This window comes from Moorella mulderi DSM 14980 (assembly GCF_001594015.1).
In the GTDB taxonomy this organism is placed as follows: domain Bacteria; phylum Bacillota; class DSM-521; order Neomoorellales; family Neomoorellaceae; genus Neomoorella; species Neomoorella mulderi.
Genome location: NZ_LTBC01000003.1, coordinates 285205 through 341982, shown reverse-complemented (window position 1 = coordinate 341982; position 56778 = coordinate 285205). Strand labels below are relative to the sequence as shown.

Sequence of the window (56778 nt, the reverse complement as noted above, 5' to 3'; positions counted from 1 at the left end):
GGCCGCACCCTGTTCGGCCTGCCGGTCCTGGGCACCAGGGATGATATACCCCGCCTGGTGGATGAGCTTGGTATTGAAGAAATCGTCATCGCCATGCCTTCCGTGCGGGGCAGGGTTATCAGGGAAATCGTGGAGATCTGCCACGGTACCGGCGCTGCTTTGCGCATCCTGCCGGGCATCTATGACCTGCTGGACGGCACCGTGAAGGTCGATCCTATCCGCGAGGTAAGGATTGAAGACATCCTGGGCCGGGAGCCGGTCCGGGTGGACCTGGAATCTATGGCCGGTTACCTGGCGGGGGAAGTGGTCCTGGTGACCGGCGCCGGCGGTTCCATCGGGTCGGAGCTCTGCCGCCAGGTGGCCGGCTTCGGCCCCGGGCTCTTGATTTTGCTGGGCCACGGTGAGAACAGCATTTATGAAATCCACCAGGAGTTAAGCCGCAATTTCCCGGATATCAAGCTCGTCCAGGCTGTTGTAGATGTGAAGGACGAGGCTGCCGTTGACCAGCTTTTCCGGCAATATAAGCCGGCGGTGGTTTTCCATGCTGCCGCCCACAAGCACGTGCCGCTGATGGAAATGAACCCCGCCGAGGCTATTAAGAATAACGTCCTGGGCACGCGGGTAGTTGCCCGGTCGGCCGATAAGCATCGCAGCAAGGTTTTCGTGCTGATTTCCACGGATAAAGCCGTCAATCCCACCAGTATCATGGGGGCGTCCAAGCGGGTGGCGGAGATGGTGGTCCAGGAAATGGCCCGGCGGAGCAAAACCCGTTTCGCGGCCGTGCGTTTTGGTAACGTCCTGGGCAGCCGGGGAAGCGTCGTGCCCCTTTTCCAGCGCCAGATTGCCGCCGGCGGCCCGGTGACGGTAACCCACCCGGAGATGACCCGTTTCTTTATGACCATCCCCGAAGCGGTGCAGCTGGTCATCCAGGCCGGCGCCCTGGTCCGGGGCGGGGAGATCTTTGTCCTCGACATGGGTGAGCCGGTGAAAATAGTAGACCTGGCGCGGAGCATGATTATCCTGTCCGGTTACGAACCCGGCAAAGATATTGAAATCGTCTTTACCGGCGTCCGGCCCGGAGAGAAGCTCCATGAAGAGATCCTGACGGCCGGGGAGGGGGTCAACGCCACTTCCCATGAGCGGATTTTCATTGCCCGGCCCGAGGAATTCGATGCCGCCAGGCTGGAGCATTTCCTGTGGCTGGTCTCCCAGCCCGGCTGGCGCGCCGACATGGCCGGGGTGGAAGAACTGCTGCGCCTGGTCCTGCCGGGCTTCCGGGTAGAAAAGGGGCAGGAACTCGTGCAGGTGGGGGAGGTGGTTAGCTTTGGCAAAGAAGTTATACGAGGACATGCTCTCTAAACTGATTACAGAGAAAAGCAGGGAACGTTTGCTTGAGTTCCTGGCAGCCCTGCCTCCAGAAACAGACAGGAACTTTGAACTATATCTCACTAAAATGGCCCAGAAAATACCTGATATTAATGGCCTGCTAACGGAAGTCCTCGAAAAGCCTCCAGTGACGGGAGAGGAAAAAGCAGACCTGATAGCCTTCGCCTGCTTCTTTGCCCTGAATATCTATTACCGTCATAGGAGGGACATAACAAAAGTCCATGATATTATAGAGAAATATAGGCACCGCTTCAGTCATCATCCCATGTTTCCCCACGTTTTATCCCTTTATTATAGAAGTACTGGCAGTATCAAAGACCTAAAAACAGCGTTAGACTATGCTCAGCAGGCTGCTCAACTGATGCCCGGAAATCCAGGCGTCCAGCACAGCCTGGCCGAAGCCTTAATTAATTTGATGGATGAAGGGGAAATCGAAAAATCGGAAGCCAATTTAAACAGGGCCGAGGAAGCCATTAATAAAGCCATTATGCTGGAGGCAACCTATCCTAAATTTTATAGTACCAGGGGGAGATTGTTGGCTCTTAAAGGGATGTTCAAGGAAGCCCGGGAAGCAGTAGAGCAGGCGATAGATATGGAAGACTCCACAGCCCATGATTACCCCATTCGCTACAGCGGGTATCAAGATATTTTAGGGAAAATAAGGCAAATGGAGTTTTCCCGGCAGGTTGATAAGAAGCTGGCTGAAGCGGAAGGAAAAATTAATAAAGCAAGGCAGGAAACAGAGGAGCAGCTTAAACAATTCCGGGTGCAGAATTTGGAGTTTTTAGGCTTGTTTGCAGCCATTATTTCCTTTACAGTGGGCAGTATTCAATTTGTTTCCAGGTTGACCTTTGAGCAAGGAGTGATTTTGCTATTAATTTTTACCGGCAGTTTATTGTACATTTATAGTGGGTTAAGTATAGTATTACACGGCAGAGCATATCTGTCTAGGACTATAATAGTACTGGCCCTGGCCCTCATTTTGTTTTTTGTTTCTCTGGCCTTCAAAGGAGTTCTGGTTAAATAATGAAAGTAATACGTTTAGAAGCGATTTCTTTAGCCGGGAGCGACATAAATGAAGACCTGTACGGTTATGACGCTCAAGCTTTCTGGGTAATGGATGGCGCCACAGCTTTAGTTACACCGTATACCGGAGATGCTGCCGCAGAAGTTTGCTGGTTGATAAATAAGGTGGATGGCATTATAAGGAGCGGGATTAAGGAACGAAACGCCGCTTTGCCAGAAATAATGAGAATGGCTGCCTTGACGGTAAGGCGGGAGTTGGCTGGCAATGAAAATCGGCAGCCCTGGGAATTTCCTAGTTGCAGTATAGCACTGGTAAGGGTAAACAAGGATTTTCTTGAATATTTCTTGCTCGGCGATGTGACCCTGGCTTTTAAATCCGGTGAAGAATTAAGGGTCATCAGCGATGATGCCATAAGAAAACTTGATGCAAAGGCGATAAAAGAAAAATTGCGTTTCCAGGCGGAAGGATTGACTTCTGCCGCCGCCAGGCAGGCCATACTCCCGATTTTGCGCCGGCACCGGTCCTTGATGAACACACCTGGCGGGTACTGGATTTTCAATGGCAGCCCCGAAGCGATTAAGAATGCCCTGACAGGAACGATTAAATTGGGAAACAGCAGTGAGTTTATTTTAGCAACAGACGGTTTCTCCAGGCTGGTTGACACTTTTCATGTTTATCCTACCTGGAGCTATTTGTTTCAGGACCTGAAAAAAAGCTCCCTCTCTGAATTAGCCGGCCGGCTCCGGCAGCTAGAACAGGACGACCTGGAATGCCTGCAGTACCCCCGCTTTAGCCCCCACGATGATGCTACGGCTTTATATGTAGAGTTGGGGGATGAAGCCGGTAGGCGTACCTCATTAACCTCTGAATAAGGACGGCTGGCAGGCGGCCCTATTTGATTGAGCGTCTACGGCACGGACTATCCCACCCCTGATGGCCTCTGCATCCGCGACTACATCCACGTCAAGGACCTGGCGGCAGCCACGTGGTGGCCCTGGAAGCCCTGGAGCAGGGCAGCCCCACGGCGGCCTATAACCTGGGCAGCGGCCGGGGTTATTCGGTTCTGGAGGTAATAAAAGCGGCGGAAAAGGTTATGGGGAAGAAAGTGCCGTACCGGATTAGCCCCTGGCGTCTTGGTGACCAGGCGGTATTGGTGGCTGCGCTGAGAAAACCATGGTAGAATAATAAGATTGGTCCCGGTACACGGCCCTGGAGAACATCATCGCCATCGCCTGGAAGTGGCATAGCAAGAAGCCTTTAGGATATTAAGCATCAAATAAACGGTCAAGAAAAAGTTTCCTTAAAGAAGGGGAGTGAGGCATGAAAATTAAAATTAACTCACTAACATCTATACTAAAGTAATTAAACTTTAGGGGGCTTAAACGATTATGCTTCGTATAGAGGTTAAACGATTTGGCCCAATCTATGAGGGGAATGTGCGTCTTAGACCATTAACAATTTTTGTAGGACCAAACGGCTCAGGAAAATCCTATTTGGCGGAATTCATTTATGCACTTTTATCCAAGCCACATATCTTTTTTGGGGGAAGAAAGAGTAGACCTATTCCGGCCTATTTTTGGCTAGATTTATTTAATCACCCTGAACTGTCTCAGGGTAATAAAGCTGCTAAAGAAAAATGGCAGTCCTTGGTGCAGTTATACGTAGAATTAATAAATGCAGAAAACCAGTATAGGCAAAAAAAGATCAATTTTAGCCTACTGCCTGAGGAACTACGGAAACTTATACATTCAGTTCTGCAACAATTTATGCTAAGCACTAAAGAAAAATTGTTCCATGAGATTAGACGATGCTACGGAATTGAAGTATCTAAATTGGTCATGAATAAACATGAAAGTTTTAACATTACTATAGAAGACAGTTCCAGATGGAGCATTGTTTTATTCAGTTTAGGTGATCAACTTAATGTGGAAAAGCAAGAACTTAAGTTAGAAGATGTCTTTTTACCGCTTCTCCGACCCGAATCTAGCGAAAAAGTTGGACCATTCATATATAGCTATCCTGATGCTTTAACAATGGCTATATTTAATGTGTTGAATCAATTTTTCCAGCCTATTCTTATAGAATCTAAGTACTTACCAGCTGCTCGTTCCGGAATTCTCCAAAGTCATAAGGCTTTAACTTCCTTCGTTGTTAGCCGGGCACCTTTGGCGGGTGTACAAACAATCGAAATACCTAAGCTTTCAGGGGTCGTAACAGATTTTATTACAGAGCTTTTAAGGCTAGATATCGAGCGGAAATCAGAGCTTTTTGATGTGGCTACATTTCTGGAGGAAGAGGTAGTAAGTGGGAGGATAACGATTTCCAAAAAAACGGAGTACCCGGAGATTTACTATCAGCATCGAGATAGTTCCAGGTTTCGATTAACTTTACATAGAACCTCATCAATGGTGTCAGAACTAGCGCCAGTAATTCTTTTTCTGAAGTATATTGTCAGGCCAGGATCTTTGCTAATCCTCGAAGAACCAGAAGCACATTTGCATCCGGCATGCCAAAGAAAAGTGGCAAGGGCTCTTGTAAAACTCGTAAGAAAAGGGACTAACGTACTGATTACTACTCATAGCGACTATCTTATTAGCCAACTTAGCAATTTTATTAGATTGAGTTCCTTAGACGAGAAACAGAGGACTGCTTTTGGGTACTCTCCGCAAGATTACCTCAAAAGTGAGGAAGTCGGGGCTTATTTATTCGATGTTGGGGAACAAAAAGGTGGAAGTGTAGTAAAAGAATTGACTGTAAATTTGCAAGAGGGAATTCCAGAGTCAGAATTCACCAGAATTGCCGAATCCCTCTATGAAGAAACAATCTTGCTGGAAGATAGGGGGGATGATTAGTGAATAGCGTCAGCCAAGTCCGGCACTTTTTAGAGGAACATAATATGCGCTGTTTAGCCACTCGATGCCAAAAGAATGGTTGTATATTTCACTTAGATCTTCATACTGATCGTTTGATAATTGACGTGGATAATTGGGGGAATGATCAAGGTTGCAGTACAAAGCTTTGTGATTATATTATTTTATATGATGATCAACACTCCCATAAAATAATTCTTATCCTAATTGAAATGAAAAGCGGGCGTTCAAAGGGCACCCGACCACTAGAACAAATTCAGTCTACTATTCAAACTATGTCTCAGTTTTTTTGCAGAGTGTCAATATCCACATTTTTACCCATACTTTTGTATGGACGTCGTCCGCCACGAACCATGGATTTTAAAACACTTAAGGATAAACGAGTTATGTTTAAAGGGAAAAAATATCCTTTGATTATTAGACATTGCGGAAGCTATATTTCAGAAATATTGACTAGGTATAGCGGTATAAATGATTTTAGGCATTATCATGCTACTGGCTCATAACCTTATAACAGACAAAAACAGACAAAAAGCACACAGTTTAGAAAAAAAGACTCACGGTAACATGTCAAGGACCCAAAAATGGGAGTTGATAACTTAAGGCTGGAAAAAGGCAATATAAATCTAGGCCAGCTATATGGAAATAGCTGGGAAATAAGATTTGCTGTATTGAATTACACGATTAATTCATCACTGTCCCCTTATAGATTTGGCCTTTGCTCAGCAGTGCAAAAACCAGTCTTTCTAGTTTACGGGCAGTAAGTACCAGCGCTCGTTTATGCTGATGCTTGCTAACTTCGCAATATTTGGTCTGGTAGTAAGCCTTATATTCCTCGTTGTGCACCCGCAACGAGTTGGCGGCCTGGACCTGGTAATAACGCAGGTAGCGGTTCCCGCTTTTAGTTAAGCAGCGTTCTTCGGCATCAAAATCGCCCGACTGGTAACGGGTCCAGGTAAGGCCCGCGTATTGAGCTAGAGCTGCCTGATCTTTGAAGCGTTTGATATCGCCAATTTCGGCGATTATACCGGCAGCAGAGACAGGGCCGAGGCCCTTGACACTAGTTAGAGTCTGGGGTATGGCTTCTAACTCGCGGTTAATGACCTTATCCAGTTGCTTGAGCTGCTTTTTGAGGTGGTCAATATTCTGTAGAGTAAGGGAAAGAGCCACCTCACAAGCTTCGAGCATTTTAGGATTAAGGCGGTAACTGTTTTAAGGTCTTAGCCATCTCGCCAGGTTCAGCCAGCCTGTTATTACCGTGGGATTGGATAAAATCCACAAGGTCTTCCAGGGGCATTTCCACCAGTTCATCTGGAGTAAATTCCTGCAAGACCGCCAGGGAAGCCCTGCCGAAAGTCTGGCTAAAAGGCCTGTCCTGGTGGTAGTTAGAGAACTTGAGGAAAAGCAGATTAAGGGCACGGTTCTGCTCAACAGTCAGTAACTCTACTAGATGCAGCCGCAAACGGGTCAGCTGGCGTAAAGGTTCAGTGACCATAGCCTCCCGGCGATAAGGAGTAAGGTGCCCGAAGCGTACCCGTTCAGCGATAACATATACATCCATGACGTCTGTTTTCGGGCGCCGGGCACCGAAAGCCTTTTTAAAGCCAGCTACCATAACAGGATTGATTTCATAAATCTCAGTAGGGTATGCCTTAAGCGGCGAGGCATCCAGCAAGAATTCACGGAGATGGATGCCATAAACCGAAGTAGCCTCCAACCCTATATGAAGTTGCTGGATATTAAACTTATGGGCGAGATGATCCAGCACCTCAACTAAACCAGAAGCACCTTCACGGTTATTGGCAAAGGATTTAGCAGGTGCAAGCTGATGCCCTTGCTCATCAAGGCATACCAGGTCACATTTAAGAGAGCTGATATCAATGCCTGCAAAAATGACCTGGGCCAAATGGTATCCCTCCTTGGGCTGGCCCAGAGTAAGGGCGCGCCCTGCGGGTGCGGCGCGTAACAACCTCGCAGGTCGATGAGAGCGTGGCAGGACAACCAGGGGTGCACCTCTGGCCTGCTGAACCCAGAGGCCGGCTGGCCCTGCTGGCTCAGCTCACGCGTAAGAAATATGCGCCGCACCGCATGGGTCTCACTCTTAACTGAGTAGTCACCAGATAATTGGGCTACAGGGGGTGTCTAAGAGTGACGTCGGACCAACCTATGTTGATCTTCGCAAAGGCACACCAGGTTATCAAGAACCCTTGACCTAATTTTTAGTTCGGGTTCTATGATAACTTCCAAGTCAAATTATACGAGGGGGGTAAGGGCGTTGTTAAATCCTGTGTTAGTTAATGCGGAAAGTTTCCAAGAAGCATGGCTTAAAGGTTCCAGGCTACTCGTTCAGAATAAATGGGAGTTATGGAATCTGATAGTACATATTACAAATCCCAACAGCTTCGATACTATTTTTCACAGATCTGTTTCAAGATTTGCCTTTACCCATAACCTTTTAGATCCCAAAGCAGTGGCCTATACAATTTTTCCTTACAAACTCTACAGGCGGTATAGAACGGCAAGTAATTTATTTCATGTTTATAATAAACCCCATGGTTTTTATGAACGCAAATATGGTAGTAGTAAATATTGGGGCAATTACTTCAGACGAATGACATATTATGAAGGTACCAATGGGGTTATAAATCAACTTGAGAATATAATAAATGCTATTAACAATTCACGTAGAATCCATAAAGCAGCATATACAATCGTAATTCAAAAACCGGGTGGGGAAACTGTTAAACCTTTAGGTGGACCATGCCTTAATTATATTGCGATACAACAAGAACCTTCAACACCAAAAAGATTAAGTTTACTATGTGTTTATCGAAACCATGATTTTCTTGAACGAACTTATGGAAATTATTGGGGTTTATGCGAACTTCTCAAATTCATAGCAGCAGAAATAGAAGCAATTCCTACAGGAATAACATGTATATCATCTCACGCTTTTATTGATTCTCATAAGCGAGATTTTAAAAGATTGGTGGACAGTTTATGATGGCTTTACCTAATCTCCTCAAGGAAATAAAAATCGAGGTAACTCATAAATGTCCGTTAGCTTGTATTCATTGTTCAAGCGACTCTAGCCCATCATGTAATCGTGAAATGGATTTAAATTCATGCCTCAATATAGTACAAGAAGCAAATGATATGGGAGTAAAAAAAATAGTGTTTTCCGGTGGCGAACCATTAATTTGGGAGGGGTTGGAAAAAGTAGTACAAAAAGCATCCCAACATACAAACAAGATAATAGTTTATACATCAGGTAATATCAAAGATAGTTCTACAAAGCTTTATACTCTTAAATTATCTGGTGTTAGTAAGGTTGTGTTTAGTATTTTTGGTGCAAATTCATATACACATGAAGGAATTACTCGTATAAATGGAAGTTTTAATGCAACGATGAAAGCAGTTTCAGCCGCAGTTAATTTAGGGTATCAGACAGAATTCCATTTTGTTCCGTTAAAGGTTAATTACAAAAATCTTTCTGAAATAGCTAGACTAGCGAGGCAAATGGGTGTTTCCCGTATAAGCCTCCTTAGGTTTGTCCCGCAAGGACGAGGTTATATTTTAAGAAAATATGCCTTGAATCGTATACAGAACATCGAACTTAAGCAGATGATAGTTAATCTTAGAAAAAAGGGATTTGACATTAGGACAGGATCACCCTTTAATTTCCTTTTAATTAATGACCAGCCTTCATGTATGGCGGCAAAGGATAGGTTAATAGTAGGGCCTGATTTGCGTATATACCCGTGTGATGCTTTTAAACAGATTAAAGCAGAAGAGCTAGTTGGTACTTTACATTTTTCAACGTTAACTAGATACTCTTTAAAAGAGTGTTGGGAGAACTCCCCATTTCTTAAGGCTGTTAGAGATTACTTAAACAAAGGTTTTGCTGAGCCTTGCCGAAGTTGCACTTCGTTAAATAAATGCCTTTCTGGATGCCTTGCTCAAAAAGTAATTAATAGTGGTAACATGTTAAAACAACCTGATCCAATGTGCTTATATGGAAGGTGGGCAAGCAAGTGGGTATGAGTTTTCTATCTTTCTCTAAAGAAGTTAGACTAGATGATCTTTGTGAAGCAGTTCGCCATTGCACCTTATGTAGCCGTCTTTGCCATCGCACAAAAATCTTTTCTAAATTTAATGGTAATATTTATTCAAAGGTAATGTTTGTTGCTGAGGCCCCCGGACGTCTTGGAGCGGATCGAACTGGAATACCACTTTATGGGGACAAAACAGGGGATAACTTTGAGACATTACTTGGAAATATAGGATGGCGTCGTGAGGATATTTTTATAACGAACGCTGTTTTGTGTAACCCAAGAGAAGAAAACGGTAATAACAGCACTCCAACCCGCGAAGAAATTATAAATTGTATTCCCTATCTTGAAATGACTATTGAACTAATTCAACCAGACGTTATTGTTACATTAGGACAAAAAGCATTAGATGCCCTTAATTTTATTTCACCACATTCTTATAAATTAAAAGAGCAAGTTGGTATTCCTTTTAAGTGGGAAAGAAGACTAGTAGTTCCATTGTACCATCCAGGACCGAGGGCTTTATTACATAGATCCCTTACCAAGCAGCGTTCTGATTTTATCAGGCTTGCGAAAATAGTTCACCCCGTAAAAGGCCTAATTAAACATTCGCTACGAAGAGAAGTAAGCCACTATAATCAAGAAATAATAAGCCCTAAAGCATTACATAAACTTATATTAATGGTTATTCAAACCCTTGGTCAAGTTACCTACTTTAAACTAACAAAACTGTTATACTTTATAGACCTTGAGGCATTGCAACGTTTTGGTCAAACCTTAACAGGCGAAATTTATTTGCGTCAGCAAGAAGGTCCATGGATGCCTTCCTTAAAAAAGGCAATATCATTTATGTCTGAAAAAGAGATTAAAGTTTTTCACCATCGTATCCCTATTGTGAGTCGAGGACCATCACCAAGATTTAGTATCGATTTTAACGAACAGACCCTTGAATTTGTCCTCGAGGTTTTAGACAAATATGGGAACTTAACTAATACAGAAATAAAGACTTTAGCTTACCGAACTGCCCCTATGAAATATATTCTTAAACAAGAAGCTCAAGGAAGGGATATGAGAAAAGTCCCTGTAATTTATAATAACAAAGTATCTTATGAACTCGATGGTTCCTCCTGAAAAACTCAGGGCAAGCCAAAACGTCTCAGGAAACCGGATAATTATTTTACAAAAGAAGGAGTTACCATCCTCTGGAGCGACTCTTTAAGTACGATCAAACAAGAAAACCCAGAAGAAGGAACTCATATGAATAACATTTCAACACTATCTCCTTTTCCTGCAGGGTAATCCCTATGTAACGTAGTTTTGGAGAGGATGGTGTAGGGGGCCGTGTTTAGGTGTATTATTTGTCTAAGAGAGCTAGATAATGCAACTGCCAGTGAGGAGCACATTTTTCCGGAAGCGCTTGGGGGAAACATTACTATCAAAAACGTGTGCCGGGAGTGTAATTCCAAACTTGGCAGATATGTGGACGCTCCCTTAATCAACAATTGGTTGATTGAGGCGAAGCGGATGCTACTTTGTTTGCCGGGAAAGAGTGGAAAGATTCCCAATCCCTTAGAAAAGGGATACATTGCCGGTGATCCGCAACACGAAGTTCGTTATGAATTCGATAGTAACGGCAAACCCAAAAGACTCTATACGGTGCCGAAGGTCATCCGTGAGGAAATCGATACGGGAGAGCGTATACGAATTATCCTGGACAAAAGCGACGAAAATAGACTACCTATTATACTAGAGAAAATCGCTCAGAGGGCGAAAAATAAGAGCTTGAAGATGGAGTTGCTCTCACGGAAGGAAGTACATGTTGAACATCCAACGATGGAACAGAATTTCACATTCAATCTGTGGCTATTTAGCCCCCTAACTACTTTGGACAAAAAGTCTTAAGTCTGCTAGATTAAAAGAAGGGGGCAGCCATAATGGAACGGAAGAAATATCCAGTAGAACAAAAACTAAAGATCGTCCAAGAATGCCTCGAAACCGGAAACTGTGCAGTAGTAGCCAGAAGATATGGTCTATCTTCCAGCATGGTTAACCGGTGGACGAGGAATTATCGCCGCTATGGGGAAGCGGCCTTTACAGGAAATAGCAGCAAAACCCCAAAAGGAAGCCAGGGTATTAATTCCCACCTAAAAGAGCTAAAAGAAACAATAACTGAAAACGAAAAACTAAAGAAGTTATTAGGGGAAAAAGAATTAGAGATAGAGATCTTAAAAGACCTGCTAAAAAAAACCAACCCACATTTACAGATAAAGTAGAGATAGCAAGTAAATGGATTAACCGGGGTTACAGGGTATCCCTCGTCTTACGGATTATTGGTCTCAGCCGTTCCACCTATTACTATTTCCTTAAATCTCATGGAAAAAGGAGATATGGTGGTGGCCGCCCTATCAAGGGTTATTCCTACAACAGGCAACAAGAACCGGTTAGTGATGAACAAATAAAGGCATGGCTAAAGGAGCTAATTGAGGGCGAAGGCTTCGCCTATGGCTATGTCAAGCTGACCATTATCTTAAAACACAAGTATGGTTTGATTATCAACAAAAAGAAGGTTTACCGCCTTTGTAAAGAAATGGGGATATTAAAGCCCCAGCGGCAAATAAAGGTTAAACATCCACGCCGTTTAGCCAGGAACCGGATAGTTACCGGTCCCAACCAACTCTGGGAAACAGATATAAAATACGGCTATATAGCTGGCGAGGGCCGTTTCTTCTATGTTCTTTCCATTATTGACGTCTTTGATCGTTCTATTATCGACTATCATGCAGGTTTAACCTGCGAAGCCAGACATGCCGTCTACACCTTAAAATCAGCGCTATGGAAACGCCGGCTGGATAAAAATGCTACCAAACCGGTTATAAGGACAGATAATGGTCCCCAGTTCACCAGTAATCTTTTTGCGCAAACTTGCAAGGATCTAGGGGTAGAGCATGAGCTTATCCCCTACAAAACGCCCAATAAGAATGCTCATATCGAGTCCTTTCACAGCATCCTGGAGGAGGAATGCCTGGCACGGTACGAATTTAATAGTTTCAGGGAGGCCTATGAGGTGATACATAAGTTTATGGACTACTATAACAATGTCCGTATCCACTCGAAGATAGGTTATTTAACTCCATCGGGATATTATGATGCTTTTCAGCGTAATTTTGTAAAAGCCTTACCAATTTGTGCCTGATGTCCAAAATTAGGGGGTCAGCCCGGTGGGACTGGCAACGGGGCCTGCTCAAAATCGTCTATGAGCTGGCTTGCATGGAGTTGGGGCCAGAGTACTTGGAAGACCCTACCGCGGTGAAATTTCGTGCAATTCTCCGGCCAGAAACCATTAGCCGAGAGCAAGCTTTGCAGCAAGGCCTGAAGGGGACTATCCGCATTCTCGGGGGTGAAAAGCCGCTGCTTTTCCTCGTGGATAATCCAGATTGGATGGTTGGCGGACTACTGGCCACGGGCAGAAGCATTTGCGGTTATGTGAACATCTTTAACATTTTCGAAGGCAGTATTTTGGTCACCGTGGAGCGGGAGAAATACTGGGCGTGCCAGGACAATGGAATCATATGGGTGATAGATGTTCCCAATAAATCGGCCTCCAGGAACACCCTGATGGAACTTGTCAGGGCGTTCACCGCGGAGTCCTTTGAATAGATGGCCTTGGGCGGATATACTATGGCTAGTGCCGTACCAGTTGTACACTAACTGGAAGCCCTGGAGCAGGGCAGCCCCACGGCGGCCTATAACCTTGGCACCGGCCGGGGCTATTCGGTCCTGGAGGTAATCCGGGCGGCGGAAAAGGTGACGGGGAAAAAGGTGCCCTACCGTGTCGGTCCCCGGCGGCCCGGCGACCCGGCGGTGCTGGTAGCCTCGGCAGAAAAAGCTATCGAAGAGTTGGGGTGGCGGCCGCGATATACTAGTTTGGAGGAAATTATCGCCACTGCCTGGAAGTGGTACAGCAACAACCCCGATGGGTTTTTGCCAACTGTAGCCAGATGTCGTAAAGGTTAAAACAATATTATTATGTATTTGCGATACGGGCTATAATTACAAAATAAATTGCGATTGAATACTAACGTTATGTTATTTCAGGAGGCTAACAAGGTGAAATCGGTAATGGAGCCAATTTATAACTTCTTCTTGGAGCCACTTATTCGGTGCTCGCCTATAGTAGCAACAGATGGTACGGGTGACGAACTCTCCTCTCTGAGAGAGGTTAATGATAAATCTTTGTCACAAATTATCGGTCACGCTGTCAAGCTCCATAGGCTCTATGGAGTTGAAGATGCCTACCATGCTCTTTACAACCCTAATTGGAAATTTGTAGATATTCCTCCTAAGACCTTGATGCAATATTACTATTTCCTAACGGTTATTAACATAGAAAGATACGACCTGGAAGAAATGAGAAAGTACCTTGGTAAATTAAATGATTATTTAAAGGATATAGAAAAATTGGAGGATGAATGGCATCGGCGCATCCATTTGTTAAAGGTTATGGCGGCAACTCTGCGAAAAGCTGAAGGGTGGGCGGAGCAGGTACTACCGTTGTTTGAAGGAGCTCTCCATTCGGAACCCTGGTTTAATTTTGCCCTTTATTTCGGAAGCATGGCCAGGGAACAGGAGCTTTATGACGAAGCTGATACGCTTTTAAAAAAGGCGTTATCCCTTGCGCCAACTGAACTTGAAAGGGCCATTGTCTGGTGTAACCTGGGAGCCCTGTCCTTTGCCCGGGATGACTGGCAAACCGCACTTAAACATTATAAGGCTGCTGACGCCATTTTAGACGAGCTGGTGGAAAATATTCCGGATAGGGAGTTAGCCCTTTATCGCCAGGAAGTCAAGAGAAATATACTGGTTGTTCAAAACCTACTATTAATGAGTAGAGATGAATTCCAAATAACGGGAAGGCTGCCACGATTAGCGGAAGGGGAAATGGCCCTGGCCAATAAATGGGAAGATATTGCCCTAGGTTATGTAAGGAATGAGGTATATGAGGAGAACCTTGCAACGCGCAATTCTATCCGGTTTTCCAACAATCTTTATGAGGCTATTCGTTACTTCAATCGTAGCGAGGCTGCCAATGCGCTGCTGGGCAATGTTTTAGCGAATAGAACACTCTTTGACCGTGAGGTCAAAGCATTTATCAACGCAGGTTACGTAACCAACGATCGCAGGTTACTCCAGATTGCTCTTCAACAGGCCGTGGAAATTAATGAAACAAAGGCTATCAAGGGGCTAATTGGTGACACTATACCGGATGTTTTCAATAATCCTATGCCGGCGATTAAAAAAAGATTGCATGCAGGGGTTATTTTGGCCAAACAGGAGGTTCAGGATGAGAGCCTCATCTCAATGAGTTCAGACTTGCCGGCAAGGATACGTTTTATTCATGGTAACCGGTTAGTAACGTTAAACGACTGCCGGCTCCTTACACAGAATGCTGGAACTATTTATTTTCAATCTGACGACCAAAGATCCGAAGAACTAGACGGAGATGCCCTGGAGCTTACAGCATATTATTTATCTAACGTAGTTTCCAGACGGTTTGAAAAAGTGGTCTTCGTCATTGGTGCCGGCGCTTCGGCGGAGCAGCTTCCGCTAGGACAAGATTTATTAACCGAACTCCTTAATGAGGGCAACTCTAGTGACGATCTGGATCGTTTTTTAAAAACAGTTTTCAGGATCGACCCATCCTTACCGGCCTGCAGCAGACCAACGATTAATGAAGTATTGAACCTTATTGAGATCGCTTTAGAAAAAGATGAAGCCTTAACGCCAACCTATAAACCGGACTTATTAAGGGAATTAAAAAGAACAATCATAACTAGGTTGCTACAACTTTTTACTGATCTTACGACTCCAATAGATAGTAGAAATAGCTATGTGCAGTTGGTTAAAAACATGGTCAAGATGTTGACAACAGGTGCCTTGGAAGAGGTAGGTTTTATTACCCTTAACTATGATCCTTTTTTAGACCAGGCTTTGATAGAGGCAGTGGGGGAGGAAAATATAAACTATGGCATACAACTAGAACCTTGGGGAGGATGCGAACGAAGGGCGATAAACGTATCCCGGGAAAAGCTGCGTAAACCTATACAGTTGGTGAAATTTCATGGCTCCATGGATTGGATGTTCTGCCCCTATTGCCACAAAATATATCGAATTTCTACCGGGCGAGCTCTTTCCCAGGATATGCCACAATGCTCCAGTGATGGAACACCCCTTAGTTGGTTTCTTTACCCGCCTATGCGTGAAAAATATTTCATGCCTGAAGCATGGTTGCACCTACATATGCAAGCTGAAGAACTGCTGCGCAAAGCGGACCGGGTCATCTTTATAGGGTATTCTCTCTCTGATGAGGATGCCTATTTTCGCTACAGGGTTAAACGAAGTCTTTACCGGGTTGAAAACCCCGTAGATATTGTTGTGGTAGACAAAACCCTAAAGGAAGAAAAACGCCCAACGAGCATCGAGAAGAACTATTGGCATTTCTTTGGCCCAATAGACTACCGGCCAGTAGGATTTCAAGCATTCTCACTTGCACCATTTTAGAAGACATCCTGGGCCGGGAGCCGGTCCGGGTCGACCTGGCGGCCATCTTAAGTTATTCGGAGGTGATTTAAGATGAAAATTATGCCCAAGATGTAAAGGTTTGGCTTACGAAACACATATTTTGGTATTTATTATTGCCTTGAATGTGGTTGGGAAGAGCCATTAATATCTTATAGGGGAAGAGGTTAAAAAGTTAAAAGAAGCACTAAATATACATACCCAGCAACATACTCTTAGCCGTTAAAACCCCTGCAATCGGAAAAGAAGGCTTTGAGCGGCTTGGTGGTCCAGTAAATCAAATTACGGACCATGATACCCGACGCTGAAAAGGATACCGGCCCTCTGCTGTACGCCACCCACCTCATCATCCTGGCTACCCGGACGGCGGTAGGCAAGAGACCTTATTTAAGTGTCTTCGGTACAGACTATCCCACCCCCGACGGCACCTGCATCCGGGACTACATCCACGTCGAGGACCTGGCGGCAGCCCACGTCCTGGCCCTGGAAGCCCTGGAGCAGGGCAGCCCCACGGCGGCATATAACCTTGGTAGCGGCCGGGGCTATTCGGTACTGGAGGTAATAAAAGCGCCGGAAAAGGTGACGGGGAAAAAGGTACCCTACCGTGTAGGTCCCCGGCGGCCCGGCGACCCGGCGGTGCCGGTAGCCTCGGCAGAAAAAGCCATGGCGGAGTTAGGGTGGCGGCCGCGGTATACCGAACTGGAGGACATCATTGCTACTGCCTGGCACTGTTACCGCCGCAGGCCGCGGTGATTTAAAGGTTGAGTTATACGAGGGTCATAGGGGAACAGATGCGGCATAAAGAAGAAAAAACTTATAGCTTGCACTGGTACACGATCTTAATTAAAATACTTTGTAAAGTCATGGGAAGGGACACACGGTTTTCCTTGCGTCCACACCGCCATGAATACTACAGGGAGGGAATCTATCGCCTTTTGCAAGAGGAATTTCGTGCTAGAATATGTCGAAAAGCCCGTTGACGGAGGCAGGTGACCATGCTTTGTCTAGGCTTATAGGGAAGGACCTTTTATTACTTTTACTGTATGCTCCCGGAAAAACAGGGGAGTATTGTGAAAAGATTGAGGGGCGGACTTTACTACAAAAAATGGTATTCCTGTTTGAAAAAGAGGTTTATAAAAAGTTTAGATACGACCAGTTAATTGAGGAAAAGGATCTTCCAAATTTTAAAGCGTACTATTATGGGCCGTTTTCTAAGCAGGTGTTTGACGATCTTGATTTCCTTATAAGATTAGGTTTTATAGAGGCTACTATTAGCAATGAGGAAGTAGAAGAGGGAGAAGAGGATGAGTATCAACTGTGGGAAGAACAGACCGGCCTGGAAGAAGATTTAGGAATTGAAGATGGTCTTTTTGAGTTCAAAAAGGAAGCCTATACGTTAACTAAAATAGGACGCGCTTTTGTCGAACAAGAACTCTGGCCACAACTTAGTGAAAATCAACAACAAGCCCTTGCTAGTTTCAAAAGAAATTGTACCGAAGTAAACCTTAAAGCTATTTTACGATATGTATATCAGAGATATCCGGAGACTACCGAGAATTCAAAGATCAAGGGTGAAGTGCTTGGTAATGCCTACCCATATTAATTTTAATACCGAAGATGAAATGATAGAAGCGGCAAGCGATGTATTCTCTGCCATGGGTATTCCTTGTTATGTGGCTGTGCCGTGTTTTTCACGGTGCATCGACATGGTTGCGTTAATTAAGAATAATATTGTAGCTATAGAGTTTAAATTACACGACTGGCGGCGAGGTTTGGCGCAGGCAGAGCATCACCTGATTGCTGTTGATAATTCTTTTGTGTGCCTTCCCCCAAGGCAGGTGACAGAACTGATGAGAAAAACGTTTGAGCAGTCTGAAGTAGGGTTACTTATGTTTGATATTAATGCTAGCGAACCTTTTCAACAAGTTTTTCCGGCTAAAAATTCCAGCCGTAAATGGTCCATTGGCGAAAAGTGGTTACGTGAAACTTTAGGAATCGAGGGTCAGAGATGAATGGGAATTCAAGTCTAAATTCAACCCAGTGGCATATGGTAAGATTTGGAACGCATGGCGAAGCTAGATACTTATCTGGAGACTTTCTAAATACATACGATGTGCTTATAGTTAATGGTAACATGGCTGCTTTTACTGCCGGTGCCATGGCTGAATTTATTGCTGAACGTGCTGCTAATAAACTTTACATTATTGATCCTCAGACCCACGCTTTTCAGCATCACCTCAAATATATTAAATCGCCTAAAACGGGCGAGGTTAAGACTTCAATAGATAGATTGCTAAGCTTCTATGGTGAACCCTTTAAAAGCAGTATTCAGGCCAATAGGCCGGTTTCTTCGGGTGATTTTTCAGATGATTCTCTGTTAACCTCCGTTGTGGAGAGAGTAATTGCTTTCCAGAAAACAGTTTTTGCTACCCAGGAAGGTGATTGGTCAAAATACTATAATTTCCTTAAAATTAAAGTTTTACAGCCTCGTGCGGTAGTAGCCCCATATTTTTTTATGGACGAATTAACAGCTATGAAATGGTTGGAAATTAACACCAAAGCAGCCGCAATAGCCAAAGATAAGTTTCCAGAAGAAACTATTATCATGCAGCTAGTTATAGATAAGGGGGTTCTTCTTAATTCTGAACTTCTAGAGGAGATCATTGACAGGGTTTTAGATACCCCGGCAGATGTAGTAGCAATATGGATAGACGAGTTCGACGAAACTGCTGCGACTATAACTGAACTTCTAGCATACAGGAAAATGCTTCAAAAGTTAGGTACGAGAAAACCTATAATTATACTATACGGTTCTTTTTTCTCAGTTGCTCTAATGAAAACTATGCCAGAATTGAACATTATAGGAGTTTGTCATAGTCTGGAGTATGGAGAACACCGCCCGGTAATACCTGTAGGAGGAGGCCTTCCGGTATCTAAGTTTTATTACCCTTCGTTACATATACGCATTCCTTATGTGGATGTACTTAGTTTAGTAAGACCCTATCTGGACAGTATGGAAAGATACCTTCAAAATGTTTGTGACTGTAATACCTGTAAAGCAGTTATGAGAGATGCCAATGACCTCGAGGAAGGTTTTTCTAAATATGGAGAAGGCCAAGAACATCCGGTTAAATTTAGGAGACGACATCAGGTTGTAACTATTAGTTTTCCTACTCCTGAAGCCAGGGCTCTATGTGTTCAACATTATATGTGGTGTAAAGAGAATGAATATAAAGAACAACTTAGGAATGCCTCTGAGGTCGCTGAACGGTTGGAAAAAGCTGCTAAAGAATGTAGTATAGTAGGAAATTCGTTTACCGGGCATTGCCTGCGATGGGCTAAGGTACTCCGGGGGTAGGATGGGGGGCAGGATGAGTAAGACAAAAAGAAATAGTTACGAATTAGTAATTGTGACGGGCGCCGGATTTTCCTTTCCGGCGGGTGTTCCGACCCAAGGCCAACTCCTGTATGAAATAGAGAAGTTTGAACCTGATACAATGCAGCCTGGAGGTTTAAGATTCCTTGAGGCAAAAGAAGTTGTTAATGATTTTCTAAAGACCATCTTTTTAAGAAACTATGAAAAACAGGGTCGGCAAGATGACGATTTTGCCAGGAAGCTGGGGGTTATTCAACTTGAAGACATTTATTCATTACTAGATCGGGCCATTATTGAAGGTGACGTTATTCCACCATTTTCCGAAACTGATCTTCATAAAATTAGAACTTCCCTGGACGCATGTATTATTTACTATATGAATTGTATCCAAGCAAATATAACTCACAAAAAACGCCCTCTTTATGAACAATTATATCAGCAATTTATGTTGCGTTATAGTACAAATTGGCTTACAATAACAACTAATTGGGATACTGTTTGGGATGACGTGCTAATATCGGCTTGCAGGGAAAAAGATTTTTTAGTGGATTATGGGCCAAACATTTACTGGATAGGTCCTGATAGCAAGGGAGGGAAACCTGAACCCAATCGTTTGGGACCAAGGTTGCTGAAACTCCATGGCTCTTTTAATTGGCTTGCATGTCCTCAATGTCATAGCATATTTGTATGGCCAACAAAAGAGCTGGGATTACGAGGTGTTTTTGATCCAGTTCGTTGTCCACGATGTTATTCTGGTTCAGCTCAAGGCCTTGAACCACGCCTTAGGCCACTTTTTTTAACACCTTCATTGCTTAAGACAGTGAGAAATCCTACCTTACGTATAATCTGGGATGAAGCTTTTTGCGCATTGAGCACAACCAAAGAAGTAATATTTATTGGGTATTCGTTACCAATTGCTGATCATGAACTCAGATATTTATTGCGGCGAGGTATTTCCCGCAATACTAAAGTCAAAGTAATTCTACATAAAAATGACTGCCCAGCAAGGCATGATAAAAATATTCAGTTATATGCCGAATATCGTTACAAGAGCTTACTGGGTCTCTCTGATGATGATTTTTATTATGGAGGGTTTGAAAGCTTTTTTCATTTGTAAGATCACCTCCTCCTGACCTTGGATGTGATTCATTATGGAATTTAGTTCTGGAGAAGGCGTTTTTGGGGTATATCTCGAGCCTTAGGAGTGATGGCATTGCTACAGGTTAAGAGAAGAGTAGAGCCAGGCGGAAGAATTACCATTGGAGAAGTATTGAAAATGGCCAAAATTAAACCTGGTGATTGGGTAGAGATTATCCCGGGTACGAACAAGATAACCATTAAGCTGACTAAACGTAGTAAATCAAAAGGTGCTGTCCTGGCGGCTGCAGGTATCTTAAAGAACCATCCTCAATTGGTTGAGGAGATGTTACGCATCAGGGAGGATGAAGATGATCGATCAGGGGTCGTACCCGAATAAATATGTGGTCGATACTAACATAATTATTTATACACTGGCAGGAGTAAAAGCAGCAGTTTGGGCAATGAAGAAACTAGAAGACGACGATATATAAGTCTATTATTCAACAATAGTCGAGGCAGAGCTGTTTTCATTCCATGAACTAGCTCTTGAACAAAAATCAAAGATAAGAGGTATTCTGGATATAGGAGAAATAGTGGATGTTGATTCTAAGGTCGCTCTTAAAGCCGCCGAATTACGCGCCCTTAGTAAAAAGGATTATAATCGTAAGCTAAAATTACCAGATGCCATCGTTGCAGCTACAGCCTTATTATTATCGGCTGTTTTAGTCACACGGAATGTTGAAGATTTCAAACATCTTCGCAGGCATGGTCTACATTTATACAATCCTTTTGAACAAAGATAATAGTTAACGGCAGACGGCCTTATTTGAGGGTATCCGTTTGAGCTTCTACATCCTTACGTTATTTCAACGCCGCTGGGTCGTCGCCGGCAGGGGATATTGGGGACGGCGGTGCGGGACTACATCCACGTCGAGGACCTGGCGGCAGCCCACGTCCTGGCCCTGGAAGCCCTGGAGCAGTGCAGCCCTACGGCGGCATATAACCTTGGTAGCGGCCGGGGCTATTCGGTTCTGGAGGTAATAAAAGCGGCAGAAAAGGTAACGGGGCAGAAAGTACCTTACCGTTTCGGTCCCCGGCGGCCCGGCGACCCGGCGGTGTTGGTAGCCGACGCCGGGAAGGTCCGCGAGCGTCTCGGCTGGGTCCCCGCTTATGACGACCTGGAGCGCATTATTTATTCCGCCTGGCAGTGGGAAAGGAAGAGGAGCGGTCATTAAGGCATACGCTGAGCTTTAATACAGGGATTTCGCAACCTGATCCTTTGAGACTGCCGGCAAATCTTTATCCAGTAAAAATTAATTAGGTGAAGTAGGAGGAAAAAGGCTATTTATATCGAACATATATTCTAATAGTTTGGGGGAGGGGTGGAGGCTGATGCGTGAAGTTCGCGACCCTGTTCATGGTTTTATCCATCGCACCCGCGAAGAAGAGGAAATTATTGATACACCTGTTTTTCAGCGCCTTCGCCGCATTAAGCAGCTTGCCATGGCGTCGCTCGTTTATCCAGGGGCTTTACACACGCGATTTGAGCATTCGTTAGGAGTAATGCATTTAACTAGAAGAATGGTTGAGAAACTCCTGCCCCGTGAAGACCCCCGGGATAAACTTCTTTTAGAACTAGCGGCCCTGTTACATGACCTGGGTCATGGGCCTTTTTCTCATGTTTCCGAAGAAGTTTTAGAAAAGTATTATGATCGTGATAAAGTAAAGCTTGCTCCTCACGAAAAGATCCATGAACGTGTTACAGGAGGTTTAATCAAGCATAGTGAACATTTGGCTCCCTTAATCAGTGAGAGTGACAGAAATAGAATAGTGAATATATTATCTGGTCAATGGGGCGACCAGGTGCTCAAAGATATTTTATCCGGCCCTATTGATGCAGATAAACAGGATTATCTTTTACGTGACAGCTATTATTGTGGAGTTAAATATGGTATTTTTGATATTGATCGCTTGGTTGACGTCCTGCAGGTATTAGAAGACAGAACTACCAAGGTATTGGCGGTTGATGTAGATGGCGTACATACTCTTGAACAATTCGTACTCGCCAAGTATTATATGACTACCCAGGTTTATCGCCATAAGATACGCTTAATAACTGATAATATGATTGTACGGGCAATAATGCTTGGTATTGAGGAAGATAAAATTGAGCCGCTAATACGTCTGTATACTTTTGATGATTCCATTGATTTTTATCAAGAATGGATTAAATGGGATGATGAAGTACTTTTTGCTACCATATGTTCCCGGCAAATTAAAGACGGCTATGCTAAAAAAATTTTTCAAAGCTTGAGGGAACGATCTTTACATAAACGTATCTTCCATAAAAAGTTGAGTGAAGCATTTACTTCTATCGCCAGGCAGGAATTGTCCGAAAACTTTTCTATGTACGCTAAAGATATCGAAACCAGGGTTGCTAATTTATTGGATATTGATCCCAATCTGGTAATAGCCCATACCTATTCTACAAAATCTGTCCGCGATCAATCCCGCAATTCTGAAGGGCCTATTATGATTTTTCGGGCCGATATGCCTATCCCCTTTGAACAGGAGTCTGTGTTGTTTAGATCTATTAATGAAGCCGAGAAGGATGAGTATATTGATATTTATGCCCCAGTCACTTTTCATGATGAAGCCGATAAACGGAAAAAACTAAGATATTACGATGAAACTGTAGAAGATATAGTTAATAGCGTGGTAGTAAATGTAAATGCTGCCAGTGGAGGAGATAATAATGGACAAAATTAAAGGGATGAGATTGTCGGATATTGTTCTGCTCATGTTACAAGCTAATGGCGGGAGCTTAAGGGGAAAAACCTTGGCTCAAAAAAGGGCTTATTTTCTTAACCAATTTTTACAGTTAGGCATACCGTTTGTGCCTCATTATTATGGGCCTTACTCTGCAGAACTTGACTATGCAATTGAAAGGTGCAAGGCTTTGGGATTTATTGAGGAAAAGAGCATGCACTTTGGGGTAAAAAAGCAAGGCTTTGAAATACGGCGTTATGATTACAATCTTACGCCTGACGGCATGGAAGTAGTAAACAACTTATTGCAGCGTTATCCGTCAGAATGCCAGAAGATAATTGATGTACTACAAAATATTTCTCATACAGACAAAGATGATTATATGATTCTATCTATCGCTGCCAAGGCCCTGCATATTCTCCAGACTGAGGGGCGGCCTATGACAGAGAAGGAAATTATCAATGAGGCAAGACAATTTGGCTGGGAAATATCGGAACAAGCTATAGATAATGCCGCAGAAGTGCTGGTAAAATTAGGCCTTGTAAAAAAGGATGAAAGTTGAGCTGCCGTTAATCCCACCAGCATCATGGGGGCGTCCAAGCGGGTGGCCGAGATGGTGGTCCAGGAAATGGCCCGGCGGAGCAAAACCCGTTTCGCCGCCGTGCGTTTCGGCAACGTTTTAGACAGCCGGGGCAGCGTCGTGCCCCTTTTCCAGCGCCAGATTGCCGCCGGCGGGCCGGTGACGGTGTCCCACCCGGAAATGACCCGTAACTTTATGACCATCCCCGAGGCAGTGCAGCTGGTCATCCAGGTCGGTGCCCTGGTCCGGGGCGGGGAGATCTTGCGGGACAAGGCTTCATTAGGAGGGAATTTTCATGCACAAAGTACTGGTCACCGGCGGGGCGGGATATATTGGCAGTCATGTAGTGAAGGCCTTGGGGGAGAGGGGTTACCAGGTGCTAACCTACCCTGGTAACGGGCCACTCCTGGGCGGTTTTATCCGGCGACCTGGTGGTGGGCGATCTCCTGGACGCCAAAAAGCTGGAGGAAGTTTATACGGGACTTCCGGCCAGATGTCGTAATGCACTTTGCCGCTCATATTGTCATCCCCGAGCCGGTAGCCCGGCCTCTGAAGTATTACATTAACAATGTGTAGGGCTCCCGTATGGTGCTGGAAGCAGAAAAGACCCGCATTAAGCGAGGCGAGCAATGAACATGGAACAGTTGGCAATGTTTCAAAATAACCATCAGGAAACACCTGAATTTGCTATCAAGGTGGCTCGAAAATTATTAGATGAGCAAGTATTGTTCTTTGTCAGTGCCGGGTTATCAATTAGCTGGGGCTATAAACCGGCCTCTGATCTAGCGCGGGAATTGCTCCAAAAATACCATGATGAGATAAGCAAGTTCAGGCCCGGTAAAAGTATCTCCGGTGCGTTAAGCAAGCTATTTGGCAAATTGAAAAAAGAAGAGTACAACTTCAACTTGGCCGAGGTTTGCGAAGCGGTGGTCGGGCATGAAGGGGAAAGGGGGCCGTGCTTGCTGGCCGGAGGGCTTCTGGGATTTAAGTACGAACAGAAGTCCCAAAGACAGCCATGGGTTACACTGGAAGAAGCGATTGAAGACTATCAACAGGATCCTGCTTGTCTCGGCATACCCCATCTAATTATTGCCCGTTTGGCTAAGGAGGGCCTGATTCATGAATTGGTCACAACTAATTATGACACCCTTTTGGAATTGGGGTTCTGGGCCACCGGCATGGAACGAGTAGATGAAAATTTTGATCCTCCTTTTGCCTCCCCATGGACTGAGTGTTTCATTACACTGCCCTCCAAGAAAGATTACCTGCGCAGTTTGCCGTACCGTTCAATTTTCAGATTACACAAGATTCATGGTTGCGCGGATGATTTAATTAAACATTATGCAAAGTCATGCAAACATCGCAATGAAGAATGTGTTATAGTTGACGAATGCGGAAACTTGATCAGAGACCGTAATTTTGTTATTACCCACAAAGAGCTTTTGGATTGGCGTTCCGATAACTGGGCGCAGGCTTTATTGGAAGATCGCGCCCGTAATCATTTTATAGTCTTCATTGGTTTTTCGGGTAGTGACAATGTGTTACATAATAGCCTTCGCAATATTTTCCGGGAGATACAGGATTGTGGTAATATACAAGAAACAAACATCAGAGCGGTTGCCATTGATCCACAAGACAATACCTTGCTTGAGGCAATTTTAAGGGATGCTGCCGGAAAGGCAAGTGACCCAAGTAAAATACTTTGTAAGATAGATGGTAATTATTTAACAAAGTATCATCCCGCTTATTGTACAGTGCCAGCCGATGCCCCGTGTAAGTTGGACCTGGAACTAGTCTTCAGAGATATCTATGCTGAAACTATAAAGATGCTCTTACAAAGAATGGTATTAACCTATGGTGAAAGAGTGATAAGTGAACAAAAAGAAAATGGAAAGAGAAAGAAACGGGTAGATCCGTGGCTGATTATCGAGCTGAAAGAAGAATTGAGGAAGTTTATTAAAGAAATATCTTTAAGCAAAGAGCGAAATATTGATTTTTTAACATGGACGCTGCCCGGGGCGGTGGCTACCTCATGGTTGTTGAGCAGGACGTGGACAAAAGAAGAGAATGATTTTCGAGGTATGGAACGTTACTTTAGAGAGCACTATTACGTGCCTCTGAGCTATAACCCTGAAATAACTATTGCGCTATTGAGGATCTATCAATTATTACAGCACTGTTCAATTAAAATTGATCAACACGTTTATATCGATTATTTTCGCCAAGGATGGATCAAAATCGTTAAGTCTAACGGGCAAAGTGTTGCCGTTTTGCCTCTGGTAGCGTTAAAACCGGATAGTATTGCGCTGTACCAGAACTTTCGTCGTAAAATTCCCGATGAATTAAAAACTATGTTTCAATCATCTTCGGATATCATGATTATTGAATTTAAAGATAACAGAACTTCACGACTTTCAAATGTTCCTGTTGCACCTTTATCAGCGGGAGTACAGCCGGTTCCCAGGGTTGAGACGGTGCCATTGAGCAGTATTTGGGAAGAAACTCAATTTCTGTGCAAGATTATAAAGAAAGCTTTTGAAGAAAATGTTTGGGGTGCAGAGTGCGGATGATAGTGATAGAGAATACGAAGAAAAAAGAGCAAGTACTTAGCGCTCTGAAACAGTTTTTGCAGGTTCGCAGCGGTGAGTTAGATTTACAAATGGTTATCTACGAAGCCGGCTCCATTTACGAACCCAGGTTTATAAGAATTAAACAAAAGCCGATTACCATCCAGTATGATATGCTTGTTTTGGACAGCAAGGGGTCATTGATAGGTCTTTTTTATTACTTCGACAACGATCCCGGCACATTTATTAAGGACATTATTTACAAAGCCGGGTTGCTGCGGAGCTTTCTTGAGGAACAGAGCAGAAAGGAGGGTTGGCTGCCGTGGGCCGTGCACCTTTTTCTAATTCTTGATGGCGCTAAAAATGATGAATATTATAAAACACTGCACTTAATGAACAAAAACAGCAGGGTTTTGGATTTGGTTGGCATCAGCAGCATACAATATACTGATAATTTGATGCGATATATACAACAATATATAAAAAAAGAAAATAGTATTCGCAAGGAAGTGGTTTGGGATTGCGAGCGCTTTTTTGCCCCTTTCCTCTTTTCGTTAAGAGGTGTTGGTAAGGGCGATTTTCAAGGCCACCGGCAGAGGTGGAGGCAAATTGTCCATGATGAACTTAAAGCGACCTTCGAAATAGGAGAGGAATCCGACACAAACTATGTCGTTCCCTTACAATTGAAAGAGACGATCAGAAAAAACTTTCAAAAATTAGCCGATGAGTTATTGCCGAAAGACTTTGGTGGCGCAGCAGGGGAATCTTTAACCTTAAAACGTATCAATAAAGTGGAAATAAAACAATTTCGGCGCTTGAACTCGTTAAATAGTTGTTTCTGCGAGTATAACGTGCTATATGGACCCAACGGTGCCGGGAAAACCTCTCTGCTGGAGGCTTTGGAGCTGGCTATTACCGGTGGTGTTGCCCGCTTAGACCAAATGAAATTAAATCCCGAAAAGCGAAAAGGGATACTCAACAATCCGACCGGAGATGTGGAAATTACCATATGTAAAACAAGTAGTACCGCGTCGGCGGGAAAGAAAACCTTACCCCTGGAAATTGGGCAGGGAAATAATAAGTACTTTGCCGCTGATGTTTTTAAGAACTTTTGTCTTTCCCAGGCGGGACTCCGTGATTTTATAACATCAGATGATCCCGCTAGGGAGGGGAAGCTCCTGGAAGTTACAGGGTTGACAATGGACGTAGATAGGGTCTTTGACAATGTCTATGAGGAGATAAAACCCAAGATCCAGAAAGGGCTTGCAGTTTTAGAAGGCGGTAAAGTTATTATTAACAAGAACCAACTAGATTTGACAGATCGCTTTTTTCAATCTGTCGAGAAAGTACTCAATCCAGCGTTTTTATCCATGACTAATGAAATCAATAAGTTGCAAATAGCAGTTGGCCTTGCTAGTGAGGGTCCGGGGCAAGAGCTGCGGGATAAGATCGATGTACTTTTGGTAACAATCGGTCAAATGCGAAAAGTAATTGACGAGATTAAAAGTTCACTGAAATCCGGGGAGCCAGTTGCGGGTCAACAGGTGGAATGGCTGGAACAGTTAAAAGGCGAAGCTATGGGGGTGCTGGATGATCTTGTGCCTTACAAGCAAAGATTGTCTCAGGTGTTGCATGATATAGGACCTTTGGAAGTTGCTTTGAAACAAAAACTGGGACAGAAACCGGGAGAAAAACCGGACAGACAAAGAGAAACCATGCAACAAAAAATAGCCCAAAAAGAAGAAGAACGTAACATAGCCCGGAGACTATATAAGGCGGTACTGGATTACCTGGAAGCGGTCAGTGCCTATGAAAAGGCCGTCAAGGCAATTAATCAATTTCGTAAAGCCATGGAAGACTCGTTGAGGGACCGGGATACGGTTAGCCAAATTGACATCAAAGACGAGTTGCGTCAGCAATTCGAACAAGTTTGGGGACAATTAACTGTTGCGGAGAAGGAATTCCCAGTCCTGGCTCCCCTTGCTGTACCGGGCGGGGATTATGCCTATAACTTTGAAAGAGCGGGAAATCAATTAAGGGAAATTATATCACGTGTTGAAGAAGAACTTTCTTCTCTTAAACAATTGATTTCTAAAACTCCCGTTACCACTTCCGAAAAGCTGGACGAAGAAGCTAACAAGTTGTTAGAGGAATTGAAGCCCTGGCTTCACATTGACGAATTAACCGATGACTATGCCGGGAGATTGGTAGAATCCACTAGAATCGTCGATCTTAGAAATCTTTCGAGAAAATTGGACGAATTAACCAGAAGTGTTATTATTACAGTTGATCTTGACGAATTAAAACAACTACTGGTTCATTACTTTGATCCGCCTCAAGACAGCGATGAGCAATTCGCCGGGACTTGCTACTGGCTGTACAAGTGGAAGCTAATGCACGATAAAAAAGCGGGTGTCCAGGAAGCTTTTGGCAGGGCTTTTAATAGAATAATTCAAGATGATGTAGAAACCGTCTTTCGGGAAATACTGTGGGCTTTAACCGCAGTGAGTTGGACATACCCCGTACCTCTTATGGAGAAAACAAGCGGCAAAAACGCTGGGATCAGTTTAAAAGTACAAGGTCCTGACGGCCCTCTGAATGCAATTTATAATACCGCCGAGCAAAACCTAGTGTGCCTTGCATGGTTTTTTACCGCATATTTGTATTTAGGTTCAATTAACAGCAAAGTGTTGATCCTTGATGATCCTTTTCAAAGTTTGGATGATATAAATCTTAACAATTTCGTTCGTAATCTTGACAGGTTATTACACTTTGTTGGTGCCGAACAAGTAATAATATCCTTGCATCAGCCTGCGATAGCCGAGTACATGTTTGAGATCCAGGCTCAACAAAAACCGCCAGCGGATCAACAGGACGAAGGCGTTAGCTTGTTAAGCTTGTGGCGTAAGGAGAAGCTGGCTTCCGATATTGCGCCTGTTATGCGTGCAAGGCGCAAACCGTTAAGTCTGGAAGGATTAAAAAAGCATTTAGATCCGATGTTCCAAGGCTCCTTCTGGCGTGATGCAGTAGGCCGGTGACGAGATCCGGTTGTTGTAGCGAATTTTTGCGGGTTCCTAACTGCCGCTCTAGCGGTTTCTGCTTCAACTGCAAGGTTGGAAGGCAATTAACAAAGGGTTTGGAGGCTAACGTTATGTCTGATGTTGAGTTAACCGTTGCTGATAGGGATAACCAATGGTGGATGAACTTCTTAAAGAAATACGAGGGCAATTTCATCCTGCGGGCTTTAATTGGATTACTTGTGCCTCACGGGCTGGGGGGCTTTATTGATACTGCGTTGGTGGGCTATTTACACAAGATACGGCAGGAGCGCCTGGATGCTTTTTTTGGGGAGCTAGCCAGTGGACGGCTTGTTTTAACTGAGGAAGATATGCATAAAGAGGATTTTCTGCACAAGTACATAATTACTGTAAAGGCAGTATTGAATACGCGCAGGCGGGAAAAGATCCGGATTCTTGCCCGCTTTTTCCGTAACGGTGCCTGCGGGCCGGAAGCTGTCTATGTTGATTCGTACGAAGAGTACCTGGCTATCCTGGATGAGCTTAGTTACCGGGAACTGGCTATTTTAGTTTTATTGCACAGTTATGAACAGGCCCATCCCCGGCAGAAGGGGGAAAACGATCTCCAGCGGGCCAGCAGGTTTTGGGAACAGTTTAAGGATGAGTTGGTTAATCGACTCGGGGTGGGAGTAGATGAAATCGATGCCGTGCTTATACGCCTGACACGTAGCGGCCTTTATGAGCTAATTGTAGGAAGTTATTTGGGATATACAGGCGGCAAGGGGAAAACAACACCCTTGCTAGTGAAGCTGCTGAATTTGATAGGCGATCCCCTACGGCGAGACGAAAATGGTCCTGGAGAAGGCCCTGGCTTACTACAGCCGCGCCTTTGACTTCCTCGCTATAGCACTCCGTTATTTCAACGCCGCCAGGGCGTTGACGGGGGATATTGGGGACGGCAGTGCGGGACTACATCCACATCGACGACCTGGCGGTAGCCCACGTCCTGGCCCTGGAAGCCCTGGAGCAGGGTAGCCCCACGGCAACCTATAACCTGGGCAGCGGCCGGGGCTATTCGGTTCTGGAGGTAATAAAAGCGGCGGAAAAGGTGACAGGGCAGAAAGTACCTTACCGTTTCGGTCCCCGGCGGCCCGGCGACCCGGGGGTGCTGGTAGCCTCGGCAGAAAAAGCCATCGAAGAGCTGGGGTGGCGGCCGCAGTATACTAGCTTGGAGGAAATTATCGCCACTGCCTGGAAGTGGTACAGCAACAACCCCGATGGGTTTTCTGCCGGCTGTAGCCAGATGTCGTAAAGGTTAAAACAATATTATTATTGTATTTGCGATAGGGGATATAATTACAAAATAAATGGCGATTAAATACTAACATTATGTTATTTCAGGAGGCTAACAAGGTGAAATCGGTAATGGAGCCAATTTATAACTTCTTCTTGGAGCCGCTTATTCCGTGCTCGCCTATAGTAGCAACAGATGGTACGGGTGACGAACTCTCCTCTCTGAGAGAGGTTAATGATAAATCTTTGTCACAAATTATCGGTCACGCTGTCAAGCTCCATAGGCTCTATGGAGTTGAAGATGCCTACCATGCTCTTTACAACCCTAATTGGAAATTTGTAGATATTCCTCCTAAGACCTTGATGCAATATTACTATTTCCTAACGGTTATTAACATAGAAAGATACGACCTGGAAGAAATGAGAAAGTACCTGGATAAATTAAGTGATTATTTAAAGGGTATGGAAGAATTAGAGGATGAATGGCACCGGCGCATCCATTTGCTAAAGGCTATGGCAGCAACTCTGCAAAAAGCTGAAGGGTGGGCGGAGCAGGTACTACCGTTGTTTGAAAGAGAGCTCCATTCGGAACCATGGTTCAATTTTGCCCTTTATTTCGGAAGCATGGCCAGGGAACAGGAGCTTTATGACGAAGCTGATACGCTTTTAAAAAAGGCGTTATCCCTTGCGCCAACTGAACTTGAAAGGGCCATTGTCTGGTGTAACCTGGGAGCCCTGTCCTTTGCCCGGGATGACTGGCAAACCGCACTTAAACATTATAAGGCTGCTGACGCCATTTTAGACGAGCTGGTGGAAAATATTCCGGATAGGGAGTTAGCCCTTTATCGCCAGGAAGTCAAGAGAAATATACTGGTTGTTCAAAACCTACTATTAATGAGTAGAGATGGATTCCAAATAACGGGAAGGCTGCCACGATTAGCGGAAGGGGAAATGGCCCTGGCCAATAAATGGGAAGATATTGCCCTAGGTTATGTAAGGAATGAGGTATATGAGGAGAACCTTGCAACGCGCAATTCTATCCGGTTTTCCAACAATCTTTATGAGGCTATTCGTTACTTCAATCGTAGCGAGGCTGCCAATGCGCTGCTGGGCAATGTTTTAGCGAATAGAACACTCTTTGACCGTGAGGTCAAAGCATTTATCAACGCAGGTTACGTAACCAACGATCGCAGGTTACTCCAGATTGCTCTTCAACAGGCCGTGGAAATTAATGAAACAAAGGCTATCAAGGGGCTAATTGGTGACACTATACCGGATGTTTTCAATAATCCTATGCCGGCGATTAAAAAAAGATTGCATGCAGGGGTTATTTTGGCCAAACAGGAGGTTCAGGATGAGAGCCTCATCTCAATGAGTTCAGACTTGCCGGCAAGGATACGTTTTATTCATGGTAACCGGTTAGTAACGTTAAACGACTGCCGGCTCCTTACACAGAATGCTGGAACTATTTATTTTCAATCTGACGACCAAAGATCCGAAGAACTAGAAGGAGATGCCCTGAAGCTTACAGCATATTATTTATCTAACGTAGTTTCCAGACGGTTTGAAAAAGTGGTCTTCGTCATTGGTGCCGGCGCTTCGGCGGAGCAGCTTCCGCTGGGACAAGATTTATTAACCGAACTCCTTAACGAGGGCAACTCTAGTGACGATCTGGTTCGTTTTTTAAAAACAGTTTTCAGGATCGACCCATCCTTACCGGCCTGCAGCAGACCAACGATTAATGAAGTATTGAACCTTATTGAGATCGCTTTAGAAAAAGATGAAGCCTTAACGCCAACCTATCCACCGGACGTACTGAGGAAATTGAAAAAATTAGTCATTATTAGGTTGCTACAACTTTTTACTGATCTTACGACCCCAATAGATAGTAGAAATAGCTATGTGCAGTTGGTTAAAAACATGGTCAAGATGTTGACAACAGGTGCCTTGGAAGAGGTAGGTTTTATTACCCTTAACTATGATCCTTTTTTAGACCAGGCTTTGATAGAGGCAGTGGGGGAGGAAAATATAAACTATGGCATACAACTAGAACCTTGGGGAGGATGCGAACGAAGGGCGATAAACGTATCCCGGGAAAAGCTGCGTAAACCTATACAGTTGGTGAAATTTCATGGCTCCATGGATTGGATGTTCTGCCCCTATTGCCACAAAATATATCGAATTTCTACCGGGCGAGCTCTTTCCCAGGATATGCCACAATGCTCCAGTGATGGAACACCCCTTAGTTGGTTTCTTTACCCACCTATGCGTGAAAAATATTTCATGCCTGAAGCATGGTTGCACCTACATATGCAAGCTGAAGAACTGCTGCGCAAAGCGGACCGGGTCATTTTTATAGGGTATTCTCTCTCTGATGAGGATGCCTATTTTCGCTACAGGGTTAAACGAAGTCTTTACCGGGTTGAAAACCCCGTAGATATTGTTGTGGTAGACAAAACTCTAAAGGAAGAAAAACGCCCTACGAGCGTCGAGAAGAACTATTGGCATTTCTTTGGCCCAATAGACTACCGGCCAGTAGGATTTCAAGCATTCTCACTTGCACCATTTTAGAAGACATCCTGGGCCGGGAGCCTGTCCGGGTCGACCTGGTGGCCATGGCCGGTTATCTGGCGGGGGAAGTGGTCCTGGTGACCGGCGCCGGCGGTTCCATCGGGTGCTGCGCTTGGTCCTGCCGGGCTTTCGGGTAGAGAAAGGGCAGGAAATGGTGCAGGTGGGGTAGGGTGTTAATTGTCAGGCTCCCTTCCTGCCGCCTGGCAGGTTATGAAGTTTATAAACTCAAAATAGCAGGATTTCTACGGTTAAGCTAGAACCTATTTCCATTAGGTTATCTAACCTATATCGGGGGCATAATATGGTAAGGGTTTTTATAGGTTTTCATGGTACTAGTAAAGCAAGTGCTGATATGATATTATTGGATAAAAGATTTTTACCTTCAAATAGAGAAGATGAATGGTTGGGGAAGGGTATATACTTTTTTGAGGATGATCCTGACCAGGCTATTGATTGGTGTGTACGTGCCAGGAAATATAAAGAATGGGCTATCTTAAAAACTATTATTGAAGCCCAGGAGGTTCTTGATTTAACACGAAAACGGGAATGGGATATGTTTTTGTCGATAATAAAACAACTACAGGGCAAAATGAAGCAGACAAAGTATAAAGGAAAACGCCTTTTAAATGGTGTGGCTATAAATTTTATCTGCCAACAATTTCCTTATGAAGTGGTTAGAGCTGTTTTTCTTGTGCCCGGCCGGAGTTATCCGTACGACATTACTAATATTCCCCCGGTACAAATTCAAATATGCGTAAAAGAAGAGCGGTGTATAAAATCTATTGAACAATGGAGGTGCAGTAACGGTGGATTTTAAAGAAGTAGTTGAGCAGATAAACCAATATCTTGCCCAGGTAACTATTGAACAATTTGAAAGGGATTTACAGAGGGCTGGGATTGAGCAATGTCCCGATATTGGGGAGGAAGCAGATAGTGAATGGCAACCAGAAAGGCTAATCGTTGAATATAGTGTTTTTGAGGAACCATATAGCGACTTGACAAATGGTTATATTGCTATTGCAAATGGTGAGGCGGCATGATAGACAAGTCTATAGAGAGCCATTTGATTTTTCGTGGGTATAAAGTTTTACATTTATCTTATAAGTTGAATCAGAACTTTAAATCACAGAAGAATAAGTCTATACCGCTTGACTTCAAAGTACGGACTGAATCAACTGTTGATGAAACAAATAATGAGATTACCGTTGATTTATTTTGTAATATATTTGAAGAAAGCCCCGAAAAAGATAATCCATTTCACTTAGAAGTTAATTTACGGGGCTGGTTTAAAACTAACTCTACTGTTGAAAAGAATGAGTTGTATCGTTATGCAGAAATTAACGCTCCGGCTATTCTTTTTCCCTTCTTGAGAACAGTTGTTTCGAGTATTACTATGGCTGCAAATGTTCCACCCGTAATACTTCCATTAGTTAACATCAATCGTTTAAATGAGCTTCAAAAACAATAAGAATCGCGCAATGGTCACTGAGTTAAAATAGCACTTAGAAACAAGAAGTCGTTATGGAAGTTCGCCAGGCGAAAGGGAATAAATTTACTATCCTGCAGATTGAGAGCGCTTATTTACAAATGCAAGAGTGGGGCATGCTATCGCCGGATGGAGAGGCGTAAAGCGCAACGTCCTGGGCAGTTGGGGCACCTTCGTGCCCCTTTTCCAGCGCTAGATTGCCGCCGGGGGGCCGGTGACGGTAACCCACCCGGAGATGACCCGCTACTTTATGACTATCCCCGAGGCGGTGCAGCTGGTCATCCAGGCCGGCGCCCTTGTCCTAATGCCACTTCCCACGAGCGGATTTTCATTGCCCGGCCGGAGGAGTTTAATGCCGCCAGGCTGGAGCGTTTCTTGTGGCTGGTTTCCCAGCCCGGCTGGCGGGCCGACATGGCCGGGGTGGAAGAACTGCTGCGCCTGGTCCTGCCTGGCTTCCGGGTAGAGAAGGGACAGGAAATGGTACAGGTGGGGTAGGTTGTATTATGCGGGACAAGGCTTCATAGGTGGTACATATCATGGCTAAAGTACTGATTACCGGCGGGGCGGCGAAGTATTTAACTGTGGTACGGCAGGGGCTACTCCGTCCTGGAAGTGATTGCAGCGGCCAAAAAGGTAACCGGCGTGGACTTCCCGGTGCAGTATGAAGGCCGACGTCCGGGCGACCCGCCTATTCCGCCTGGCAGTGGGAGCGGAAGAGGAATGGTCACTATGGCTGCCTAGCGGGGGATAAGTAGGTATCGAGTATGGTTATTGGGCAGGAAAGCGGGAGCCTTTCAAGTGTTGTTAGGGGGCTGAATGCTGTAAAACAACAAAGAGTCTATGTGCCCTGGGAAAGGAAAAAAAGAGGCAGAAGAGATTTTGGAGGGAGATAAATGACTATTTCATTAAATATCCCATGGCATCAATATGCATTAATCGTTGTGTTAGCTGAAAAGATGTATATTCACGGCCCTTTTTGTGCTGATTTAATGGGTGATCTTTACTATGTAAATGCCCTTAGAGGCGTTGAAGTACAGTATGACTCTTTGTCGAATGGATATAAGATTATCCGGGTGAGGCCGGGGATACAATAAAGGTTAGAGCAAAGGATTTTTTATTTTTATTAAAGTATCAAAAAGAGATAGATAGTATAATGGAGGAATTTGGTCCCATGCGGGCCAGGGGTCTGGAATTAAGATCAACGATTGTATACGTCGATCGTGATAATAGCGCTTCAGGCAGAGAGTTGACGAAAAGGGATTTTATAGAGGAAATTAAGGAGATTAAGCCCCATTTTACGGAAGCAGAAATTAAACAAGTGTTTAATGAATTATGTGAGAAAGGGTATATCAAGCAGCTGATTTAGCAACAGGTTGACAACGAGAAACTTAGACAAAGGGCGACTGTTTACGACGAACCGCACCATGCCTGCATTCGCGACTACATCCACGTCGAGGACCTGGCGGCTACCCACGTCTTGGCCCTGGAAGCCCTGGAGCAGGGCGGTCCTACGGCGGCCGATAACCTTAGCATTGGCCGGGGCTATTCGGTTCTGGAGGTAATAAAAGCGGCAGAAAAGGTTATGGTGCAGAAAGTACCTTACCGTATTGGCCCCCGGCGGCCCGGCAACCCGGCGGTGCTGGTAGCCTCGGCAGGAAAAGCCATGGCGGAGTTAGGCTGGCAACCGCGATATACAGAACTGGAGGACATCATTGCTACGGCCTGGCATTGGCACCGCCGCAGGCCGCGGGGATTTAACGGTTGAGTTATACCAGGGTCATAAGGGAGCAGATGCGGCGGGATATAACTGCCGGGCGAGGCGACTGGGGAAAACAAAGCTGGTGTTTAATACAACTTTATGGTTGCTACGTTCATTAAACGGAGTGGGTACGGCGATGGTACGGTGATGTTCGTCCTGGCCGGTTAAGTGCAATTTAACGAGGGGATAAGTCCTACTGTACCGGCAGCTGGCCGTGCCTGCTGCAGCCATACCACTGTAACAACTCTAATACTTTCTCGCGATACGGCAAACTTTTTCCGGGCAGGGAACTTAAACTGGTAGGAAATCCTTTGCTTCCTGACGATAACGTTTACCGGTAGCTGTATTCCTGGCAGCTTACGAAATTAGCCACTTCCTTTAGCCCCTGGTAGAATGAGGGGCGAAAGGAGGTGAGCATCATGGCCAAAGTGACGGCGCCCCTGATGTCCCTGGATGCCAGCGGCGCCCTGGGGAAGGCCCTGGTCTTTGCCAAATGGAAGGGGATCAATTATGCCCGGCGCTATTTTGTGCCCATGAACCCCAATACGGAGAACCAGGAAAGGGTCCGCAGCTACTTCATTCAGGCGGTGACCAGCTGGCAGGGAGAGAGCCCTGAGACCAGGGCCATGTGGAACGCGGCCGTGCGCGGCCGGCCGCTGACGGGGATGAATTACTACCTGGCCCAGTATATCAAGTACCTTTCCGGCCATAACGGCCAGGCCCCGGCCACGCCCTTTTTACCTCCGGGCCAGCAGCAGTCCTAAAAGATTAAGCTATGGAAGCGGCAGGGCCAGATGTCTTGCCGCTTCTCCCCACTGTAGCCTACCAGCCTCCCTTTGCTCTATTTGCCATGAAGATGATTATTAATCACAGCTAAAACATCAGCTAAAGTGTTTTCGTAAGAACAAAGTACTTCTTTTTTGTGCTTTGTATGTTTATGATGAGGAAACGTGGCTATTTCCCTGTTGTGTTCCTTGTTATCCCAGCCCATAATAACAGTATCTCCATCCAACCAGAAGTAATTATAACGTTCCAGTTTATCATCCTGCCAGCGATCATAAATTTCTAAAAAAGAGCCATCAATAAAATAAATCCTACCGGAGATAATGGTACGATTCCGGCGGGTTAGTGTAGTAAAATCTTCGATGGTTGCAATAATAGTTTTATATTTGTCCAGTGCACCCGTATAATATTGCTTCATTATTGCTGGCCCTCTAATGCTGCTAAAAGCGTTTTAGCTTCCCTGATAATATCGAGCCACATTTCCCATTCGGTATCGTCTCTGTGGGTTTCGAAGTCTGTCATAGTAGGAACTACTTTTTTTTGGAATTCTTCATAGTTCATGTTATATTTTGCTTCTAACCTTTTGATTTGTTCCTCAGCCTCTTTGATTTGATGTTTTAACTGGATGGTTTTCCTTTTAGCTGTAAGGTCAATGGCGTCCACGATTAAAGCTTCACGTTCCCGAGGAGGCAGTTTTACCAACCACTCGGGTGCTCGTATTTCTATCCGTTCCACTGGTAACCACCTCAATTATTCAGGTATATTCAGTTTAAAGTAGCTTTATCATTAAGTCAAGTAAGGTCACGATTTAGATTAGCCACTTCCTTTAGCCCCTGGTAGAATGATGCCAGTTTGTTAGACATTCTCCAGGACCCCGGCCATCCCGATTATGAAGATATGCGGATTTTGGCGGGAGAAGATTTCGACCCCGAAGACTTCGATGTGGAGTTCGTAAACCAGGAGTTAAAAACCATCAAGTAATGCTTTAACCCGGAAACCCACCTCATCCCCTGGTGTTGAGGGCCATTATATCAAAGAATTTAGTCCCTTTTTGCTTTATCTGGACAAAATGAAAAACCGCGCTTGAGTGAAGAAGCCGCCCTGGCTTTTGCCGCGCAAACAATCAGGGCTCTACAGCGTGAACTTCTGCTGATGACATACGGGCAAAGGCAGTGAGCATACCGAAAAAGGGAGTTATTATGCTTATTATGGACGAGGAAGACATGAAAACCGGTTTAACAGAGGGAGATATCCGCCAGTTGGCAGGCGAGCAAAGTTTTAAGCGCGGGATGAATTATTACACCATGGGAACCATCCGGGAGCCCTTCCGGCAGGGGGCGCAACTATGGGGGAAGTGTTACGGGTCCCAGGATGAGCTATACAGGGTAAAAATTGTGTTAGGGGAAAACGGCATCGGTTGCGTGGATGGGTTGAGCGAATGCTTGGACGAAGGCGATTACGACAATGATACACGGCAGGTCTGGCTGGCGACCCTTATGGAAGTGGAACTGGCTGATATAAAGCTGGGGGGCATAGGTCTTGCGCCTGGCGCCTTCGATATCATTATCGAGCAAGCTACTGAAGAAGAATGGCCACTCCTAGAGGAACGCGTTCGGAGGCCAGCCGTCGCCGTGGGGAAAATTACAGTACAAGCAAGACAAGCTGAAATAACCGAGGGTGCAGCTATAAAACTGCAATAAAAAACCACCGGGTCTCCGGTGGGATAAAGGACCTTTTACTGTAGGTAGTCTTCCAATTCGGACAGGTCGTTGATGTCGAAGATGTTGTCGATCACCTGCTGTAGTACGTACGCGTCCTGCTCCTTGATCCTGGCCACGTACTCCCTGGGAAGCCTGCGGAACTTTTTGCTCAAGAGCCTGATGGCTACATCTACCAGAGACTCCTGCCGGCCCTCTTGCCGGCCCTCTTGCCGGCCCTCTTGCCGGCCTTCTTGCCAACCCTCTTGCCGGCCTTCTTGCCAACCCTCCTGCCGGCCTTTTATCAGGCCCTTTTCAAATATCCTCTGGTAACCGGCGGACTCTTCGATGTTCAGCACTTGTTCCACCTCCCGGAATATAAGCTCGATCACCTGCCGGTCGTAAACCAGGCCTGCGAATATCTCCGCCCGCAGGAGCACGGCCTTTTTGGTCTCCCGGTCCAGGTCGCTGTTTAAAATATCCTCTGCGCACTGCCGGAGAAATTTCTCCCCCTCTTTCTTGCGCCTCTCCCTGTCCGCCAGGGGCAGCAAGGAACGCAGCTGCTGATGCGGGTGGTTTTTTAGCTCCTCATAGGTTATTTTACCCAGGTCGACCAGGCGGTAACGGTAGTCCAGCATGTTTTCGTTTCCCAGGCGGTAGTGCAGTTGGCCGGCCATGTTCATTTCCCGTTGGCCGAAGTAGATAACCATCTGGTAGACCGGCAGGCGGTAGGTTTTGTGGATTTCGAGGGCGTAGCGCAACATGCGGTAGGGCATCTCGTCGTCGTTGCGGCTCTGGAACTCCAGGTGGATGACCATAGCACCCTGTTCGCTTTTGGCCTTCACCACCAGGTCGGAAACCCTGGTTTCCACCTGGGGGAACTCGATTTTCAAGTCGCTGACTACCGTTGCTGGGATGTCGCTGAAGAAGTTGATGAGTTCCTCTGTCCCGCCGGCAAACAGGTCTTTAATAATGGTATCGTACTGGTTACCGCTTTTTTGCTGCAAGCAAACCACCGCCTGATTTAATTTTACCAGTGGATTATCGCGGGGGCAAGAGCGCTTTTTTGTAGCTGGCAGGGAGAGGGCTGGGGCATGCGGTGTCCAAGGTCATTGGGAGATGGGCGCAGCGATTGGCATGCAGAAAAAGCGATGAAACGTTACCTGGCAGGGGTTAGCGTCGGCGAGCAGGCTCTGCTGGCGGGCTTTGACGGCCTGCTTCCCTGGGATAAATCACCCCGAAGTAATTTAGAAAAACATTTTCTTTTGGAGAGTTGGCAACATAAAGGGGAAAGAGCCACATTTCCCATTCGATGTCGTCTCTGTGGGTTTCGAAGCTTAGACCTGGCAATTTAATCCTACCAGGAGGGTTGTCATATCCATTGGTAACTGATATAATTTTGCTATCAAAATGATAGCAAGGGGGAGCTGACTTTGCCCGATATTCTGATTCGCAATATTTCCAGAGAGGTTTTAAGCAGGCTAAAGCAGCGCGCTTCTTCCAATAGAAGGTCATTACAACTGGAACTCCACACGATATTGGAGGAAGTAGCAGGGGAAAAAATGATTGACGGCATCAAATTAGCTGCGCAGATAAGAAAAGAATTACAAGCAAAAAAGAGAAATTATAGTGACAGCGCTGATTTAATCAGAGAGGACAGGGAACGGTGAAAAAATATGTTGTTGACTCCAGTGTCGCTGTCAAGTGGTACATTCCTGAACCCCACTCGGACCGGGCAGTAGCACTCCTGGAGGGAGCAGAGAAAGGTGTTTATCATTTATGGGCTCCTGATTTGATATATTCGGAAATGGGTAATGTTCTTTGGAAAAAGTGCTTGAGAGAAGAAATAGGCGACGAAGATGTCCGCAAAATAATCGGGGCGATCATGGAAGCTTTTCCGGCCAATATTGTTAGGAGCCGTCCTTTGCTCCCCGCCGCATTTGAGATTGCTTATGGTTGCAGGCGGACGCTATATGATAGCTTATATATTGCCCTGGCCATTGCAAAAAAAGGGGTCTTCATTACAGCAGATGAACGATTGGTCAACGCGTTACAGCATACTTCTTTTAACTCATTTGTTAAGTTATTACAGCATTTTGATAAGGAGAATAGTACTGATATATAAGTGGAGTTGAGTTAGAAATATCCCCGGCGCTCATTGGTGGCCTGGCGGGTTGTATCTGGTGGTTGATACTCGTTGGAATGGCCCTTTTGTGGCTGCTCTTTGGTAGCCGGTGATGACCAGGGTTACGAACTTAGCTTTGCCAGGGAGATCACCTACATATCCCTCCGGTATTTCAAGGTTGGCGGTGCCGACCGGGACGGTAGAATCGGCGAGGGGGAAGAAGACGCCACCCACTTCATCACCCTGGCTACCCGGACGGCAGCGGGTAAGAGACCATATTTAAGCGTCTTCGGCACGGACTATCCCACCCCGGACGGCATCTGCATCCGCGACTACATCCACGTCGAGGACCTGGCGGAAGCCCACGTGCTGGCCGTGGAAGCCCTGGAGCGGGGCGGCCCCACGGCGGCCTACAACCTGGGCAGCGGCCGGCGCTATTCGGTTCTGGAGGTAATAAAAGCGGCGGAAAAGGTGACGGGGCAGAAAGTACCTTACCGTGTCGGTCCCCGGCGGCCCGGCGACCCGGCGGTGCTGGTAGCCTCGGCAGAAAAAGCCATGGCGGAGTTAGAGTGGCGGCCGCGGTATACAGAACTGGAGGACATCATTGCTACGGCCTGGCAGTGGCACAGCCGCAGGCCGCGGGTATCTTAAAGGACCATCGACCGGCCTGCTTAAACCCGGCCGGTCTTTTATACCAGGGTGACCTTAAGCCCAGAGTGGAGGTTGAGTATCAATGTTTATATCAATGTTTAAGGGCAAGAACCCTTAGCAATTCAGCTTCGCTGGTGATGTCAAGTATCTTTTCCGCCAGGTCATCTAGCTGCTCCACTGATAAAGTCTTTATCTTCGCTTCCACTTCAGGAGAAATGGTACCCAGGCGTTTCCTTAGCTGTCTTAAAAGTATTTCCTGCCTGCCTTCTTGCCTGCCTTCCTGCCTGCCTTCCTGCCGGCCCTGCTGCCAGCCTTTTAAATGCCAGGATGTGGTTAATTCCATAACCCTTTGCACCTCCTTGCTTAACAACGCCGCCGCTACCGGGTTATTGCTGTTGATGTACTGCCGCCAGGGGAGTCTCTTGAGCTGTACTTTGTAAAACTCGAACTGCAACACCTTGAGAAAGGGAAGCTCTACTTCATGCCGGTTGGTTTCTTCTGCCTTGCTGTCATGGGCAAAGACGGCGATGGGCAGCACCTAATGAACATGCGCCGGGCGAAATCGGCTTGACGGTAGGCCTGGGGTTCAATATGGACCAGGACGCAGCCGTCTTCTCCTTTGATTTTAACTTCCGCCAGGATATCCACGTAGTGTTTGTCGCCGGCGGTAATATCGGTAATAACTTCCTGGGTTAAAAACCTGGTATTCGTATAATCGATAAAATTTTTCTTTATTTTACCTGAGAGGGCCTGGCTGAACAAGGGTTATTTATTTTTAATATATTGCTAAAGGTTGGCCTCGGAGCTGTAGTCCCGTCTAGTTCCCCCGGCGAGCCTGCCGATGTGATTATTGTCCTCTCGGGTGAACAGGGCGAGCGGGTGGCGACCGGGGTAAAGCTCTACCAGGAAGGCTTGGCTCCAAGGCTTCTGATGACCGGCGGCCCCGTAGAATGGAACGTAGCAGCGGCTGACATCATGGCCGGACAGGTGAAATTCCTGGGGGTACCGGAAAAGGATATCGTCCTGGAAAAGCGGGCTACCAGCACCTGTGAAAACGCCCTTTACAGCCTTATGGCTCCAGGACCGGGGGATAGAAGTGGTGGGCCTGGAGTATTTTAAGCTGGCCTGGTATGTGATTCACAATGGGATTTAGTCCTGGAGAAGGCCCTGGCCTCCTTACAGCCGCGATTACAATTTTCGGGTTTTAGCTTCCCTGATAATATCGAGCCACATTTCCCATTCGGTGTCATCTCTGTGGGTTTCGAAGTCTGTAAACTTCAGCTGATGATATGTGAGCAAATGCAGTGAGCTCCGTGTACTTGACCAGATTAAAAATATATACTAAGCTTAAAGAAAGCGTTAATGTAAACATTAATGGGGGTGTTAAAATGGAACGCATTGCCGGCATAAATGAAGTTCGCCCGAAATTAACTTCCTTCATCGAATCCTTAAAAAATGATTCCCCTGTAGTTATTACGATTAATAGTGAACCTAAAGCCGTACTCCTGGATTACGAGAAATACCGGTTCTTACAAAAAACCGCTGAAGAAAATAAAAGGTTGGCCTTAAAAGAAACCCTGGCCAAGATTCGTTCCCGGGCAGCTACAAACGGTCTTACCCAAGCGGATATAGAAGAAGAAATAAAGGAGTACAGGGAGGGCAAATGAAAGTAGTTTTAGATACGAATGTGGTTATATCCGGCCTGTTGGTACCGGTAGGGCCGCCTGGCAAAGTAGTAGACCTTTGGGCAGACGGGAAAATCGAAGTTGTAATTAGCCCGGCGGTTATAACGGAGTATATGGGGGTTTTTCTCAGGCCGAGGTTTGCTAAGGCTGGCACCGTGGAAGAAAGGCAGCAATTGCTGGAAGGTTTTATTAACCTTGATAACACAATTTTGGTATTGCCTGATGTAGAAATTAACGCTATTGCTGTAGATCCAAGTGATAACCGTTTTTTAGAGTGCGCCAAAACGGGGGAAACCAACTGCCTCATCTCTGGTGACAGCCATCTGCTTGCCCTGGGGGAATATGAAGGGATCCCCATAATCACCCCGAAGCAGTTTATAGAAACATTTTCTCTTGGAGAGTTGGCAACATAAAGGGGAAAGAGCCTGCACCTCCATGGTTTGCTGTTATTATTATAACTCAAACTACAGCGTAAACTTCTGCTGACGACATGCGAGCAAATGCAATATCAAGAAATGGTAGAGACGGCTATCAGCTGGCGCCAGTGCAGAGGCTATCGCCAGGCAGCGGAATTTTTGCGCCGCATGAAGGGCCTCTATGAACGCCACGGGGCAGCAACAATCCTGAATATGAAGATGATTATAACAAGAAAAAATTTCCTTTTAGATGGGGAGGCGAGCAGGAAAATGAAGTTGAAACAGTCACAGCCTAACTGGCGAGTAAAAAATATTTGAGGGAAAAGGGCACTGCAAAAGCTTTACATCCAAGGCCGCTTCCTTTACAATGATAAAATACCGGTAAAGTATGGGGAAGGATAATGAACTATAAGAAAACCGAAGAACTTGTAACCCGCGGACAAAAACTGCTGGATAAAGGTGATTTCAAGGGTGCGGCCAAAGCTTTTGCCGCCGCCCTGGCAAAGGAGGACATCATACAAACTCGCAACAACTTGGCTTCAGCGCTTTTTCATGCCGGTGAACCCCGGCGCGCTTTGGAGGTAATCCAGCCGGCCTTCAATACGGATGAAGATAACAAGCGCGCCAATCCCTTCACCTATGCCCTGGCCGCCAGCATTTACACGACCCTGGGGCAGGTCGGGGAAGCCCGGCAGCACCTCAAACAAGCTGTACAAAGTTTTGATAACGGCCTGGCGGAATTCTATCGCGCCCGCAGCCAGGTCCCGCGGCCTTTCCTGGAGTACACGGTGAGCATCATGCGGGCGGCAGCCGGGCTTAATGATCACCGCCAGGTATTTGAGCTGTATCGCCGCTGGGAGACTTATCATGTTAACTGGGAAAACAAGTTCCTAGCCGGGGTGGCCTGCTTCAACCTGGGCCGTTATAAACGGGCGGCAAGCCTGTGGTCTTCCATAGCGGGGGTACACAGGTTATTTGCCGCTATGCAGCAGGTGGCTTTTCTGGTGGAGCGCGGCGTTATCCCGCCCTTTACCATGGGCTACAAGTTGTACGATAAAGAAGAACTCGATGCAATTATCAAAGCCTGCGCCGCGAATAAAGAGTTATACCGCCGGTACTTGCAGGACGGTTATATTTTAATGGTGTTGCTGTCCTATATCCTGGAAGCGGGAGAAATGCAGGCGGCCGGTATAGTCGCCCATTCCCTGGTGGCTTTTGCCGGCGAATGGGGAGAACAGCTGGGGTGGAAGATACTAGAATCCCCCCACTTCATCTCTGCTGTGAAAATGGCGGCGGTGCAGGCCCTTATTGATCGGGGATTGCTGAAGGAAGGGGAGCCGTTCCCCATGTTTATTGCGGGGGAAAAACGGCTGGTCCAACTTAAGAAAACCCCTGTCATACTGGAACCGGATCAAGAGCTGGACGCCATAGTGGAAAGGGCCTTCGAGATGCGGGATAAAGGACAGGTAGATGCCGCCATCAAACTGCTACGGGACCTGTACCTGCAAGGGAAATACTACTTCCGGGCCATGATGGCCCTGGCCAATCTCCTGCGCCAGAAGGGTGAAACGACAGAATCCTTGCGAATAATGGCCACGCTTAAGGAAATAGCCCCGGAAGACCCGGCGGTGCTGTTCAATTATGCCGCGTTGATGCTCCAGATGGACAGGATAGAGGAGGCCCGTGCCTTCCTGGAAAAAATCGATAGGGAAGGGTTGAACGAAGATTTTCTGCAGAAACTAGGCCTGCTGGAGTTAGAACTGCAGAAAAGAGAACTCTTCCTTAACATAGACCAGGAGAAAGTGATCAAATTTTATCAAGAGGAAGAGCGGGAGGAAATAGAAGCCAAATCCCTTCCCCGGGGTCCTTCCCTCTTGCGTGGCTTAAGGAACATGCCCGCCCACTGGCTGGACGGCGCCTGCTGCCAGTACGGCCTGGAACCGGCACGGCTGCGGCGCGAGCGGGAAAAACAGCTGGCAGAGTATCTTACCGCCCCCGGCAACCTGGAAAAGGTTGTGGCCGGGCTGGGCGCAGGGGAACGGGAGCTTCTTAAGTATTTGCTGCAGAGGGGCGGGTGGAGCCGTCTGAATGTCGTTACCCGCAAATTTGGCTCCCTGGAAGGGGACGGTTTCTTCTGGCAGGAGCAGGCTCCCGGGTCTCCCCTGGGGCGCCTTTGGTCAAAGGCCCTGGTCATGGTGGGCAAGGCGGATCTGGAAGGCAGGCGGGTCAAAATTGCCACTATCCCTGTCGAACTGCGGCAGCCCCTTGAGGGTATACTGGGTATACAGGTGATAAGTTGATTTCTATTACCAAAAACGGCGAGGGGCGCGCAATTTCATACAAGTCTTACCCCCTTGGTTTAAACTTTTCGCAGCAGTGACCCTGGAACTTCTTCCTCGCAGAGCAGGTTCAACTCGAAGGGACCGGCTGTAATTTGACCTCCCTTGATAAAGTTGCAAACCAGGATTATGCGTGCAATTGCATTGCCAGTAGTGGTATACTCATAGTAAGGAAATCTTTCTAAGAGTAAGGAGGAGATGCTTCATGTCCACGCCGTTAGTGCGCTTAACCAGTAAAGGGCAGATGACTATTCCCCAAAGTGTCAGAGAAACTTTGGGCCTGAAGGCAGGCGATTATTTGACCATCCAGGTTGATGAAGATGAGATACGTTTGAAAAAGGTCCAGCCGGTAAAGCCCTTGAGTAAAGAAGACCCTATATGGAAATTGGTTGGTGCCGGGAACAGTGGCCTTAAAGACGTCGCTGCCAACCATGATCATTACCTGGCTGAAGGTGAAGTAGAAAGATGGAAAAATAATGGTAGATACCAGTGCTATTTACGCCCTTATTGACCGTTCGGACGATTGGCATGAGAAGGCTAAGAATCTCTTTAAGAAATTAAGCGAACAGGATGTTGATTTAATATTAACAAACTTTATTTTAGCTGAAACCCATGCTTTAATTTTGAGCCGTATAGGTCATGAACTGGCCCGTGAATGGGTAAAAAATTTGGTTTGGAAAATTGAACGTGTTAAAGAAGAAGATGAGAAGCGAGCCAGGGAAATCATAATTGCATACAAAGATAAGTCTTTTTCTTATACCGATGCTACTACTTTTGCTGTTATGGAACGGTTAAAGATGAATGTAGCGCTGGCCTTTGATAATCATTTTACCCAGTTTGGCTGGCAGTGTTTTGACGCTTAAAATTTTTTCTGACATATTTCAATGCGCGCCAGTTCTTGCGCGGACACCTTCTTCCTGATGAAAATCAGCATTCTTTCCAGCCTGGGTCAACGAAATCTTGCCGGGATGGCAGGAAACCATCGTTGTGTCGAAAAAGTCAAAGGTAAAATACTGGCAACGCGAACCCCGGCGCGCCCTGGAGGTAATCCAGCCTGCCTTAAACATGGATGAAGAACCAGAACTCATAATTTTATCTACGTACATGACTAGCGCGGAAATGGCGTGATAGTTTTTATACAAAAGGCCGGATTCATTGAGGGCTCCTCCTTTTCTGGTTATAACAGAGCTTAAATCAGTTGGAGTTTACATCAAGTTAATCACAGGCTGGGCAGGAAATTCCATTTGCCTGTCGAATAGAAACGAAATAGTCGCTCTGAGCATAGAAAGGAGCATCTAACCTCAACAATGAACGTTCCACCTTCAGGATCCGCCCTGCCGTACGAAGACGAAGTAGATTTAAGGGAAATTTTGCTGGTTCTCTGGCGCCAGCGCTGGATGATTATCCTTATTACCCTGGCTGCTGTCTTAGCCTCTGTCCTTGCCAGTGTAGTATTGCCCCCGGTTTATAGAGTAGAAGCCCTGGTAGAATTAGAGAGGGTAGACACAAAAGCCCCACAGCAAAATGAAGGGAAAGCAATACTTGAGAGCCAGGCCCTCTTAACCACGGCCCTGGAGCAACTGGCAATACCGGCTGACCCCCGCAGCTTTAAAGCCCGCGGGGAAGTGATCAAAGATACCGAATACCTCAGGTTTTCCCTGGAGGGCCAGGACCCCCCGCAAGTTGCAGCCGTGGCAGGTAAAATGGTGGCCCTTTTTATTGAGCAACGGAATAAAGTTTATGAAGAGCGCCGGGCGCCGCTGGAAAAAGAGCTACATAAAATCAGCCGCGAACTGGAACAATCCAGTACCGACAGGGAAAAAATTAATGAGCTTATTGCCGGCCTGGAAAAGGCGCCTTTAAGCCAGGTTGAGCAGAAGCTCTATGCCCTGCAACTGGCCCAGTTGCAGGGGATCCAGGCCCAGGAAAAGGTTGGACTGACAGGACAGTATCTTTCCCTCCAGGACAAACTGGCCGCCATGCACCCGGCAAAAATCGTTGATGATCTCAGCGAGCCGGAAAAGGTCAGGCCCCGCCTGCTGCTCAATGCTGCCGTGGCCCTGGTCCTGGGTCTAATGGCAGGCATTTTCCTTGCTTTGGGCCGCAACTGGCTGGCAGGACCCTCCCAAAAATGAATACCGGGTCGAACTATATGGTGAAACCTTAAAAGAAACAGGGAGGAGTCAATATGCAGAAAGGCAAACGGTTTGTAGCGCTGGTAGTTGGATTGGTTCTAGTGTTTTCCTTTGTCTTGCCCGCCTGGGCCAGGGCAGGAGAGTGGAGCTGGGAGAAGGAAGTGACATTGGCAGCTGGACTGCAAGCTGATGGCCAGGTTCTAGAGCAGGAACAGGAAAGGGAGAGGGAAAGGGAAAGGGAACGCGAGAGGGAACATCTAAAACTCCGGAACGGTAAAAGTGTGGCCGGGCATGTTTATAAAGGCGTGGAGAATGCCCTGCTGCATGTGAAAAATCCCGTAGCGCGGGCTGCATTGACGGCGATCCTGGAGGGGAGGAGCGTAGCTGAAGCAGTTTATGAAGCCAAGGCACAGTTGGGCTCCTGGAAGGACGCCGGCGAGATTGCCAGCGTTACGGAGCAACTGGAAACTGCCGTGGAAGCAGACACGACCCTTGATGCCGGTACCAGGACGCAATTAAAGAAGCACCTGGGTGTGATGTACTTAAAGGCCGGCAAGTTTAAAAATGCCCGGGAATTACTGGAGACCGTCCTGGAGCAGGAGCCTGGTGACGAAGAGGCTTACCAGCAATTAGATCAGGCTTATGCGGCCAGCGGGGACTTGCAGGTAAAGGTTTATGTCAAAGGGAAGGGCCTGCAATTTGATGTTCCTCCCCGGATTGAAAACGACCGGGTGTTGATACCTGTACGGTTCCTGGCTGAGGGACTGGGTGCAACCGTAAACTATGACAATGGTGAAGTAATCATTAAAAATAGGGGCTCCACCATTCGCCTGGTAATAGGGAGCAATAAAGCCCTGGTAGATGGCGTAACGGTTGACCTGGATGTCCCGGCCCAGGTGGTTGATGGGCGGACCCTCGTACCCTTAAGATTTGTCAGCGAGAAATTTAAGGCTAAAGTAGACTATTATGGCGGTAGTAACCTGGTGGCAGTGCAGCCTTTATAAAGCGTGGGGAAAGGTAGGAAGGGGAGCCTCGCCTGGCAGCGGGGCTCTTTTTATTTAACTTTAAACCCTTAACTTCTTCCTCACTATATGCTATATTGTGTGTATAGCAGAAGATGAAGACCTGTTCCTTGCTCTGGCCGGGGGCAGTTTTGTTTTAAGGTGCTGCTGCGAAAAGTGTTATATCGGGTGAAATAAATGGGTGCTTTGATCGGCTGGTTCTGCCATTATACGCCGGTAGAAATTATTACGGCCCTGGGATTTATCCCTTACCGCCTTTTGGGCAGGGAGGGCAATACCCCGCGGGCTGATACATACCTGGTGGGCAACCTCTGCCCTTACGTCAAAAGCTGCCTGGAAACAGCCATCAGGCAGGAATTGCCGCCCCTGGCCGGCACAGTTATAGCCCGCTCCTGCAATGCCATGATCCACCTGGCCAGCACCTGGCCCCGTTATGGTGGGCAGGGAGCTACGCTGGTTCTGGACGTCCCCAGGCGGCTGGACGAAGAGGCTGTCCTCTACTACAGCCAGAATTTACGCCGGCTGGCAGGAGAACTGGCCTGGCTGGGTGAGCGGCAGTTAGAGGACAGCCTCTTGTGGCAGGCGATCGATGCCTGGGAAGAGCAGCGGTCTTACTGGCGTGGGCTCCTGGCTGCCCGGGCGCGGGGAGAAATTTGCTTAAGCGGGAGTGACGTCATGGCCTGGCTGGACGGGTGGCAGACCTGCGCGACGGCGGCCGGCCGGGATAAAGGGCAGGCCGGGAGCGCTGCCATAGAGCAGCAGTCCCGGCCGGATTTCCGGGGACGGCCGCGCCTGATGCTGGCAGGCAGCATTCTCCCGGCTGAACTACCTGCCCTGATCGAAGAATGGGGGGGCTGGTCTGTTTTCGAAGACGCCTGCAACGGGCGGCGTTTCTTGCTGGCGGAGGTGGCGCGGGAAACGGGGGACCCTTACCTGCACCTGGCCCGGCTCTACCTGGGAGGACCGCCCTGCCCCCGCATGGTTGCCGATCAAACCCGGCGGCAGCAGTACTGGGCCGGTGTGGTTGATGATTACCAGATCGATGGGGTAATTTATCACGTTATGAAATTTTGCGACGCGGCCATCTACGACTTCCGCGCCATGAAGGATTTTTGCGACCGGAGGGGCCTGCCGCTGTTACGGCTCGACGGGGACTATACCGGCGGTGCTCGTGGCCAGTGGCAGACGCGGGTGGAAGCTTTCTTAGAAATGTTTTGAGGTACGGCTTATGGATATTTACCAGTTGATACGTTTTCACCTGGCCGGTCCCCTGCGCCGGCGGGCTTTTAAATCACCCTGGGCCTACAGGCTGTTGAAACAGCTGGTGGCAGCCCAGAAAAAACGCTACTCCTGGCAGGCGGCCTACGAACTGCTATTGAATACCATCGACCAGGTGGCGGCGGCATACCTGCAGCAGGGTCCGGTGGTCTGGCACAATGTTTTTTTCCCCACAGAAATCCTGTACGGCCTGGGGCTGGTCCCGTTTGCTCCTGAGGCGGCCGCCGCTGTGGCCGTAGGCCTGGGGGTGGCGGAAGAAGCTTTCCGGGTGGCCGAAGGCGACTGGGTGAGCGGCGAAAGCTGTTCTTTCCACCGCCTGGCCTACGGCTGCGACCGGGCCGGCTATTTGCCGCCGCCGGGGGCCGTCGTCTGCAGTTCCCACCTTTGTGATGCCGCCCCCCAGTCCCTGGCAGCTGCCGCCGGCTATCACCATGTACCTTTCTACCTGCTGGATGTCCCTCACCGGCAGGATGCCGCTGCCATTAACTATGTGGCGCGCCAGCTTAAAAGCATAACCTTCTCCCTGGCGGACGCTTTAGGGGTCCCGTGGGACCAGGAACGCTTCCAGGAGGCCTTGCTTGCCTCGAACACGGCCCGGGAGCACTTGCTGGCCGTCAACCGGCTGCGCCGGCAGCGGCCTGCCTGCATTCGCGGTGATGAAGCCCACGGGTTTATTTACCTGATGCTGGCCGGTTTCGGGTCGGAGGCTGCGGCCGCGGTGTACAGGCAGCTGGCCGCGGAGCTGGAACAGCGGTGGCGGGAACAACGCCGGGCCGTGCCGGAGGAAAGGGCCCGCCTTTTGTGGCTCCACCTGCGGCCCTATTATCCCACGGAGATTTTTAACCTCCTGGAGCAGGAGGCCGGCGCGGTGGTTGTTTTCGAAGAAATGCACCACGTCTACTGGGAACCCCTGGACCCGGCCAGGCCGTTTTACAGCCTGGCGGGCAAGGTCTTAAGCCACCACGGCCTGGGTTGCATGAGCAGGAGGATAGAAGCTATCCTGGCCATGGTTGACGCCTACCAGGTGGATGGCGTCATTCACTTTGCCCACTGGGGCTGCCGCCAGAGCACGGCCGGCCTGCGCTTGCTGCAGGATGCTTTGCGGGACAGGGAGATCCCCTTCCTGAACCTGGAAGGGGACTGCGTGGATAAAAGCAAGTACGCTCCTGGCGCCACCAGGACGCGCCTGGAAGGTTTTTTGGAAATGCTACGAGCAGTTTAAAGGAGGTTGTCCTTTTGACTGTAACTGCGGGACTGGATCTGGGTTCGCTGACGACCAAAGCTGTCGTTATCCGCGATGGAGTGATTGCCGGGTCGGTTGTTATGAAAAGCGGGGTCCAGAGTGAAGATATTGCCTGGAGAGCCTTAAAGGCAGCCCTGGATCAGGCGGGTATAGGGGAAGAGCAGGTAGACGGTATTGTGGCCACCGGTTATGGGCGCGTGAGGGTACCTTTTGCCCACCACAAAGTGACGGAAATCACCTGCCATGCCCGGGGGATATATCACCTCTGGCCGGAGGTGGCGACGGTAATTGATATCGGCGGCCAGGACAGCAAGGTAATCCTCCTTGACCGCGGGGGCAAGGTGCGGGACTTTGTCATGAATGAAAAGTGCGCCGCCGGGACCGGGCGTTTCCTGGAAGTCATGGCCCGGTCCCTGGAGGTCAACGTTGAAGAAATGGGGGAGCTCTCCCTGGCAGCACCGCGGGGCGCCAGCATCAGCAGCATGTGCACGGTTTTTGCGGAATCAGAAGTGGTCTCCCTGGTGGCCGAAGGCCGGCCGGTAGCTGAAATAATCCGCGGCCTGCATGAAGCTGTTGCCCAGCGGGTAGCGGCCATGGCCAGCCGCGTGGGCTGGGAAGAGCCGGTAGCCATGACGGGCGGGGTGGCGAAAAACAGGGGTGTCGTCAAGAGCCTGGAAGATAACCTGGGGACCGCTATTCGCGTACCCCCGGACCCGCAGATTATTGGCGCCCTGGGCGCGGCCCTGCTGGCAGCTGACAGCAAGAAATAAACAGAAAACGAGGTGCCCATGCTTGCCATACGAACCCATCGCCCCCATCGCCTGGCGGGACGGCCAGGTGGAGATGATCGACCAGACGAGGCTGCCCGGGGAACTGGTTATTATCCGGCCCCGGACGGTAGAGGAGATGTGGGACGCTATAAAAAAGCTCAAGGTCCGGGGGGCACCGGCCATCGGTATAGCTGCGGCCCTGGGCCTTTACCTGGCTATCAAGAATTCCCGGGCCGGGGACAGGGCGGAATTTGAGGCCGAGCTAAAACAGGCTGCTGATTACCTGGCCTCATCCCGGCCTACGGCGGTGAACCTTTTCTGGGCCTTAAAACGGGTGCAGCAGGCAGTGGCAGCTGCAACGACCAGTGATGTTTCTTCCTTGAAGGAACTGGTGTTAAAGGAAGCCCTGGCCATCCGCGACGAAGATGAAGCCATGTGCCGGGCCATCGGGGAAAATGGCGCTCCCCTCCTCCAAAATGCTGAAGCCGTCCTCACCCACTGCAATGCCGGTACCCTGGCTACCGCCCGCTACGGCACGGCCCTGGCGCCCATCTATTACCTGGCTTCCCGGGGTAAAGTCCTCAAGGTCTTTGCCGATGAAACCCGGCCCCTGCTCCAGGGAGCCCGCCTGACGGCCTGGGAACTACAGCAGGCCGGCATCCCGGTCACCCTGATCACCGATAATATGGCTGCCGCCGTCATGGCCCGGGGCTGGGTCCAGGCAGTCATCGTCGGCGCCGACCGCATTACGGCCAACGGCGATGTGGCCAATAAAATCGGTACCTACGGGGTGGCCATCCTGGCCAGAGAGCACGGCATCCCCTTTTATGTAGCGGCTCCGGCTTCTACCTTTGACTTGAGCCTCTCCAGCGGCGACCAGATTCCCATTGAAGAAAGAGACCCGGCTGAAGTCAGCCACTTTGGCCTGCGGCCCACGGCGCCGGAAGGCATCAACATTTTTAACCCGGCCTTTGACGTGACTCCTCACCGTTATGTAACGGCCATTATTACGGAAAGAGGGATCATCCGCCCGCCATATAAACAAAATATCGCGCGCATAATATAAAAAACCACCCCTAAGGAGGCCGGGTACGAAAATGAATAAGGAAAGGGAAATTGACGAGCAGCGGCGGTTGGCTGAAGCCCTGGGGGAAGAGCAAGAGCAAAAGAGGGAGCAGTTCGCCCGTAATATCATGCGGGAAAGGGAAGGCGTTGCTGCTGAAAGGGAGAAATTCCTCCAGGACCTGAAGACCGGGTCCATTAAGAAGTTGTAGCTAAGAAAAGAGGCCATTTGCGGTTTGATGGCAGGTGGCCTCTTCAAGTATTCCCTAACTTTTAATTGACAGTGTTAAATTATGGTTCTATGATAAAATCGTTAAATAGTGCACAGTAAAATACTACATAGAAGGGGCGTTATCTGGGTGCGGATTGCGATTATCGGCGGTTCCGGGGTTTACGATCCGGGTATTTTAAGCAATATCCGGGAAGAAAGGGTTGATACGCCCTACGGTACGGCCGTCCTCAAGGTCGGTACTTACCAGGGCGAGGAGATAGGCTTCATGCCCCGCCATGGGGAGAAGCACACCGTGCCTCCCCACAGGGTGAATTACCGGGCCAACATCTGGGCCCTGAAGATGCTTAAAGTGGAACGGGTGCTGGCCACGGCCGCCGTCGGTTCCACCAACCCCGGTTACAGGCCCGGGGATTTCGTCATTGTCAATGATTTCCTGGACTTTACCAAAACCCGCACTTATACCTTTTTTGAAGGCGGCGAGATGGGGGTAGTCCATACGGATTTTACCACGCCTTACTGCCCCGAACTGCGGCGGCTGCTGGTGGAGACGGCCGCCGGGCTGGGGATCAAGGCCCATGACGGCGGGGTCTATGCCTGTACCGAAGGACCACGCTTTGAAACCCCGGCCGAGATCCGCATGATCCGGCAGCTGGGCGGGGACCTGGTGGGGATGACCAATGTCCCCGAAGTCATCCTGGCCCATGAGGTGGGCCTGTGCTACGGCCTCATTGCCATGGTGACCAATATGGCGGCCGGCATTTCCGCCACTCCTTTAAGCCACGCCGAGGTCCTGGAGATCATGGACCAGAACGGCAAGAACCTGCGTGACCTCATCATGCAAACTATCCCCAGGATTCCCCGGGAAAGAAACTGCCGCTGCAGCCTTACCGGCGGGAAGATTGAGGTCTGAAAAGGGAGGAGTAGGAAATGGCTGCGTCTATTATTCGCGATCCCGGCCTGGCCCCCGGGGGGCTGCTGAAAATTGAGTGGGTGCAAAAGCATATGCCCATATTAAACGAAATTCGCCGGGATTTTGAGGAGCGGCGTCCCTTTGCCGGCAAAAGGGTGGCCATTTGCCTGCACCTGGAGGCCAAGACAGCCTACCTGGCCCTGGTCATCCAGGCCGGGGGGGCGGAAGTGGCCATTTGCGGTTCCAACCCCCTGTCCACCCAGGACGATGTCTGCGCCGGGCTGGCAAGCCTTGGGGTGTCTGTCTATGCCCACCACGGCTGCACGGCGGGAGAATATAATTTTTATTTGAATAAAGTGCTGGATACCAGGCCCCACTTGTTGATTGATGACGGTGGCGACCTGGTCCATTTACTCCATACCGGCCGGCGGGAGCTCCTGCCGGAGATTACCGGCGGTGCCGAAGAGACCACCACCGGCATTTTACGCCTGAAGGCCATGGAAGCCGAGGGCGCCCTGGCCTTTCCCATGGTGGCCGTCAACAACGGCGACTGCAAGCACCTTTTTGATAACCGTTACGGTACCGGCCAGTCTACATGGGACGGTATCATGCGCAATACCAACCTGACGGTCTGCGGCAAGACTGTGGTCATTGCCGGTTATGGCTGGTGTGGCAAGGGGGTGGCCATGCGGGCTAAAGGCCTGGGTGCCAGGGTAATAGTCACCGAGGTTGACCCGGTCAGGGCCAATGAAGCCTTGATGGACGGCTTCCAGGTCATGCCCATGCGGGAAGCGGCTAAAGCCGGGGACTTCTTTGTGACGGTTACCGGCTGCGCCAATGTCATCCGCGGTGAACATTACGCCGTCATGAAGGACGGCGCCATACTCGCCAACGCCGGCCATTTTGACGTGGAAATCAACAAGCAGGATTTAATGGCTATGGCCAAAAGCCACCGGGTGGCGCGCCGTAATATTGAGGAGTTTGTCCTGGAGGACGGCCGGCGCATCTATCTCCTGGCCGAGGGGCGCCTGGTAAACATTGCGGCTGCCGACGGCCACCCGGCGGAGATCATGGACCTTACCTTTGCCCTCCAGGCCCTTTCCCTGGACTACCTGGTAAAGAACGCCGGCAAGCTGCCGCCCCGGGTCCTCCCCGTGACCAGGGAAATCGACCGCCAGGTGGCCTCATTGCGCTTAAGGGCCCTGGGGGTGGAGATAGATACCCTGACGGAAGAACAGGAACGCTACCTGGCCAGCTGGCGGCATGAGGAGGGCGCAACTGCTGCCTCCAGGTAAGTCAGGGTACACGCCGCCGCATCCAGGCGGGCGCGGATACCCAGGGGCAGGGTGGCCTGGATAGCCAGGTGGCCGGCCGGCAGGCCGTAGAAGCAAGGAATGCCTGAAGGGGTTAAATGCCCGGCAATTACTTCCAACAAAGCCGGGTTGCTGCCAGTTTCCCCGCACCTGGTACAGATACCAAAAACAATCCCGGCCGCAGCCTCCAGTTTGCCTGCCAGCTTGAGCTGGGTAAGCATCCGGTCGATGCGGTAGGGCGCCTCATCTACTTCTTCGAGGAAAAGGATTTTCGCCCGGGTATCAATTTCAAAGGGCGTACCCAGGGTGGCTGCTACCAGGGACAGGTTGCCACCGGTGACTATCCCTTCGGCCTGTCCGGGATTGATGGTCACTGGTTGGGGTAATCCCGGCGCTGGCGGGATGCTGCCCAGGGGTGAAGCAACCGTCAGGGCCCGGCAGAGGTTTTCCCTGGTATAGGGTGGCAAGTCCTCGCTGCCCAGTTCGGGATAGAGCATGGGGCCGTGGAAGGTTACCAGGCCGGTCATTTTGTTGAGGGCCAGGTGCAGGGCGGTAATGTCGCTGTAGCCTACTAAAATTTTTGGATGGCAACGGATAAGGTTGTAATCGAGATCAGCCAGGAGCCGCAGGGTGCCATAACCGCCCCGGAGGCAGGTTATGGCCTTTACTTCCGGGTCCCGGAACATCTGGTGCAGGTCGGCCAGGCGC

66 protein-coding genes and 4 pseudogenes (2 of these 70 cut by a window edge) are annotated in these 56778 nt (G+C 47.8%); 63 read left to right on the top strand and 7 right to left on the bottom strand.

The annotated features are described in order from the left end of the window. The 6 genes from MOMUL_RS06930 to MOMUL_RS16195 form a co-directional block, all read left to right on the top strand. On the top strand, positions 1–1359 hold the 3' portion of the coding sequence (locus MOMUL_RS06930) for a polysaccharide biosynthesis protein (RefSeq protein WP_153018287.1). It extends 567 nt beyond the left edge of the window; the window shows 1359 of its 1926 coding nt (coding positions 568–1926); its start codon lies off the left edge, out of view; it ends in the stop codon at positions 1357–1359. Beyond that, positions 1325–2413 carry a tetratricopeptide repeat protein gene (locus tag MOMUL_RS06925; RefSeq protein WP_153018286.1) on the top strand — a complete coding sequence of 363 codons (1089 nt, stop codon included), beginning with the start codon at positions 1325–1327 and terminating at the stop codon, positions 2411–2413. The genes MOMUL_RS06930 and MOMUL_RS06925 overlap by 35 nt, the downstream gene beginning before the upstream one ends. Beyond that, positions 2413–3285, top strand: coding sequence for a protein phosphatase 2C domain-containing protein (locus MOMUL_RS06920; RefSeq protein WP_062283275.1), 873 nt, complete (start codon positions 2413–2415; stop codon positions 3283–3285). Before MOMUL_RS06925 ends, MOMUL_RS06920 begins: the two co-directional genes overlap by 1 nt. Before the next feature lie 113 nt (positions 3286–3398). Then, positions 3399–3593: a hypothetical protein gene (locus MOMUL_RS06915; protein ID WP_062283272.1), complete on the top strand. Its 195-nt coding sequence runs from the start codon at positions 3399–3401 to the stop codon at positions 3591–3593. Positions 3594–3801: 208 nt separating this feature from the next. After that, the gene (locus MOMUL_RS06910) at positions 3802–5265 is read left to right on the top strand and encodes an AAA family ATPase (RefSeq protein WP_062283270.1); all 1464 of its coding nucleotides are present in this window, start codon (positions 3802–3804) and stop codon (positions 5263–5265) included. Further along, positions 5265–5789 (top strand): hypothetical protein, encoded by a 525-nt coding sequence (locus MOMUL_RS16195; protein WP_153018285.1) that lies wholly within the window; start codon positions 5265–5267, stop codon positions 5787–5789. The genes MOMUL_RS06910 and MOMUL_RS16195 overlap by 1 nt, the downstream gene beginning before the upstream one ends. A gap of 178 nt (positions 5790–5967) precedes the next feature. Here MOMUL_RS16195 and MOMUL_RS06905 read toward each other — a convergent pair. Continuing rightward, positions 5968–7189, bottom strand: a pseudogene (locus MOMUL_RS06905) (IS110 family RNA-guided transposase). Positions 7190–7558: 369 nt separating this feature from the next. Here MOMUL_RS06905 and MOMUL_RS16190 point away from each other — a divergent pair. The 35 genes and pseudogenes from MOMUL_RS16190 (at position 7559) to MOMUL_RS06765 (ending at position 37173) form a co-directional block, all read left to right on the top strand. Continuing rightward, positions 7559–8287 carry a thymidylate synthase family protein gene (locus tag MOMUL_RS16190; RefSeq protein WP_153018284.1) on the top strand — a complete coding sequence of 243 codons (729 nt, stop codon included), beginning with the start codon at positions 7559–7561 and terminating at the stop codon, positions 8285–8287. Beyond that, positions 8284–9327 (top strand): radical SAM/SPASM domain-containing protein, encoded by a 1044-nt coding sequence (locus MOMUL_RS15720; protein ID WP_084785522.1) that lies wholly within the window; start codon positions 8284–8286, stop codon positions 9325–9327. The genes MOMUL_RS16190 and MOMUL_RS15720 overlap by 4 nt, the downstream gene beginning before the upstream one ends. Continuing rightward, positions 9324–10466 carry a uracil-DNA glycosylase family protein gene (locus MOMUL_RS06900; RefSeq protein ID WP_236713029.1) on the top strand — a complete coding sequence of 381 codons (1143 nt, stop codon included), beginning with the start codon at positions 9324–9326 and terminating at the stop codon, positions 10464–10466. Before MOMUL_RS15720 ends, MOMUL_RS06900 begins: the two co-directional genes overlap by 4 nt. A gap of 210 nt (positions 10467–10676) precedes the next feature. Next, positions 10677–11237 (top strand): HNH endonuclease, encoded by a 561-nt coding sequence (locus tag MOMUL_RS06895; RefSeq protein WP_062283265.1) that lies wholly within the window; start codon positions 10677–10679, stop codon positions 11235–11237. Between the two features lie 32 nt (positions 11238–11269). Next, positions 11270–11608 carry a helix-turn-helix domain-containing protein gene (locus MOMUL_RS06890; protein WP_062283263.1) on the top strand — a complete coding sequence of 113 codons (339 nt, stop codon included), beginning with the start codon at positions 11270–11272 and terminating at the stop codon, positions 11606–11608. Continuing rightward, positions 11530–12528: an IS3 family transposase gene (locus MOMUL_RS16185; protein ID WP_153018283.1), complete on the top strand. Its 999-nt coding sequence runs from the start codon at positions 11530–11532 to the stop codon at positions 12526–12528. The genes MOMUL_RS06890 and MOMUL_RS16185 overlap by 79 nt, the downstream gene beginning before the upstream one ends. A 95-nt stretch (positions 12529–12623) precedes the next feature. Next, complete coding sequence (locus MOMUL_RS06880) at positions 12624–12992, top strand: hypothetical protein (RefSeq protein ID WP_153018282.1); 369 nt, start codon at positions 12624–12626, stop codon at positions 12990–12992. A gap of 147 nt (positions 12993–13139) precedes the next feature. After that, on the top strand, positions 13140–13349 hold the full coding sequence (locus tag MOMUL_RS16180; protein WP_153018281.1) for a hypothetical protein: 210 nt from the start codon (positions 13140–13142) through the stop codon (positions 13347–13349). 93 nt (positions 13350–13442) lie between these two features. Then, the gene (locus tag MOMUL_RS06875; RefSeq protein WP_062283255.1) at positions 13443–15893 is read left to right on the top strand and encodes an SIR2 family protein; all 2451 of its coding nucleotides are present in this window, start codon (positions 13443–13445) and stop codon (positions 15891–15893) included. Between the two features lie 309 nt (positions 15894–16202). Then, entirely contained in the window at positions 16203–16664 is a 462-nt protein-coding gene (locus MOMUL_RS06870; RefSeq protein ID WP_062283252.1) for an NAD-dependent epimerase/dehydratase family protein, read from the top strand. A 223-nt stretch (positions 16665–16887) separates the two neighbouring features. Beyond that, complete coding sequence (locus MOMUL_RS06865; protein ID WP_161484974.1) at positions 16888–17514, top strand: hypothetical protein; 627 nt, start codon at positions 16888–16890, stop codon at positions 17512–17514. Then, positions 17498–17923, top strand: coding sequence for a hypothetical protein (locus MOMUL_RS06860; RefSeq protein ID WP_062283247.1), 426 nt, complete (start codon positions 17498–17500; stop codon positions 17921–17923). The genes MOMUL_RS06865 and MOMUL_RS06860 overlap by 17 nt, the downstream gene beginning before the upstream one ends. Next, positions 17920–19269 carry a hypothetical protein gene (locus MOMUL_RS06855; protein ID WP_062283244.1) on the top strand — a complete coding sequence of 450 codons (1350 nt, stop codon included), beginning with the start codon at positions 17920–17922 and terminating at the stop codon, positions 19267–19269. Before MOMUL_RS06860 ends, MOMUL_RS06855 begins: the two co-directional genes overlap by 4 nt. 13 nt (positions 19270–19282) lie before the next feature. Next, complete coding sequence (locus MOMUL_RS16175) at positions 19283–20404, top strand: SIR2 family protein (RefSeq protein ID WP_161484973.1); 1122 nt, start codon at positions 19283–19285, stop codon at positions 20402–20404. A 96-nt stretch (positions 20405–20500) separates the two neighbouring features. Then, complete coding sequence (locus MOMUL_RS06850) at positions 20501–20764, top strand: hypothetical protein (protein ID WP_062283241.1); 264 nt, start codon at positions 20501–20503, stop codon at positions 20762–20764. A 109-nt stretch (positions 20765–20873) separates the two neighbouring features. Beyond that, positions 20874–21170 carry a type II toxin-antitoxin system VapC family toxin gene (locus MOMUL_RS15715; RefSeq protein WP_084785519.1) on the top strand — a complete coding sequence of 99 codons (297 nt, stop codon included), beginning with the start codon at positions 20874–20876 and terminating at the stop codon, positions 21168–21170. A 96-nt stretch (positions 21171–21266) separates the two neighbouring features. Next, the gene (locus MOMUL_RS06845; protein ID WP_236713020.1) at positions 21267–21602 is read left to right on the top strand and encodes a GDP-mannose 4,6-dehydratase; all 336 of its coding nucleotides are present in this window, start codon (positions 21267–21269) and stop codon (positions 21600–21602) included. Positions 21603–21759: 157 nt separating this feature from the next. After that, entirely contained in the window at positions 21760–23136 is a 1377-nt protein-coding gene (locus MOMUL_RS06840; RefSeq protein WP_084785517.1) for an HD domain-containing protein, read from the top strand. Next, positions 23123–23698 (top strand): hypothetical protein, encoded by a 576-nt coding sequence (locus tag MOMUL_RS06835; protein WP_062283237.1) that lies wholly within the window; start codon positions 23123–23125, stop codon positions 23696–23698. Before MOMUL_RS06840 ends, MOMUL_RS06835 begins: the two co-directional genes overlap by 14 nt. Before the next feature lie 3 nt (positions 23699–23701). Continuing rightward, positions 23702–23977, top strand: a pseudogene (locus MOMUL_RS17290) (polysaccharide biosynthesis protein); the annotation flags it as partial. Between the two features lie 34 nt (positions 23978–24011). Then, positions 24012–24289: pseudogene (locus tag MOMUL_RS17835) on the top strand (NAD-dependent epimerase/dehydratase family protein); the annotation flags it as partial. Positions 24290–24345: 56 nt separating this feature from the next. Continuing rightward, positions 24346–26286 (top strand): SIR2 family protein, encoded by a 1941-nt coding sequence (locus tag MOMUL_RS06825; protein WP_062283233.1) that lies wholly within the window; start codon positions 24346–24348, stop codon positions 26284–26286. Next, positions 26283–29321, top strand: a complete 3039-nt coding sequence (locus MOMUL_RS06820; RefSeq protein ID WP_062283232.1) for an AAA family ATPase — start codon at positions 26283–26285, stop codon at positions 29319–29321. The genes MOMUL_RS06825 and MOMUL_RS06820 overlap by 4 nt, the downstream gene beginning before the upstream one ends. A 113-nt stretch (positions 29322–29434) precedes the next feature. Continuing rightward, a complete protein-coding gene (locus MOMUL_RS06815) occupies positions 29435–30193 on the top strand; it encodes a hypothetical protein (protein WP_062283230.1) in 759 nt (252 codons plus the stop codon). Positions 30194–30261: 68 nt separating this feature from the next. After that, positions 30262–30612 (top strand): GDP-mannose 4,6-dehydratase, encoded by a 351-nt coding sequence (locus tag MOMUL_RS06810; protein WP_062283228.1) that lies wholly within the window; start codon positions 30262–30264, stop codon positions 30610–30612. Positions 30613–30713: 101 nt separating this feature from the next. Then, a complete protein-coding gene (locus MOMUL_RS06805) occupies positions 30714–33164 on the top strand; it encodes an SIR2 family protein (protein ID WP_062283226.1) in 2451 nt (816 codons plus the stop codon). Between the two features lie 301 nt (positions 33165–33465). Next, positions 33466–33981: a hypothetical protein gene (locus MOMUL_RS06800; protein WP_062283222.1), complete on the top strand. Its 516-nt coding sequence runs from the start codon at positions 33466–33468 to the stop codon at positions 33979–33981. After that, positions 33971–34204, top strand: coding sequence for a hypothetical protein (locus MOMUL_RS06795; RefSeq protein WP_062283220.1), 234 nt, complete (start codon positions 33971–33973; stop codon positions 34202–34204). The genes MOMUL_RS06800 and MOMUL_RS06795 overlap by 11 nt, the downstream gene beginning before the upstream one ends. Continuing rightward, positions 34201–34632 (top strand): protein-export chaperone SecB, encoded by a 432-nt coding sequence (locus MOMUL_RS06790; protein ID WP_062283218.1) that lies wholly within the window; start codon positions 34201–34203, stop codon positions 34630–34632. The genes MOMUL_RS06795 and MOMUL_RS06790 overlap by 4 nt, the downstream gene beginning before the upstream one ends. A 166-nt stretch (positions 34633–34798) precedes the next feature. After that, positions 34799–34948 (top strand): annotated as a pseudogene (locus MOMUL_RS17830) (polysaccharide biosynthesis protein); the annotation flags it as partial. A 238-nt stretch (positions 34949–35186) separates the two neighbouring features. Further along, complete coding sequence (locus MOMUL_RS17525) at positions 35187–35315, top strand: hypothetical protein (RefSeq protein ID WP_269085192.1); 129 nt, start codon at positions 35187–35189, stop codon at positions 35313–35315. Positions 35316–35543: 228 nt separating this feature from the next. Next, the gene (locus MOMUL_RS06780) at positions 35544–35744 is read left to right on the top strand and encodes a hypothetical protein (RefSeq protein WP_062283213.1); all 201 of its coding nucleotides are present in this window, start codon (positions 35544–35546) and stop codon (positions 35742–35744) included. Between the two features lie 77 nt (positions 35745–35821). Next, on the top strand, positions 35822–36016 hold the full coding sequence (locus MOMUL_RS06775) for a hypothetical protein (protein ID WP_062283211.1): 195 nt from the start codon (positions 35822–35824) through the stop codon (positions 36014–36016). 111 nt (positions 36017–36127) lie between these two features. Next, on the top strand, positions 36128–36415 hold the full coding sequence (locus tag MOMUL_RS06770; protein ID WP_062283208.1) for a hypothetical protein: 288 nt from the start codon (positions 36128–36130) through the stop codon (positions 36413–36415). 413 nt (positions 36416–36828) lie between these two features. Continuing rightward, on the top strand, positions 36829–37173 hold the full coding sequence (locus MOMUL_RS06765; RefSeq protein WP_062283205.1) for a hypothetical protein: 345 nt from the start codon (positions 36829–36831) through the stop codon (positions 37171–37173). Positions 37174–37250: 77 nt separating this feature from the next. On the opposite strand, the gene MOMUL_RS06760 is transcribed toward MOMUL_RS06765, so the two are convergent. Further along, on the bottom strand, positions 37251–37610 hold the full coding sequence (locus MOMUL_RS06760) for a toxin-antitoxin system TumE family protein (RefSeq protein ID WP_062283202.1): 360 nt from the start codon (positions 37608–37610) through the stop codon (positions 37251–37253). After that, on the bottom strand, positions 37610–37927 hold the full coding sequence (locus MOMUL_RS06755) for a hypothetical protein (protein WP_062283200.1): 318 nt from the start codon (positions 37925–37927) through the stop codon (positions 37610–37612). Before MOMUL_RS06755 ends, MOMUL_RS06760 begins: the two co-directional genes overlap by 1 nt. A gap of 117 nt (positions 37928–38044) precedes the next feature. Between MOMUL_RS06755 and MOMUL_RS16170 the strand changes: the two genes are divergently transcribed. Next, a complete protein-coding gene (locus MOMUL_RS16170; protein ID WP_153018278.1) occupies positions 38045–38173 on the top strand; it encodes an IS1096 element passenger TnpR family protein in 129 nt (42 codons plus the stop codon). A gap of 191 nt (positions 38174–38364) precedes the next feature. After that, positions 38365–38892: a hypothetical protein gene (locus MOMUL_RS06750; protein WP_161484972.1), complete on the top strand. Its 528-nt coding sequence runs from the start codon at positions 38365–38367 to the stop codon at positions 38890–38892. Positions 38893–38927: 35 nt separating this feature from the next. Here the strand turns inward: MOMUL_RS06750 and MOMUL_RS06745 are convergent, their stop codons facing one another. After that, positions 38928–39896: an Rpn family recombination-promoting nuclease/putative transposase gene (locus tag MOMUL_RS06745; RefSeq protein ID WP_062283196.1), complete on the bottom strand. Its 969-nt coding sequence runs from the start codon at positions 39894–39896 to the stop codon at positions 38928–38930. A 426-nt stretch (positions 39897–40322) separates the two neighbouring features. Between MOMUL_RS06745 and MOMUL_RS06740 the strand changes: the two genes are divergently transcribed. From MOMUL_RS06740 to MOMUL_RS06730, 3 genes are all read left to right on the top strand, one after another. Further along, positions 40323–40559 carry a FitA-like ribbon-helix-helix domain-containing protein gene (locus tag MOMUL_RS06740; RefSeq protein ID WP_062283193.1) on the top strand — a complete coding sequence of 79 codons (237 nt, stop codon included), beginning with the start codon at positions 40323–40325 and terminating at the stop codon, positions 40557–40559. Beyond that, entirely contained in the window at positions 40556–41014 is a 459-nt protein-coding gene (locus MOMUL_RS06735; protein ID WP_062283190.1) for a type II toxin-antitoxin system VapC family toxin, read from the top strand. The genes MOMUL_RS06740 and MOMUL_RS06735 overlap by 4 nt, the downstream gene beginning before the upstream one ends. Positions 41015–41086: 72 nt before the next feature. Then, positions 41087–41665, top strand: a complete 579-nt coding sequence (locus MOMUL_RS06730; protein ID WP_062283188.1) for an NAD-dependent epimerase/dehydratase family protein — start codon at positions 41087–41089, stop codon at positions 41663–41665. 91 nt (positions 41666–41756) lie between these two features. On the opposite strand, the gene MOMUL_RS16160 is transcribed toward MOMUL_RS06730, so the two are convergent. Continuing rightward, a complete protein-coding gene (locus MOMUL_RS16160) occupies positions 41757–42203 on the bottom strand; it encodes a DUF4351 domain-containing protein (protein ID WP_169802175.1) in 447 nt (148 codons plus the stop codon). Continuing rightward, entirely contained in the window at positions 42140–42427 is a 288-nt protein-coding gene (locus tag MOMUL_RS16905; protein WP_062283183.1) for a hypothetical protein, read from the bottom strand. The genes MOMUL_RS16160 and MOMUL_RS16905 overlap by 64 nt, the downstream gene beginning before the upstream one ends. A gap of 21 nt (positions 42428–42448) precedes the next feature. On the opposite strand from MOMUL_RS16905, the gene MOMUL_RS06715 reads away from it, so the two are divergent. From MOMUL_RS06715 to MOMUL_RS06645, 17 genes are all read left to right on the top strand, one after another. Beyond that, entirely contained in the window at positions 42449–42784 is a 336-nt protein-coding gene (locus tag MOMUL_RS06715; protein ID WP_161484971.1) for a YdcF family protein, read from the top strand. 269 nt (positions 42785–43053) lie between these two features. After that, complete coding sequence (locus MOMUL_RS06710; RefSeq protein WP_062283385.1) at positions 43054–43332, top strand: type II toxin-antitoxin system Phd/YefM family antitoxin; 279 nt, start codon at positions 43054–43056, stop codon at positions 43330–43332. Next, positions 43329–43763 (top strand): putative toxin-antitoxin system toxin component, PIN family, encoded by a 435-nt coding sequence (locus MOMUL_RS06705; RefSeq protein WP_062283177.1) that lies wholly within the window; start codon positions 43329–43331, stop codon positions 43761–43763. The genes MOMUL_RS06710 and MOMUL_RS06705 overlap by 4 nt, the downstream gene beginning before the upstream one ends. A gap of 87 nt (positions 43764–43850) precedes the next feature. Beyond that, entirely contained in the window at positions 43851–44084 is a 234-nt protein-coding gene (locus MOMUL_RS06700) for a hypothetical protein (protein WP_062283174.1), read from the top strand. 83 nt (positions 44085–44167) lie between these two features. After that, on the top strand, positions 44168–46066 hold the full coding sequence (locus tag MOMUL_RS06695) for a tetratricopeptide repeat protein (protein WP_062283171.1): 1899 nt from the start codon (positions 44168–44170) through the stop codon (positions 46064–46066). Positions 46067–46310: 244 nt separating this feature from the next. Further along, entirely contained in the window at positions 46311–46616 is a 306-nt protein-coding gene (locus tag MOMUL_RS06690; protein WP_062283170.1) for an AbrB/MazE/SpoVT family DNA-binding domain-containing protein, read from the top strand. Then, a complete protein-coding gene (locus MOMUL_RS06685) occupies positions 46582–46968 on the top strand; it encodes a type II toxin-antitoxin system VapC family toxin (protein WP_062283167.1) in 387 nt (128 codons plus the stop codon). The genes MOMUL_RS06690 and MOMUL_RS06685 overlap by 35 nt, the downstream gene beginning before the upstream one ends. 124 nt (positions 46969–47092) lie before the next feature. Beyond that, the gene (locus MOMUL_RS16570; protein WP_161484970.1) at positions 47093–47233 is read left to right on the top strand and encodes a hypothetical protein; all 141 of its coding nucleotides are present in this window, start codon (positions 47093–47095) and stop codon (positions 47231–47233) included. A gap of 179 nt (positions 47234–47412) precedes the next feature. Further along, entirely contained in the window at positions 47413–48240 is an 828-nt protein-coding gene (locus MOMUL_RS06680) for a Wzz/FepE/Etk N-terminal domain-containing protein (protein ID WP_062283165.1), read from the top strand. Positions 48241–48293: 53 nt separating this feature from the next. Further along, positions 48294–49244, top strand: coding sequence for a copper amine oxidase N-terminal domain-containing protein (locus tag MOMUL_RS06675; RefSeq protein WP_062283161.1), 951 nt, complete (start codon positions 48294–48296; stop codon positions 49242–49244). A gap of 195 nt (positions 49245–49439) precedes the next feature. Then, entirely contained in the window at positions 49440–50480 is a 1041-nt protein-coding gene (locus MOMUL_RS06670; RefSeq protein ID WP_062283159.1) for a 2-hydroxyacyl-CoA dehydratase subunit D, read from the top strand. A gap of 10 nt (positions 50481–50490) precedes the next feature. After that, the gene (locus MOMUL_RS06665) at positions 50491–51762 is read left to right on the top strand and encodes a 2-hydroxyacyl-CoA dehydratase subunit D (protein ID WP_062283157.1); all 1272 of its coding nucleotides are present in this window, start codon (positions 50491–50493) and stop codon (positions 51760–51762) included. A 14-nt stretch (positions 51763–51776) separates the two neighbouring features. Beyond that, the gene (locus MOMUL_RS06660) at positions 51777–52553 is read left to right on the top strand and encodes an acyl-CoA dehydratase activase (RefSeq protein ID WP_062283155.1); all 777 of its coding nucleotides are present in this window, start codon (positions 51777–51779) and stop codon (positions 52551–52553) included. 22 nt (positions 52554–52575) lie between these two features. Next, positions 52576–53619 carry an S-methyl-5-thioribose-1-phosphate isomerase gene (gene mtnA / locus MOMUL_RS06655; RefSeq protein ID WP_062283152.1) on the top strand — a complete coding sequence of 348 codons (1044 nt, stop codon included), beginning with the start codon at positions 52576–52578 and terminating at the stop codon, positions 53617–53619. 31 nt (positions 53620–53650) lie between these two features. Next, on the top strand, positions 53651–53827 hold the full coding sequence (locus MOMUL_RS16565; RefSeq protein ID WP_161484969.1) for a hypothetical protein: 177 nt from the start codon (positions 53651–53653) through the stop codon (positions 53825–53827). Positions 53828–53974: 147 nt separating this feature from the next. After that, positions 53975–54757 carry an S-methyl-5'-thioadenosine phosphorylase gene (gene mtnP / locus MOMUL_RS06650; RefSeq protein WP_062283149.1) on the top strand — a complete coding sequence of 261 codons (783 nt, stop codon included), beginning with the start codon at positions 53975–53977 and terminating at the stop codon, positions 54755–54757. Positions 54758–54774: 17 nt separating this feature from the next. Further along, on the top strand, positions 54775–56052 hold the full coding sequence (locus MOMUL_RS06645; RefSeq protein WP_062283147.1) for an adenosylhomocysteinase: 1278 nt from the start codon (positions 54775–54777) through the stop codon (positions 56050–56052). Here MOMUL_RS06645 and MOMUL_RS06640 read toward each other — a convergent pair. Further along, a protein-coding gene (locus MOMUL_RS06640) for a S66 peptidase family protein (RefSeq protein ID WP_062283145.1) crosses the window boundary here: on the bottom strand, positions 56001–56778 show its 3' portion. Its footprint extends 200 nt past the window's final position; only the last 778 of its 978 coding nucleotides appear in the window; its start codon lies off the right edge, out of view — the gene reads right to left on this strand; the stop codon is at positions 56001–56003. The genes MOMUL_RS06645 and MOMUL_RS06640 overlap by 52 nt on opposite strands.

Bases quoted from the DNA above. Each gene is read 5' to 3' on its own strand.
- MOMUL_RS06790 (WP_062283218.1), top strand. From the start codon at position 34,201: ATGATAGACAAGTCTATAGAGAGCCATTTGATTTTTCGTGGGTATAAA.
- MOMUL_RS06705 (WP_062283177.1), top strand. From the start codon at position 43,329: ATGAAAGTAGTTTTAGATACGAATGTGGTTATATCCGGCCTGTTGGTA.
- MOMUL_RS06665 (WP_062283157.1), top strand. From the start codon at position 50,491: ATGGATATTTACCAGTTGATACGTTTTCACCTGGCCGGTCCCCTGCGC.
- MOMUL_RS06820 (WP_062283232.1), top strand. From the start codon at position 26,283: ATGATAGTGATAGAGAATACGAAGAAAAAAGAGCAAGTACTTAGCGCT.
- MOMUL_RS06765 (WP_062283205.1), top strand. From the start codon at position 36,829: ATGGCCAAAGTGACGGCGCCCCTGATGTCCCTGGATGCCAGCGGCGCC.
- MOMUL_RS06690 (WP_062283170.1), top strand. From the start codon at position 46,311: ATGTCCACGCCGTTAGTGCGCTTAACCAGTAAAGGGCAGATGACTATT.
- MOMUL_RS06840 (WP_084785517.1), top strand. From the start codon at position 21,760: ATGCGTGAAGTTCGCGACCCTGTTCATGGTTTTATCCATCGCACCCGC.
- MOMUL_RS06760 (WP_062283202.1), bottom strand. From the start codon at position 37,610: ATGAAGCAATATTATACGGGTGCACTGGACAAATATAAAACTATTATT.
- MOMUL_RS06675 (WP_062283161.1), top strand. From the start codon at position 48,294: ATGCAGAAAGGCAAACGGTTTGTAGCGCTGGTAGTTGGATTGGTTCTA.
- MOMUL_RS06670 (WP_062283159.1), top strand. From the start codon at position 49,440: ATGGGTGCTTTGATCGGCTGGTTCTGCCATTATACGCCGGTAGAAATT.
- MOMUL_RS15720 (WP_084785522.1), top strand. From the start codon at position 8,284: ATGATGGCTTTACCTAATCTCCTCAAGGAAATAAAAATCGAGGTAACT.
- MOMUL_RS06815 (WP_062283230.1), top strand. From the start codon at position 29,435: ATGTCTGATGTTGAGTTAACCGTTGCTGATAGGGATAACCAATGGTGG.
- MOMUL_RS06910 (WP_062283270.1), top strand. From the start codon at position 3,802: ATGCTTCGTATAGAGGTTAAACGATTTGGCCCAATCTATGAGGGGAAT.
- MOMUL_RS17525 (WP_269085192.1), top strand. From the start codon at position 35,187: ATGGCTAAAGTACTGATTACCGGCGGGGCGGCGAAGTATTTAACTGTG.
- MOMUL_RS06835 (WP_062283237.1), top strand. From the start codon at position 23,123: ATGGACAAAATTAAAGGGATGAGATTGTCGGATATTGTTCTGCTCATG.
- MOMUL_RS06800 (WP_062283222.1), top strand. From the start codon at position 33,466: ATGGTAAGGGTTTTTATAGGTTTTCATGGTACTAGTAAAGCAAGTGCT.
- MOMUL_RS06695 (WP_062283171.1), top strand. From the start codon at position 44,168: ATGAACTATAAGAAAACCGAAGAACTTGTAACCCGCGGACAAAAACTG.
- MOMUL_RS06680 (WP_062283165.1), top strand. From the start codon at position 47,413: ATGAACGTTCCACCTTCAGGATCCGCCCTGCCGTACGAAGACGAAGTA.
- MOMUL_RS06710 (WP_062283385.1), top strand. From the start codon at position 43,054: ATGGAACGCATTGCCGGCATAAATGAAGTTCGCCCGAAATTAACTTCC.
- MOMUL_RS06900 (WP_236713029.1), top strand. From the start codon at position 9,324: ATGAGTTTTCTATCTTTCTCTAAAGAAGTTAGACTAGATGATCTTTGT.
- MOMUL_RS06870 (WP_062283252.1), top strand. From the start codon at position 16,203: ATGATACCCGACGCTGAAAAGGATACCGGCCCTCTGCTGTACGCCACC.
- MOMUL_RS16565 (WP_161484969.1), top strand. From the start codon at position 53,651: ATGAATAAGGAAAGGGAAATTGACGAGCAGCGGCGGTTGGCTGAAGCC.
- MOMUL_RS06700 (WP_062283174.1), top strand. From the start codon at position 43,851: ATGCAATATCAAGAAATGGTAGAGACGGCTATCAGCTGGCGCCAGTGC.
- MOMUL_RS06645 (WP_062283147.1), top strand. From the start codon at position 54,775: ATGGCTGCGTCTATTATTCGCGATCCCGGCCTGGCCCCCGGGGGGCTG.
- MOMUL_RS06890 (WP_062283263.1), top strand. From the start codon at position 11,270: ATGGAACGGAAGAAATATCCAGTAGAACAAAAACTAAAGATCGTCCAA.
- MOMUL_RS16175 (WP_161484973.1), top strand. From the start codon at position 19,283: ATGAGTAAGACAAAAAGAAATAGTTACGAATTAGTAATTGTGACGGGC.
- MOMUL_RS06855 (WP_062283244.1), top strand. From the start codon at position 17,920: ATGAATGGGAATTCAAGTCTAAATTCAACCCAGTGGCATATGGTAAGA.
- MOMUL_RS06775 (WP_062283211.1), top strand. From the start codon at position 35,822: ATGCGGGCCAGGGGTCTGGAATTAAGATCAACGATTGTATACGTCGAT.
- MOMUL_RS06825 (WP_062283233.1), top strand. From the start codon at position 24,346: ATGAACATGGAACAGTTGGCAATGTTTCAAAATAACCATCAGGAAACA.
- MOMUL_RS06685 (WP_062283167.1), top strand. From the start codon at position 46,582: ATGGTAGATACCAGTGCTATTTACGCCCTTATTGACCGTTCGGACGAT.
- MOMUL_RS06860 (WP_062283247.1), top strand. From the start codon at position 17,498: ATGCCTACCCATATTAATTTTAATACCGAAGATGAAATGATAGAAGCG.
- MOMUL_RS06920 (WP_062283275.1), top strand. From the start codon at position 2,413: ATGAAAGTAATACGTTTAGAAGCGATTTCTTTAGCCGGGAGCGACATA.
- MOMUL_RS06780 (WP_062283213.1), top strand. From the start codon at position 35,544: ATGACTATTTCATTAAATATCCCATGGCATCAATATGCATTAATCGTT.